Genomic DNA, 57,671 nt, shown 5'->3' with positions numbered 1-57,671 from the left:
CGCATATCTTGAAGGCGAGTATGGTTTCGAAGGAATCTATCTCGGTGTACCGACTATCCTGGGCGGCAATGGTCTTGAACAGATCATCGAACTAGACTTGGAAGAAGAAGAAAAAGCAGCACTCTCGAAGTCTGCAGACTCTGTTAAAAATGTAATGGATGTTTTAAAATAATAGAAAGGGGAACCGAATTCGATTGTCTGAATTCGGTTTCTTTTTTTGTTTATACCGACATCAAAAGAGGTGCTGGAGGAAAATGATGTCCCCAAAGAGGGTCTATGCCATCATAAAAAGAGGAGCTGGTGAAAATGACGTCCTCAAAGAGGGCCTATCTGGATTTTGTGCCCAAAAGAACTAATTTCAGTTTCCCTGAAAAATTCCCCTTTGTAAGGTTATACTATTAATGGTAATATATAAATAGACAGACAATAAAGAGTATTTATTCTATTCTTAATTGTAAACGGTTACAACGGAGGTGCACCAGCATGTTATTAGGTAAAAAACGCAAGCCGGGCAGAAAGATTGATGACATTTCAGTAGGTGAAAAGTTGACATTGACAGAAAAGATCGAAGACAAAGATCTGCTTCTGTATCTGGGATTGACCAATGATGCAAATCCTTTATACATACAGCATGATTATGCTTCACAGACTCCATTCAAGAAGCCATTAGTACCAGGGATTATGCTGACTGGGATCATCAGTTCTGCTGTTTCAAAATATTTGCCGGGACCGGGTTCTCACATCATGAAACAGGAACTCGAGTTTCCTAAGCCTGTTTATCATTATGATACGGTACAATTTCTTTTTGAGGTAAAGAATATAGACAGCAGCAGTCACCTTGTTACGATTGATGTGATTGCCACAAATGAACAGGAGGAGACTGTCATCAGGGGAACGATCGATGTCTGCCCTCCGCATAAACTTGAAAAAATGAATGGAAGTGCCCTGGAAAACTTCTGATTTTTATTATAAGAGACCAATCAGCACAGCTGGTTGGTCTTTTTTTTGTTAATGGAAGGATTCTCAAGAGGAAATCAATTAAAGGAATGGGAATGTGATCTTTGTTTATATTATAATAAAATCATAATTGAATATTTTTTGGATGATGGGGTTTTTAATACAGGTATACGGAGGAACACTTTAATGAGTAAAAAGATTCTTGTAGTCGACGATGAACAATCAATTGTCACACTGCTGAAGTACAACCTTGAACAAGCCGGTTACACAGTCATAACCGCCCACGATGGTGAGGAAGGAAGGGATCTGGCGTTGGAACATCAGCCTGATTTGATGATCCTCGATCTGATGCTTCCTAAAATTGATGGGATTGAAGTGTGTAAACAAATCCGCCAGCAAAAGGTGATGGTTCCGATTCTGATGCTTACAGCAAAGGATGATGAATTTGATAAGGTGCTGGGGCTTGAACTAGGGGCAGATGATTATATGACCAAGCCGTTCAGCCCTCGTGAAGTGATGGCAAGGGTGAAAGCAATTTTGCGCAGAAGCCAGGCAGTAATTGATGCTACAGAACATCTGCGTGCAGAACAAAAAGAGTTCCTGCAAGTAGGTGAATTAAAAGTTTATCCTGAACAATACGAGGCTTATTTTACCGGTGAATTGTTAGAATTGACTCCAAAGGAATTCGAGCTTCTTCTGTATCTGGCAGAAAACCGGGGCAGGGTTTTGACACGCGACCAGCTGCTAAGTGCTGTCTGGAATTATGACTTTGCAGGCGATACAAGAATCGTTGATGTACATATCAGCCACTTAAGGGAAAAGATCGAAACCAATACGAAAAAGCCGGACTATATAAAAACAATCAGAGGTTTGGGCTATAAGCTGGAAGAGCAGAAAGGTTCATGATCAGATTCAGGTCAAGGCTCTTGTTTGCTCTGATCATGCTGATCATTGTCGTGCTTATCGGCCTTGGTTTGCTGCTGGGGCAGATTTTCAAGAGCTATTATCTTCAATCTTTTAATAACAGAATCGAGAAAGAGGCGAAACTGGTTGTAAATGAGGTCATCACGTCGCAGCAGCCGGAATCGATTTCAGGGGAACAGATAGAGGAAATCAGCCGTTTGCTTGATATCCGTGTAACAATCACGGGCCCCGGGGGGAATATCTTGAAGGACAGCGGTCCGTTTGCGGACATTGATACAGAAAAGCAAAATGAGGCTATTGCTGAGATAGCAGAAGATTGGAACAGCGGCCTTGAGCAGACCGAATTAATGAGAAATGGGAGTGAGGTTGTTTATTATTGGCAGCCGATTGGCGATGGTGAGGAATCATCTCTGCTCATTCTAAGTTCCCGGATAGATATTCTGGTTGCGGGCTATAAACAAATATGGGCGGTCCTTTCCATTTCGCTCGGTCTTTCTTTGGTTATTATCATAATGCTGGGCACAAGAATAACTGCCCGTTACACGAAACCGATCGACTCTGCAACACAAGTGGCTATGGAACTGGCCAAAGGAAATTATCGAGCCAGAACCTATGAGGACCGGATGGATGAGACCAGTATGCTGAGTACTTCCATTAATATATTGGCCCGAAATCTGCAGGAAATGACATCTGCACAGGAAATCCAGCAGAACCGCTTGACTACATTGATAGAGAACATGGGCAGCGGGCTGCTGCTGATTGACCATAGGGGTTTCGCCGTATTGACCAACAAGGCATTCAAGGAGTTCTTCTCCGTTGATTCAGAACGTATCACCAATAAACGATACTACGAGCTCATTCAATTTCCTGAGGTAAATAAATTAGTCGAAGAAATTTTCATGACTGAGCAAAATCTTAGAAAGCAACTGTTCCTTCCACTCAAGATTGAAAGACGGCACTTTGAGGTATACGGAGCGCCCATTATAGGAACCAAAGAAGAATGGAAAGGCATTGTCCTTGTTTTCCATGATATCACCGAGCTGAAGAAACTGGAGCAGATGAGGAAAGATTTTGTCGCCAACGTCTCCCACGAGCTCAGAACTCCGATCACATCTATTAAAGGCTTTAGTGAAACATTGTTAGACGGTGCGATGAATGATAAAGACACGCTCGAAATGTTCCTTAATATTATCCTGCGTGAAAGCGATCGGCTTCAATCCTTGATCACTGACTTACTGGACCTATCTAAAATGGAGAAACAGGGTTTTCAACTCAATGTTCATGAGGCAGATATCCGTGGGATCCTGGAAGATGTTGTAACGATACTCGAAAAAAAACCGGAGAAAAAGGATATTGAGCTTGTTCTGCATGCAGATGAGCCTGTGGTGGCAGAGGTTGATGGATTCAGAATCAAACAGGTTTTTATCAACTTGATCGGAAATGCCATCATCTATACTCCTGCCGGCGGAGAGGTGTCGGTTTCCTTAAGTCAGACGGATTCGACTGTGATCATCGAAGTCCGGGATAACGGAATTGGGATCGAGGAGGAAGAAATCCCCCGTATTTTTGAGAGGTTTTACAGGGTGGATAAAGCCAGGAGCCGTGACTCGGGGGGAACTGGGCTTGGTTTGGCTATTGTAAAACATTTAATCGAGGCTCACGGCGGAAATATCCAGGTGGAAAGTAAAGTGAATGAAGGCACGGCCTTCACGGTCACATTGAAAAAAAGTTTTCCTGAGGACCGCTCTGAAAATATTTATTCAGTAAAAATGTAACTTTACACAGGCTTTACAATATTTTCAATTCAGCTTAATAAAAGGGTGTTACTATACTAAGTGAAAACCCCTTCATCCAAGGAGCCATGAAAAGGTGAGAACCTACCCCGTTCTCACCTTTTCTATTTTTTGCCCTAATCTAGTAGATTTCCGTTTGAATCCGTACGGCGCTGAACGGCCGCTTCCGCTTTATAATCAATCCAGCTCCAGCGGCCAGCGCCTAGCGGATTTCGGTCTGCCTCCTTGCGATAAGTCAACATCAGCTCACTACGTTCACTGTGTTTCCTTTATCTCATGCAGCAGCCCTCCAATCCGTACGGCGCTGAACGGCCGCTTCCGCTTTATATCAATCCAGCTCCAGCGCCTAGCCCCTCGGGGTCATAAGCCAATCCGTCAAGAAGGTTAAAGGGCAACCTTCCCGCCGGCTCGTCTTATGCCTGTCGGGGCTGATCAAGGCGCTTCCGCTTTATAATGGATAATTTTTTGTAATGTTTTTGAAACCATTCTGTTATTTAATCGTATAGTAGGTATCGAGATTGAAAGGGGAATGGGTATGAGCCTGAAGCAGATTTATAAGGTTGCGGGAATGATAGCGGGAGCTATTATTCTGGTGGTTGTTTTGTTCACATCCTGGTTTACTGTGGATGAATCCGACCAGGCTGTCGTCCTGACATTTGGAGAAGCTGGTCAGACGATCACAGAATCCGGTTTGAAATTCAAAATGCCATGGCCGATTCAGACGGTAGAAAAATTATCAAAAGAAACATACAGTCTTCAGTTCGGCTATGAAGAAAAGGACGGGGAAATCACTGAATTTCCAAAAGAAACGAAAATGATCACAGGTGATGAGTATATCGTTCTGGCTGATATGGTCGTTCAATGGAAGATTACGAATCCTGAAAAATACCTGTTTAATGCCGAAGATCCTAAAGAGATATTGTATGATGCGACTTCATCTTCCTTAAGAAGTATCATCGGAAGCACTGAAATTGATGAAGCCTTGACATCCGGTAAAGCGGAGATCGAGGCGCAGGTAAGGGATTTGCTTGTCACATTAGTGGATAAATATGATATTGGCGTTTCCGTGATTGGTGTGAAGCTCCAGGATGTAGAGCTGCCGAATGATGATGTTCGAAAAGCGTTTACAGACGTAACAGATGCGCGGGAAACGATGAATACGAAAATAAACGAAGCAGAGAAATACCAAAATCAACGATTGAATGAATCACAGGGTGAAAAGGATGCTATCATTTCCCGGGCGACTGGGGAGAAAGCCGCAAGGATCGAGCAGGCGCGTGGTGATGTAGCCGTTTTCGATAAACTGTATGCGGAATACAAAGGTAATCCGGAAATCACCAAGCAGCGTCTGATTTTAGAAACTCTTGAGCAAGTTTTACCGGACGCAGAGGTCTATATCATGAATGATGACGGAAACACAATGAAGTATTTTCCGATTCGTCCATTAGAAAAAGAAAAGCCTGTTCAAGGTCAAGAAGGGAATGCTGACAATGAGTGATTCCAACATTACCAATTTAAACGATAAGAAGAAACCGGATATTGAATGGAGGAAGTACACGAAGCTTGGCATCTTTTTGGTGGTCGTTATAGCTGTCCTGCTGCTGGTCATTCTCAACGTCTTTATTACGAAAGAAGGGGAGTACAGGGTTGTACGTCAATTTGGTGAAGTCGTGCGGATTGAAGAGGAACCGGGACTGAGTTTTAAAATTCCGTTCATTCAAACGGTCTCCACTCTTCCAAAATATCAAATGACCTATGATGTATCAGAAGCCGAGATCAATACAAAAGATAAAAAAAGAATGATGATTGATAACTATGCGGTATGGAGAATTGAAGATCCGATTAAGATGATTTCCAATGCCCGGAATGTCATCAATGCAGAAACCAGAATGGAAGAGTTCATTTATTCGGTTGTCCGGGCCGAGCTGGGTAAGCTTAACTATGCAGAAGTCATCAATGATGAAAAATCTGCACGGGGAAGCCTGAATGACAGGGTGACTGAAAGGGTGAATGAACTTCTGGAAAAAGGGAATTACGGGATTACGGTAACGGATATCAGGATGAAGCGGACGGATTTACCGGAAGCCAATGAAAATTCTGTTTATACCCGGATGATTTCAGAGAGGGAAAAGACTGCTCAGGAATATTTGTCTAAGGGTGATGCAGAGAAGCAAAGAATCATGGCAGATACAGACCGCGAAGTTACGGAACTGCTTGCCAAGGCTAAGGCAGATGCCAATGTCATCCGGGCTGAGGGAGAATCCGCAGCTGCTAAAATATATAACCAGTCTTTTTCGAAGGATCCTGGATTCTACCAATTATTCAGAACGCTTGAATCTTATAAGAAGACAGTCGATGGAGAAACTGTGCTCGTCCTTCCATCTGATTCCCCTTATGCTAAGTTACTGATGGGGTACACTGAATGATAAAATTCACAATTTAATACGCAAGCCGGAAGCCTCCGGCAGTGGTGCCGTTATTTTTCCTTTCTTTTCTGAACATGATAGAATGAAGGAAAGATAGCGGTTTTTTTGTCGTAGTTTGAATTAGACAAAAACCTTTACCAGGGAGGTTCATTATGAAAAAAAAGTTAGTCCTGATTGACGGAAACAGTATAGCTTACCGTGCCTTTTTCGCGCTTCCTTTATTAAACAATGATAAAGGAGTACATACAAATGCCGTGTATGGCTTCACTACCATGCTGCAAAAAATTATATCAGATGAAAAGCCGACACATATTCTGGTGGCGTTCGATGCCGGAAAAACGACATTCAGACATAAAACATTTGGTGATTATAAAGGCGGAAGGCAGAAGACACCGCCGGAACTATCCGAGCAATTTCCCTATATAAGAGAACTGCTGGATGCTTATCAAATCCCGAGATATGAGCTTGAGAACTACGAGGCGGATGATATAATCGGAACCCTTTCACTGCAGGCAGAGAAAGACGGTTACGAAGTGAAGATCATATCAGGGGATAAAGATTTGACGCAGCTCAGCTCCGAGACAACAACAGTGGGCATCACCCGCAAAGGAATAACGGATATTGAAATGTATACACCTGAACATATCATGGAGAAATGGGAAATCACTCCGGACCGCATAATTGATATGAAAGGCTTGATGGGCGACAGCTCCGATAACATTCCAGGAGTGCCGGGGGTTGGCGAAAAAACAGCCATAAAGCTGTTGAAGCAGTTTGGCACCATTGAAAAGCTGTTGGAATCGATCGAAGAAGTAAGCGGGAAAAAACTGAAGGAAAAGCTTGAAGAACATAAGGATCAGGCAGTAATGAGTAAAGAGCTTGCGACCATTCTTCGCGAAGCCCCGATTGAGGTTTCACTTGAGGATCTGAATTATGAAGGAAGCGACGATCCAAAATTGAAAGCTTTCTTTAAAGAGCTGGGTTTCAACTCCCTTCTGGAAAAGATGGGGGAAACGGTCGAAGAGGCAGAAGATTTACAAGATGTTTCTTATGAAATTTTAACTGAAGTAAAAGATGAGCACCTTAAGGATGATTCTTCTCTCTACATTGAAGTGATGGAAGATAATTATTTCAACGGAGAAATTGTCGGGATAAGTATGAGGAATAAAAGTGGAAACTACTTCTTCACACTTGATACGGCCCTTGAGTCTAATGCTTTTAAAGAGTGGACGGCTGATGAAAGCATTAAGAAATCCGTTTATGATGCAAAAAGATCAATCGTGTCACTAAGAAGACAGGGCGTTGAACTGAACGGTGTTGATTTTGACTTGCTGATTGCTTCTTATATACTCAACCCGGCAGAATCGGCAGATGATTTTGCATCAGTTGCCAAGAGGCACGGAGCTTCTGCGATTGAATCGGATGAAGCTGTATACGGCAAAGGGGCAAAGCGGAAGGTACCGGAAGAAGAGAAACTTGCTGAGCACCTGGCCAGAAAAGCAAACGTGGTTTATGAGCTTAAGAGCACTTGCGAGGAAGCCTTGAAGGAGAACGACCAGTATCAATTGTTTACAGACCTCGAACTTCCGCTGGCCATCATTCTTGCCGATATGGAGTACACTGGGGTTGCTGTAGATGTGGAGCGTCTGAAGGAAATGAAGAAGGAACTCGCCGACCGGCTTGATGAAATGGAAAAGAAAATCTATGAACTCGCTGGCGAGAAATTCAATATCAATTCACCTAAACAGCTTGGTGTCATTTTATTTGAAAAGCTGGAACTCCCTGTCATCAAGAAGACAAAGACAGGATACTCAACGTCTGCAGATGTTCTTGAGAAGCTGCAGTCCAAGCATGAGATTGTCGTCCATATCCTGCATTACCGTCAACTTGGGAAACTGCAGTCAACTTATATCGAAGGTTTGCTTAAAGTCATTCATGAAGACAACAACAAAGTCCACACCCGTTTTAATCAGGCTTTGACTCAAACAGGAAGACTGAGCTCAACAGATCCAAACCTGCAGAATATTCCTATCCGATTAGAAGAAGGCCGGAAAATCAGGCAGGCATTTGTGCCTTCTGAGAAAGAATGGCTGATGTTTGCAGCCGACTATTCTCAGATTGAACTTCGGGTGCTTGCTCATATTGCAGGCGATGAAAAACTGATAGAGGCATTCAATGAAGGAATGGATATTCATACCAAAACAGCCATGGATGTATTCCATGTTGAGGCTGACGATGTTACTTCCAATATGAGAAGGCATGCAAAAGCGGTCAATTTCGGGATTGTATACGGAATCAGTGACTTTGGGCTTTCCCAAAGCTTAGGGATAACAAGGAAAGAAGCCGGGGAATTCATTCAAAGATATCTGGACAGCTATCCGGGAGTCAAGGAATATATGGATGATATTATCGGTGAAGCGAAACAAAAAGGATTCGTAAAAACACTGCTCCACAGACGCAGATATATCCCTGAGATCACAAGCCGCAACTTCAATGTCCGCAGTTTTGCCGAGAGGACAGCGATGAACACTCCTATCCAGGGAAGTGCTGCGGATATCATCAAAAAAGCGATGATTGATATGGCAGAGAGACTGGAGAAAGAAAATCTTCAGGCGCGCCTCTTGCTCCAAGTACACGATGAGTTGATTTTTGAAGCACCTGAGGATGAAATTGAACGTCTTAAAGAAATTGTTCCGGAAGTAATGGAGAATGCTGTTGAGCTTGCGGTTCCGTTAAAAGTCGATTACTCATACGGACCGACTTGGTACGACGCAAAATAGAAACTTAAGTGGGTGAACAGATTTGCCAGAACTGCCAGAAGTAGAAACCGTCAGAAGAACATTGGCTGAGTTGGTTTCAGGAAAAAGAATACAATCGGTATCTGTTTTTTGGCCGAAGATGGTCAAGCTTCCAGATGAAGTGGAAGAATTCAAATTATCTCTGCAGGGGGAAACCATTCAGGGAGTCGACCGCAGAGGGAAATTTCTGATCATACAAACAGATCATTATTCTCTTGTCTCGCACCTGAGGATGGAAGGACGATACGGGGTGTTTCCAGGCGGAGAAGAGGTCGATAAACATACCCATGTCATCTTCCATTTTGAAGATGGTTCAGAATTAAGATATAAGGATGTCCGGAAATTCGGTACGATGCATCTGTTTCCAAAAGGTGAAGAGAATCTGAGCCTTCCGTTATCACAGCTTGGACCCGAACCTTTTTCTCCAGATTTTACTGTGGATCATCTAACAGAAAAACTCGCGAAAACAGAGCGTGCTGTCAAAGCTGTATTGCTGGATCAGACTGTTCTCGTCGGTCTGGGAAATATCTATGTTGATGAGGCCCTTTTCCGAAGCGGGATCCATCCTGCCAGGAAGGCTAAATCAATTAAAAAATCCGAAATGAAGAAACTTCATAAAGAAATCATAGATACTTTAAGTGAGGCTGTGGAACAGGGAGGCAGCACGATTCGATCCTACGTGAACTCACAAGGCCAAATCGGGATGTTCCAGCAGAAATTATTTGTCTATGGCCGGAAAAATGAAGAATGCAGAAACTGCGGCAAGCCAATCGAAAAAAATGTCACAGCTGGCAGAGGAACTCATTTCTGTCCGAATTGCCAGAAGTAATAATGGAGCATCAAGCAGCTAAGCCCTCGCACTAAAGCATAATAAAATGGTTCTTAACAATTGATAAGCTCTCTCCATATACTATCGTAGTTTTTAAACGTATGGAGGATAGCCGGATACTCACTATGAACTTCTGGTTTTCAACCCTCCTGATTCATAGACGGAGGAGGAGCTTTTCAACATGAGTGGAACACTTTTATTATTCATGCTTGCGTTTGCCGTAAGTCTAGACAGCTTTAGTACGGGGTTGACTTATGGCCTGAGGCAGATGGGGATGCCGCTGAAATCCATTGTGGTGATTTCTTTCTGCTCTGCAGGCTCGCTTCTGGCTGCCATGTCTTTAGGAGGAGCAGCGGAAAATGTCCTGTCAGAAGGATTGGCGGACAAAATCGGTGGACTGATTTTGATCGCGCTGGGTGCATTTGTCCTTTTGCAATTTTTTCGGACAGGAAAAGATTCCGCTGTTGATGAAGAAAAGATTTTATTTAACTTTGAAATTGAATCGATCGGGCTCGTCATAAATATTTTAAAAAGGCCGATGGCTGCCGATTTTGATAAATCAGGCACGATAACCGGGGTGGAGGCGATCATGCTTGGACTCGCGCTTTCTCTCGATGCATTTGGTGCCGGTTTCGGTGCTGCACTGTTAGGGTATTCTCCCCTGTTATTGGCTTTTACGGTCATGGTAATGAGTATGGGGTTTTTATCTGCAGGTTTAAAGATTGGAAAAAGCTGCGCCCATATGCACTGGGTGCAAAAGGTTTCATTTTTACCGGGGGTCCTCTTGATCCTGATCGGCGTGCTCCGGTTCTGATGTAAAGAAAGGATGACTGATAATGAAGTCAATTATCGGCCTGACTGGCGGGATTGCCAGTGGAAAGAGTACTGTGTCAAAGCTTCTTATAGAAAAAGGCTTCTCGGTGGTGGATGCTGATGCGGCCGCGAGAAAGGCGGTTGAACCGGGAGAGCCTGCACTTGATAAAATAGTTGAGGTCTTCGGTCAGGTAATCCTGAATCCTGATGGAACTTTAAACCGGACAGCACTCGGCGATATCATCTTTAATGATGAGGCACGCAGGAAAGAGTTGAATGGCATCGTCCATCCCGCTGTAAGGTCCCGGATGCTGGCTGAGAAAGATCAAGCATTCGAACAAGGAAAGCATACAGTGTTTATGGATATTCCGCTGCTGTATGAAAGTAACTTAACCTGGATGGTTGATAAGACCATCGTTGTGTATGTAGACCGGGAGACTCAGTTAATCCGGCTGATGAAGCGGAATGAATTGACTGAAGAAGAGGCAGCTGCCCGAATAGAATCCCAAATGCCGCTGGACAAGAAAAAGGAGCTTGCCCAGGCGGTATTGGATAACAGGGGTACAATCGAAGAGACATTGGCACAGCTGGACGAACTTATTGTCCAATGGAACCTGATGCCATAAAAGGAGCTGAAAGGCTTCTTTTTTTATATTTCCATTTAGAGAAGGACGGATTGTGGTATAGGTAAGGAAGGATTTAAAGCAGCGGCCGTTTTGTATTAGTTTTCAGAATAATTAATCATTGAAAATATGCGAATTTATCATTCAACTTTTTCATAATTATGTTATACTAATGCTAATTGAAATACACAAAAAGTATAACGTTTATATAGAGGGGAGCCAGATTAATGAAGGCGAAAATTGCAATCAATGGTTTTGGGCGTATCGGAAGAATGGTGTTCAGGAAAGCGATAATGGATGAGAATATTGATATTGTGGCGATTAATGCGAGTTATCCCGCAGAAACTCTTGCTCATCTGATTAAGTATGACACAAATCACGGTACATTCAATGCTGAGGTATCAACAGAAGAAAATGCCATCATTGTGAACGATAAACGTGTGAAATTAATCAGCAACCGTGACCCAAGGGAACTTCCTTGGAAAGAGCTTGGGATCGATATTGTGATAGAGGCTACAGGGAAATTCAACTCCAAAGACAAAGCAAGCATGCATCTTGAAGCCGGTGCGAAAAAAGTCATCCTTACGGCACCTGGTAAAAATGAAGATGTGACCATTGTTATGGGTGTAAATGAAAGCGCTCTAAAAATTGAAGAGCATGACGTTATTTCCAATGCCTCTTGTACAACAAACTGCCTTGCACCTGTAGCCAAAGTGCTGGATGAACAGTTTGGCATTGAAAATGGTCTGATGACAACCGTTCATGCTTATACTAATGATCAGAAAAACATCGATAATCCACATAAAGATCTGAGAAGAGCAAGAGCTTGCGGACAGTCCATCATCCCGACAACTACAGGTGCTGCCAAAGCATTATCTTTGGTCCTGCCTCAGTTGAAAGGAAAGCTTCATGGAATGGCGCTGCGTGTGCCTACACCGAATGTCTCGCTTGTTGATCTAGTTGTTGATGTGAAGAGAGATGTAACAGCGGAAGAAATCAACGAAGCGTTAATCACGGCGTCTCAAGGGTCGCTTGAAGGGATCCTGCAGTTCACGACAGAACCGCTTGTATCCATCGACTTCAATACAAATCCACATTCTGCCATCATTGACGGACTTTCTACAATGGTCATCGGTGACCGTAAGGTAAAAGTGCTTGCTTGGTATGACAATGAGTGGGGCTACTCTTGCCGGGTTGTGGATTTGACGAAATATGTAGCACAGCAAATGAAAACAAGTGTGAATGTATAATACTATTTGAAGAACCGGGGAGCTCCCCCGGTTTTTTTATTTTTAGATTCATAGAAAGATAGATGCGTATAATTCCTTTTTTATGGGAAAAAACAATTTAAGGGTTTGTAAATCAAACGGGGAAAAGTCTATGAAGGCCAATGGTTAAATTCTTGAAAACCCTTTAGGAATGCATATTCGCAGGATCTGCTTTCTGAAAAAACTTTTGCATAAAAATAATTAATATTTTTTATTGCAAATCTGAAATAAACAAAGTATACTATTTTTCGTGAACTTCTTGAACGCAAATGTAAATATTGTTAACTACTTAAAGGGTTAGGACCTCTTCGGACTAACTTTCCCCCGTGGTAGTTATTATGTTGCCGAAGGATAGGTTCATTTTGACGAAAAAAAATATGTCAAAGGGGGAAACAACAAATGGAAACAATGGGTAGACATGTAATCTCAGAATTATGGGGTTGCGATTTTGACAAGTTAAATGATGTACACGAGATTGAAAGAACATTTGTAGATGCTGCATTGAAATCAGGTGCTGAAGTTCGTGAGGTGGCCTTCCATAAATTTGCACCTCAAGGTGTAAGCGGAGTGGTGATCATTTCCGAATCTCACTTGACTATCCACAGCTTCCCGGAGCATGGTTATGCCAGCATTGATGTATATACATGTGGTGATCTTGATCCTAATATCGCTGCTGATTATATAGCTGAAGCCCTAAATGCACAAACGCGTGAGAATATTGAGCTGCCGCGCGGCATGGGTCCTGTACAAGTGAAACAATCAAAAGTGAATGCACTATAAAAAACACGGAGCCTTCTGGTTAATAGAAGGCTCTTTTTTATTGTTAAGGAAATTATGAAAGTCTTAAGTTATGGATAACAAAGATTGATACCTGTATCCCGCTCCAGCACGCAGCCTCGCGGGGGATAATCAGGGGAGCGGGGTACATCAAAAGCTGAAATAGAAGAAGATGGTGTCCTCAAAGAGGGTCTATACCGTCATCAAAAGAGGAGCCGGTCGAAAATGATGCCCCCAAAGAACGTCTATACCGTCATCAAAAGAGGAGTCAGTCGAAAATGATGCCCTCAAAGAGGGTCTATGCAGTCACCAAAAGAGAAGCCGGTCGAAAATGATGCCCTCAAAGAGGGTATATGCAGTCACCAAAAGAGAAGCGAGTAAAAAATGATGCCCCTAAAGAGGGTCTCTTCCTGCATCATAAGAAGTAAACCTAGACTTTGTTCTTTATATTTTTATAGATAAAGAGAACATCAAGGATATTAAACCGACAGCATTCCCGCTTTATGAAGGGGAATGCTTTTTTTAACTAAAGAATTTCGGTACAATAGAAATAGGAATGTTTTTTCGGAATATATCTAAAACAAACATGTGAACTTAAATAAGGATCGTGAGGGAAAGAACTTGGGAGTATTTTCATCCATAATGTCCATTTTTAAATCTGATATAGAAACATCTGATTCTAATGCGGATAAAGAATTACAGACACGTTATTATAAATCTGCACAAGACAAGGTTTTTCAGGCTGTCCTGGATTTGTTCTCTTCCAAAGAATATAAAGTGACTGGAGAGTCCAGGGAACGAGGGGAAATCACTGTGGAGAAAAGCGGGTTTCCAGGTTATTTTATTGTCGCTACCGCTATTAACGTCGCTCCTTTTGAATCGGCAGTCGACTTTAAAGTCAGTGCTGAGAAGAAGGTACCGGGCTCTTATCCTAAAATGAAGCAGGAAATTGCCTCTTTTTATCAAGTATTGGACAGCCGGCTGAAAAGGATATAAATTCCACCTTGTGAATATAGGCTCAGTTTTATATTATTTAAGTAGATAAACAAAGCAAAATCCGACTGTTACAAAGATTATCGGAGCTGATATTATGAAATGTCCATCTTGCAAATATAATGGAACCAGAGTAGTGGATTCCCGTCCGGTTGATGAAGGACGCTCCATTAGACGCAGACGGGAATGTGAAATGTGTTCATACAGGTTCACCACTTTCGAAAAAGTAGAGGAATTTCCTCTTATCGTGGTGAAAAAGGAAGGGACTCGTGAGGAGTTCAGCCGCGAGAAGATGCTGAGGGGTCTTATTAAAGCGTGCGAAAAGCGGCCCGTTTCCCTCGATACACTGGACAGCATTACTGGGGATATTGAAAAAGAATTGAGGAATGAAGGTTCATCAGAAGTGCCATCCGAAAAAATCGGCGAACTTGTGATGGACAGGCTGGCAAAGGTAGACGAAGTGGCATATGTCCGTTTTGCATCGGTTTACCGTCAATTTAAAGACATTAATGTATTTATAGATGAATTAAAAGATTTGATAAAAAAAGACTGAATGTGTTTGAGCTGAGGGACAACTTGGCTCTTTTTCTCTTTGTTTCAATGCATCACTGCGAGTCACCGTTTTCGGAAAAGTAAGGGAGATTAGAATGATGAACCACTGGAATAAAATTCAGCCTGTTGACAGATATACTGTTTGTTTAAATGGTGTCATCCAGGAATATGAACAGAAAGCAGTTACCTTCTTATATCAGCCGTTGATAGGGCCGGTATGCTACAGTCTGTATATGACGCTTTTAAATGAAGTAGAAGAATACAGGTTGAATTCGGAACAATCAACACATTACCACTTAATGAATTTTCTTTCTTCCAACCTGCCTGATATTTACGAAGCCAGACTGAAGTTAGAAGGAATCGGCCTGTTGAAGACTTTTGTGAAACAGGAGGGGGATCCCAGGGAGTTCATCTATGAGATTCAGCCTCCATTATCACCAGAACAGTTCTTCTCGGATGGGATGTTGAATGTCTATCTGTTCCGAAAGATTGGTAAAACGCATTTTAACCGATTGAAAAAGTTCTTCTGTGATGAAGAGGTGGATTTTTCGTCTTATCAGGAGGTCACAAGGTCATTTCAGGATGTCTATACTTCCAGCCAATCGATCAACCTGCTTGATGAGGAAGCGGAACAGGCGAGTTCACTGGCTGAAAAAGAAAAGTTTACAACTCCCAGGAATCCTTCTGGGGTGCCTGTTGATACCCTCGATTTTGATTTTGATTTGCTGCTTGCCGGCCTTTCACAGAATATGGTCCCGAGGCGTTCCTTTACACCTCATGTAAAAGAAACAGTAGCAAAGTTGAGCTGTTTGTACAGTATCGACCCGCTGCAAATGAAAAATGTCGTGTTGAGCGCTTTGACTGAGGATGATGAGATCAATATTGAAGAATTACGTAAAGCAGCAAGGGATTGGTATCAGCTTCAGCATGCAGGGGACCCGCTCCCCGACCTGCAGCCCAAGGTGCGGAAGGCTGAATCTTCTCCAAGAAAACAGCCTGCATCGAAGGAAGAAGAGTTGATTGAATATCTGGAAACCACTTCACCCAAAGATGTGCTTAAAGATATTTCTGGCGGAATTGAGCCTGCAAATAGTGATCTTAAGGCCATTGAGGAAGTGATGTTCTCAAAGAAACTTTCCACTGGTGTCACTAATGTCCTTTTGCAGTATGTATTACTGAAGACCGACATGAAGCTGACAAAAGGATATATGGAAAAGATTGCTTCCCACTGGGTAAGGAAAAAAGTTTCCACGGCCCAAGAGGCAATGGACCTTGCCAAAAAAGAGCATAGGCAATACCTTGAGTGGGCTGACGGGAAAAAAGAGAATACTAAAAAGAATTATAAGAAGCCTGTACGTACTGAAAAGCTGCCGGATTGGTTTGATGAAAAACCTGCAGCGAAAGAGGGCAGTGAATCTTCACAGAGCAGTACTGATTTTGAAGAACAGAAACGGAAACTTGAAGAAAAGTTGAAGAAATACCGAAAGTAGGTGGAGAAGTTTGGAATCGATCAATAACACCCTGAAAAAGCTTGGGGGCTCTCAAGCCTTTAAAGCAAGATACGAAAAGATGAGGCAGGAGATCATGCAAGACGATTATGTTAAACATTTTATAGAAAAGAATCAAGGAAGAATCACCAAGACGATGGTGGACAACAGCTTGATGAAACTGTATGAATACATTTCCCAAAGCAAGCAATGTGTTGATTGTCCAAGTCTTGCTCAATGTAAAAATATGATGCAGGGATATGATCCCCACTTGGTCATAAGAGGGAATCTGATTGATATTGAATACCATGTCTGCCCTCGGAAAGAGATGGAGGATGAGAAAAGAAAATCAGAAAAACTCATTAAAAGCCTCTATGTACCAAAGGATATACTGCAGGCATCATTTTCTAAGATCGATCTTGATTCACCAGGAAGGCTTGAAGCAGTCGATCTCGCCAACGAATTTGTTGAGAATTATGAGCCTGGCAGAAATCTGAAAGGCCTTTATCTTCACGGGAAATTCGGGGTGGGGAAATCTTATCTTCTAGGGGCAATAGCCAATCAGCTGGCAGATAAAAAGGTAGCATCTCTCCTGGTATATATGCCGGAGTTTGTCCGGGAGATGAAGCAGTCGCTAAATGATCATTCAATGGATGAAAAGTTGGATGCTGTCAAAAAAGCTCCTGTCCTGATGCTTGACGATATTGGGGCTGAAACGATGTCCAGCTGGGTAAGGGATGAGATCCTTGGAACGATCCTTCAGTTCAGGATGCTTGAGAACCTTCCAACCTTCTTCACCTCAAATTTCGATTATGAGGGGCTTAAACACCACCTTACTTATTCCCAGCGCGGAGAAGAAGAGAAGATGAAAGCAGCAAGGATCATGGAAAGAATTAAGTACCTGACAAGACCGGTCCTTCTTGATGGAATTAATAGGAGAGAATAGAAGCAGGAGACAATTTCCTGCTTTTTTTTATGGATTGACTATTAGCTGAAGGAAAGAGTTCACTTTTTTCTTCTAATATATTATTTGGATATGATACCTACACGCTAAAATAGATTTTTTTGTATCTCTGTTGTTTCCGGGTGATTGGAGCGGAAGCTCTGCGACCTCCTGCGGGACTAGCGGGACAGGTGAGACCCCGCAGGCGAAGCCAGCTCCAGCGGCCAGCGACTAGCAGATTTCGGTCTCCTTCCTTGCGATAAGTCATCATCAACTCACTTTGTTCGTTGTGATTCCTTTATCTCATGCAGAAGCCCTCCAATCTGTACGTCACTGAACGGCCGCTTACGCTTTTTATGCAGCCGAGGAGGCTCACCGCCCGCCCCGCGGAGTCGTACAGCTAGAGCGGAGATCACTACTCTTCCTTAAACACAAAATGTTCCGAGGCTTTTTAAATGAAAATCGGACCAGCTACTTCTAATTTGTCCCAGCTCCCCATATATATAAAGCAGGGATTTGGCTTTAAAGGGGGGAGCGGATTTGTTTGAAATGATTTTCAAACAATATGGAGACGCTAGGAATCTCCAAAAGTTTTTAGAAAAAGAATCGTGCGGCACATTGGTCCACGAAACACTTTTTCAAAATCAGAAGCATTATATCGTTTCAATAAAGAAACAGGAAAATAAACAAGGCATCTTAGATGGGCTATACAGGTTCATTATGAATATCAAGCGATTGGAATGGGCCGCCTATATCTTATCCGAATACTACCTCTACAAAGATGCACACGAACAGGAACAGATATTGACAATTGTGGGCGAGATGCTGAGTGGGGAAAGAGATGAATTGACCAGCTTGCTGAATGAATGGAATGAAGGAGAATTCCTTCATGGCAATCTGGAATCATTACTGGAGAGCGAGGAGCCTGTTCACTTCGACTCCTTTGTGAAATTCAGGCTGAAAGCCCTTTATGAGAGAACGGTTTTGTATGTTGAAAAGGCTATAGATGAATATAAGCTGGAGCAGGACTATCAGATGTTTGTGCAAATGCTGAGGGATTATCTCGCGAGCAAGAGCGATCAGCAGGAAACCATCCACCTATATTTCTCAAACTGTGATTTATTGTTTTTTAACGCTGAGTTAAAAGAAATGAAACGAACCGAATTATTGAGTGTGGTTGATAAGCGGCTTTTGACCAATCACCCTGTTTATGTTGATTCATATACAATCGCACCATTATTGTCCATGGCACCAAAACTGATCAACGTGTATTGTACAGAACCTGAATTAAAGCTCATTCGAACGATACAAAACATTTTCGAGGAGCGTGTCAGGATACTTCCGTTATCATCCTTTCCTGAGACCGTTCAGCCAGACATCCCGGATGCTGTGAATGAATAATAATTTTTACAGCGCTGCGCTTGATTTTCCTCATCTAACCGACTATAATAACCTACATATTAACTTCATATATCAAGGTTTTGATGAGGGCAACAGTATTCAAAGACGGTTCACAGAGAGGGAAGCATAAGGCTGGAACTTCCTAACACGATTGAAATACTTACCGCCTCTGAACTTCAACTATGAACACGAACGAGCGTATCTGACATACGCGAGGATCCGAACAAGCGAAATCGACGCAGAAATTCGCCGCTTATCGTTCGTCAGTATTGGTTGACGGCAGCAGCCGTTATATGATCCGGAGTCATTTGCACTTATTCTTTTTTTATAGCAAATGAGAAGTTGGGTGGAACCACGAGATAATAATATAACAAACCTCGTCCCTTCATTTTTGAAGGGATGGGGTTTTTTTATTTTGTAAAAAAAGAACACCCTAACTGAACAGAAAAGTAATTAAGGAGGAAATAACATGTCAGAAGCATTGAAAATCACTTTCCCTGATGGAAACGTAAAGGAGTTTCCTCAAGGAACAACAACTGAAGATATTGCTTCTTCCATCAGCCCAGGTCTGAAGAAAAAAGCATTAGCCGGAAAAATCAATGGCCATCTTATAGATCTAAAAACACCAATCAAAGAGGATGGCGCCATTGAAATCGTGACACCTGACCATAAGGATGCTTTAGAAATCCTTCGTCACAGTACTGCCCACCTAATGGCCCAGGCGGTTAAGAGATTATTTCCTGATGCAAAATTGGGAATCGGCCCGGTAATCGAAGGCGGGTTCTACTATGATATTGATACAGAGCATTCGATTACTCCTGAAGATCTGCCGAGAATCGAAAAAGAAATGAAGAAGATTTCCGAGTCGAACCTTGAGGTTATCAGAAAAGATGTCAGCCGTGATGAAGCGCAAAAAATGTACGAAGAAGTTGGCGATGAATATAAAATCGAACTTCTTGAGGCAATTCCTGAAGATGAGCAGGTTTCCATCTATGAGCAGGGTGATTTCTTCGATCTTTGCCGTGGAATCCATGTTCCATCCACAGGGAAAATCAAAGAGTTCAAGCTTCTTAGCATAGCTGGTGCATACTGGCGCGGTAACAGCGACAACAAAATGCTTCAGCGTATTTACGGAACAGCCTTTTTCAAGAAAGAAGACTTGAAAGAGCATTTGCGTCTGCTTGAAGAAGCGAAAGAACGCGACCACCGTAAAATCGGAAAAGAGCTTAACCTGTTCATGAACTCGCAAAAAGTGGGACAAGGTCTCCCGATGTGGCTTCCTAAAGGTGCGACAATCCGCCGCATCATCGAGCGTTATATCGTCGATAAGGAAGAAAAACTTGGTTATGACCATGTCTACACTCCAATCATGGGAAGTGTCGATCTTTATAAAACAAGCGGGCACTGGGATCACTATCAAGAAAACATGTTCCCTGTCATGGACATGGACAATGAGCAATTGGTCCTTCGCCCGATGAACTGCCCGCACCATATGATGATTTACAAAAACAGCATACACAGTTACCGTGAACTGCCGATACGAATTGCCGAACTTGGTACAATGCATCGTTACGAAATGTCCGGAGCGCTTTCAGGTCTGCAGCGTGTAAGGGGCATGACTCTGAATGATGCACATTTATTCGTACGTCCGGATCAAATCAAAGAAGAATTCAAACGTGTTGTCCGTTTGGTTCTTGAGGTTTATAAGGATTTTGATCTCAACGACTATTCCTTCAGGCTTTCGTACCGCGATCCTCAAGATACAGAGAAGTATTTTGATGATGATGAGATGTGGGAAAGAGCACAGGCGATGCTGAAAGAAGCCATGGATGAAATGGAGATCGACTACTTCGAAGCAGAAGGCGAAGCAGCATTCTACGGTCCTAAATTGGATGTCCAGGTGAAAACAGCATTAGGCAAGGAAGAAACACTATCAACTGTTCAATTGGACTTCCTGCTTCCTGAACGCTTTGATTTAACGTATATCGGGGAAGACGGAAAGCATCATCGTCCGGTCGTTATCCACCGAGGAGTCGTGTCAACGATGGAACGTTTCGTTGCATTCCTGATTGAAGAATACAAAGGAGCATTCCCTACTTGGCTCGCCCCAGTTCAGGTTCAGGTTATCCCTGTTTCCCCTGATGTGCATTTTGATTATGCAAAGAGAGTTCAAGAAGAGCTTCAAGCACAAGGGCTCCGTGTGGAACTTGACAGCCGTGACGAAAAAATCGGATACAAAATCCGCGAAGCACAAATGAGCAAGATTCCGTATATGCTTGTTGTCGGTGATAATGAAATCCAGGAAGAAGCCGTGAATGTAAGGAAATACGGTGAGCAAAAGTCCGAAACAGTCTCACTTTCAGAATTCATTCAGAAAGTAACTGATGAAGTCAATAGATAAAATGATTTGCCGGTTTCTTTAAGGAGGAGCCGGCTTTTTTATGGCCAGAACCAAAAAAAGCAGCCACTATTGGCTGCTCTAATTGTAAAAATCAGCTGGTCTCAGCTTCAAATTCAATTGTTTCTCCATTGCTTAGATCAATATCAACTTCCATCCATTCAAAGTCTTCCCGTAGATTAAATTGGGAGACGATCTGCGAAACCAAATCCTCTTGTGAGGTGTTTTCATCAAAATCGAGCTCAGAGAAAATCGGATAAAGGGTCTCAAAAGCTTGTGCCCCGTCTTTTTCCTGCCCGTTAAGGTTATCATCAATGCTGGCTTCAAGGCCGTCATTTTCTTTCTCATATTCAACTTGATAGGCAGTTTCAATCATGTCCGGGTATTCCACATTCATTTCAAAATAATCGAACTTGATTCCTTCAGACCGATCGTCTGTGAATACCTCTTCACCTTCTTCAAGTGTATTTGTTTCCTCATCTTCAACTACGACTTCCTGATTTCCTGATGTATTATCCGCAGCGTTTTCGTCCTCTGCACATGCGCCGAGAAGTACGGACATTGATAGAACAGTCAACACGGAAAGTGTTTTTTTCATGAAATTTCGTCCTCCTTTTGAAAAAAAACTTGTACTATACTATTTCACGTGGGACTCCATTTGAAACATTTTTGAAAAAAACAGTTGCAGTCAGAATGATTCTTTGATAAGATAATTCTTGTTGCAAAGGAAAGCGATCATTTGACAGTGAATACTGGTTATGATATAGTACTAAGGTAATTGAATACAGTTTGCGGTAAAGAAGGAGCTACCCGCTTCTCACCTGATTGACGCACTAGGCAGTTGGCAGGTTTTACGAAATGTACTTTATGACGTTTAGCGTCTTATTCTATGCGGGTGAGCTTTGCCACCGGCATTTTTTTATTGACTAAATCATTGACATTAGTTCCTGCAGAAAATTTGCTCTATGCTGATCTTGCCCAAACGTAGTATTCTCAAAAAACCTTGGAGGTGTCTGACTATTAGCAAAGACATGTTCGTTAACGAAGGCATACGTGCTCGTGAAATCCGTCTGATTGATCAAAACGGTGAGCAGCTTGGAATCAAAACCAAAAATGAAGCGTTGGAAATCGCTGGTCGTGTGAATCTTGATCTTGTATTGGTTGCGCCGAATGCAAAACCACCGGTGGGCCGTATCATGGACCATGGTAAGTATAAGTTCGAGCAGCAAAAGAAAGAGAAAGAAGCTCGCAAAAACCAGAAAATCATCAATTTGAAAGAGGTTCGTCTGAGCCCTGGTATCGAAGAACATGATTTTAACACGAAGCTTCGCAATGCTCGCAAGTTCCTTGAAAAAGGAGATAAAGTCAAAGCTTCCATCCGCTTTAAAGGCCGTGCCATTACGCATAAAGAAATCGGCCAACGTGTGTTGGATCGTTTCTCTGAAGCATGCAAAGACATTGCTACAGTAGAATCGAAGCCAAAGATGGAAGGACGCAGTATGTTCTTAGTATTAGCACCAACTAATGAAAAGTAATGGATCGAGGAGGAATTTCAAATGCCAAAAATGAAAACTCACCGCGGCTCAGCTAAGCGTTTTAAAAAGACAGGTTCTGGAAAATTAAAACGTTCTCATGCTTACACAAGCCACTTATTCGCTAACAAATCTCAGAAGCAGAAGCGTAAGCTACGCAAAGGCGCAGTTGTTTCTGCAGGTGATTTCAAACGCATTCGTCACATGCTTGACAACCTATAAATCGAAATGGATCTACCACACTAGGAGGGAAATAATATGCCACGTGTAAAAGGCGGTACAGTAACACGCAGACGTCGCAAAAGAGTTCTTAAATTAGCAAAAGGATTTTTCGGATCAAAACATACATTATACAAAGTAGCTAACCAGCAGGTTATGAAATCTTACATGTATGCTTACCGTGATCGTCGCCAGAAAAAGCGCGACTTCCGTAAGCTTTGGATCACTCGTATCAATGCAGCTGCTCGTATGAACGGTCTTTCTTACAGCCGTATGATGCATGGTCTTAAACTTGCAGGTATCGAAGTAAACCGTAAGATGCTTGCTGAGCTTGCTGTAAACGATGAAAAAGCATTTGCTCAATTAGCAGAAGCTGCAAAAGCTCAAAACAACAAGTAATATTGTTGATGAAAAGCCATTCTCTTTGGAGGATGGCTTTTTTGTTTTTAATAGGAATAGGTTGATTTCCGCTGCAGCTGTGCGACTCCGCGGGGCGGGCGGTGAATTAAAAAGCGGAAGCGGCCGTTCAGCGCCGTACAGATTGGAGGGCTCTCGCATGAGATAAAGGAAACACAACGAACACAGTGAGTTGCTGTTGACTTATCGCAAGGAGAGAGCCTGAAATCTGCTAGGCGCTGGCCGCTGGAGCTGGATGAGCCTCCTCGGCTGCGCCTGCGGGGTCTCACCTGTCCCGCTAATCCCGCAGGAGATCGCACAGCTTCCGCTCCAATCTACATAGAATCTCTGTTGCCACTTCAATATAAGTTCAGTCTTATTCAGGGAATATTAATTTTATTCGAAACCAGTCCCCTGACTTGGTCTTCATCCTTTATACTTATAGAAAATACAAATCCTATGAAAAGAGGTGTTCATTTGTGAGCACACCATTAATACTCCTTCTGGCTTACTTCGTCATTGTGAATCTGATGGGATTTATCATCATGGCTAATGACAAGAACAGGGCAAGACAGAATAAATACAGAATCAGAGAAAGTTCCATCTGGAAGGTTGCATTCCTTGGAGGAGCAATCGGTTGTTACGCTGGAATGAAAAGGTACCGGCATAAAACGAAGCATGCTGCATTCAAGTACGGTCTTCCGGCTTTATCTGTGATTGAACTGGTTACGTATGCCGGTCTGGCTTTCATCATTTTCCAGGAGAATGCCTTGTTCTAACAGCTCGTACCCTTGTATATGCTGTAGTAAACAATAGAAATGAGGTGGGAGCATGGACGAGAGGTATGCCTTTGTTTTTGCCTTCATTGAATCAAGCGGCTGGCTGGCTCCCCTGGCATTCATTTTATTTCATATTCTCAGGCAGTTTGTCTTCATCCCGGTTGTTCTGGTGTGTATTGTCGGCGGCATCTTATTTGGAAGTGTTTTTGGCACGATTTATTCCCTTATTGGATTGACGCTTTTATCGGGTGGATCCTATTTTATTTTAAAAATGCTTCCAGCCTTGAATCAAAAACTATTAATCCTAAAGCAAAAATGGTTTGGACAGGGAGCAGTCCTGACTGTAGGTCAGATAGCGGTTTTAAGACTGGTTCCATTCGTACATTATCAATTGTTGAATGTTTGTTTGATGGAAAGAAAACCTGCTTTGGGAGATTACTTGAAAAGCTCTTTCCTGGCGAATCTGCCGCTTGCCTTTTTTTACACTGTGTTTGGGGAGTTCATTTCCGCTTTCACCCCGGGAATCATCATGGTCATCCTTCTGGGGCTCTCCATCCTGTTCTATACTTTGAGGGAAAAGGTGAGGGTGATCAAGTGGCGGGAATTTTTCCAACAACCATCTTGAAAAAACAAAAAAGAAGCCGGAAAAGCTTATTCCATTTCCGGCTTCTTTTTTTTGTATATGAATTCTTTCAATGGACTTTTCCAATCGATTGAGGCATTGGGGTATCTTTCCAATATTTCTGTCTCAACATATTTCAGGTCTTCATAGCTGATGCCTTTTAATGAACTGGCGTTTTCGACCCATACAAAAATGGAAACAACGTCGAATGCCCGGTCGGTGGTTCCAAGGTACTTCTCTCCTTGAAATAAAACTCCCTTATAAGTGACAAGAAAATTTTTTCGGACGTTTTCTTGATCATCCAAGAAATAAAACTTCTTTTGTTCCATTGCCAATTCCAACTTGCGCTTGGGATTCACAATGTATTTAAAAGCACGGTATAATAAGTAAATAATAAGGAAAAAGATCAAAATTCTAATAAATATCAGCACAAAAAACCCCCCAGACAATCATACAGCATAGTCCAACTATCTCTCTCTACGATTGAGTCGCAAAAAAGTTTCATTTTTTTATAAAAAAATATATTTTTTTTATAATGACTATTCAGTATGGTATAGTGTTCGATGCGATAGACAGATTTTACGAGGGTAAATAAAGAAAGGAAGCCGTTATAGTGAATATCAACCAATTATTCGAAATGCAAAGAGAGCTCGATTCGTACATAGAAAAAGAACATGGACTTGAAGATGCCGACCTTTTTCATAAAAAAATTATGGCGCTTCTTGTTGAAGTTGGAGAACTTGCAAATGAAACGAGATGTTTCAAGTTCTGGAGTACAAAACCTTCATCTGAAAAAAGTATCATATTGGAAGAGTTTGTAGACGGAGTGCATTTCATTTTATCTTTAGGGATTAATATAGGAATCCAGCACTTTGAGTTAAGAGGTGCCAACTACGCTGAAAAAGATGTGACGAAGCAGTTCCTGGAGATTTATACTGCGATCAATGACTTTGGATCAAGAAGGTCTGTTACAGAGTATGATCAGCTTGTACACCAATACTTTTATTTGGGTGAGCTGCTTGGTTTCTCTCATGAGGAAGTTGTAAAGGCTTATAAGCAGAAAAATGAAGTGAATTACCAGAGGCAGCAGGAAGGATACTGAGGATATAAAAAGAAAAAGAGAGGAATCCTAACGTTGCCTGCATGATTTGAAGTTTATCTTTTGAATAAATTCTGATAATTTGTTATGATTGTTTGTGGTACATAAAATCATTAGGGGGTCGAAATAATGGCGAAACTTGACGAAACACTAAGCATGCTGAAAGATCTTACAGATGCTAAAGGTGTGCCAGGGAATGAGCGCGAAGCAAGAGATGTAATGAAGAAATACATAGAGCCTTTCGCTGACGAAATCACAACAGATAACTTAGGGAGTTTGATTGCTAAGAAAGTCGGCGATGAAAACGGTCCGAAAATCATGGTAGCAGGCCATCTTGATGAAGTAGGCTTCATGATTACCCAAATCGACGATAAAGGATTCCTTCGTTTCCAAACAGTCGGCGGCTGGTGGTCCCAGGTAATGCTGGCACAGCGCGTGACAATTGTAACGAAAAAAGGTGACATCACAGGTGTAATCGGTTCTAAGCCGCCGCACATCCTTCCTGCAGAAGCACGCAAGAAGCCGGTTGATATCAAAGATATGTTCATTGATATCGGTGCATCAAGCCGTGAAGAAGCACAAGAGTGGGGCGTTAAACCAGGAGACATGGTTGTACCTTACTTTGAATTTACTGTCATGAACAATGAGAAAATGCTTTTAGCGAAAGCTTGGGATAACCGTATCGGCTGTGCAATTGCCATCGATGTCCTTAAAGGATTGAAAGGCGAAAACCATCCAAACGTCGTATACGGCGTTGGTACAGTTCAAGAAGAAGTTGGTCTCCGCGGAGCGAGAACTTCTGCTTCAAAAATCAAGCCGGATATCGCATTCGGTGTCGATGTTGGTATCGCGGGAGATACTCCTGGAATTTCTGAAAAAGAAGCACAAAGCAAAATGGGTGAAGGCCCTCAAATCATTCTTTATGATGCTTCCATGGTATCTCACAAAGGGCTGCGTGACTTCGTAACAGATATTGCTGACGAAAACAACATCCCTTACCAATTCGATGCAATCGCAGGCGGCGGAACAGATTCAGGTGCGATCCACTTGACGGCTAACGGTGTCCCTGCATTGTCCATCACAATCGCGACTCGCTACATCCACTCTCATGCGGCGATGCTTCACCGTGATGACTATGAAAATGCTGTAAAACTCATCACTGAAGTCATCAAGCGTCTTGACAAAGACACAGTAGCTAAAATTACATTCGATTGATAAGTTTGAAGAGACTCCTTTATGGGGTCTCTTTTTAAAATTCAAACAAATTCAAGTCTCTTAGCGTGATACATTGACCTTCTGGGTACATGTCTCGAGGAAAGGGAAGAAACCTATGTCCTTACTCCTTAAAAATCAAAAAACGGATGCCCTAAGCATCCGCATTCCTTATTTGTTCAAACCTTCTTCGATTGTTTCAAGCAGCATTTTCTGCTCCTGAGGATCGGCATTATTCCAGAATACTTCCATCAAAACGCCAAGTCCAGGCAATGTTTTCTCTTCTCCGCCCTGGATCGCATCCACAATCGTATCCTTTAATTGATCCTGATTGTTTCCTGATACATTATGGATAATCGCATTACGTAAGTTCAAGCCCATTTTAAACGCTCCTTTACCCTGATATTAATGTTTTCTTGGATATCTTCTCCTGTCTTGACGTTTATTATGTATAGAATGTAAGGTATAATATAATTTCAAAAGCGGCAGGTGCCGCCAAACTGTTCACAAGGAGATACTGACTGTGAAATACGTCCAATCTGCAAAAAATCCGCAAGTCAAGCAATGGAAGAAACTGCAAACGAAAAAAGAGCGTGAAAACTCAGGTACATATATAGTCGAAGGCTTTCATCTAGTTGAGGAAGCCCTGAGATATAAAGAGGTTATCAAAGAGGTTCTTGTAAAAGAAGGAGTCGATTTGCCTTCAACGTGGAACATAGATGAGGTCTCTGTGATCACCCTCTCTGAAGATGCCGCCAAAGCGGTGTCTGCCACTGAGACAAGCCAGGGAGTATTTGCTGTCTGCTACTATACTGAAGAAAGGACTTTCGGGCTGAAGGGTAAGACCTTCTTGATGCTGGATGAGGTGCAGGATCCCGGAAACCTTGGGACAATCATCAGAACCGCCGATGCTGCAGGGATTGATATCATCATCCTTGGAGAGGGTACAGCGGACCTTTACAATCAGAAAGTACTCCGATCCGCACAGGGAAGCCATTTTCACCTCCCTATTATCAAAGGCGACCTTCAAGAATGGATTCCTCAGTTAAAAAATGAAGGAATTCCTGTATACGGTACAGCATTGGAAAATGGAGTAGAGTATCATACAGTATCCGGCTCAGATTCATTTGCGCTGATTCTTGGAAATGAAGGAAATGGGGTTTCACCAGCCATTTTGGAATCGACGGATCAAAACCTATATGTTCCGATTTATGGGAAGAGTGAATCCCTGAACGTAGCCATTGCGGCCGGCATTTTAATGTATCATTTAAAAAAGGCGCAATAATTTCACGAAAAGGTTTGAAAACATCTTCAATGTTTTCTATAATAGATTGCACATATGTTAAAAACAATGATAGAGAAAAGTAGCATGTTGTAACCATTCCAGGGAAAGGGTGCCCGGACTGAAAGTGCCCTTATGGACAGCATTGTGAACGTTCACCTCTTGAGTTGGCATCGGGACCGTTTCCATTAAGGAAGCCGAAAGATGCACCGGCGAAAAGCCGTTATCCCAATGAAGAGAACACAGGACTCGTCCTTGTGTTTTAATAAGGGTGGTACCGCGACGATAACCTCGTCCCTTGATTGGGAGGAGGTTTTTTTGTTGTTAAAAATAAATTGCCAAAATTATCTAAGGAGGCCATTTGCATGGAAGACAAATTAAAGCAGTTGCAAGAGGAAGCTCTTCAAAAAATTGAAGCAGCAGAAGGGCTTAAAGAACTCAACGATATCCGTGTTGCCTATCTCGGGAAAAAGGGACCAATTACCGAAGTATTAAAAGGTATGGGCAAGCTTTCTGCAGAGGAGCGGCCGAAAATGGGAGCTCTTGCAAACGAAGTACGTGCGGCAGTCACAGCACGTCTTGAAGAAAAGAATGAAAAGCTTGAAAAGGAAGCGGTCAACAAGAAGCTTGCAGCAGAAACAATTGATGTCACTCTTCCTGGAAGGCCAGTCAAAAAGGGAAGCAGACATCCATTGACGAAAATTGTGGAAGAGATTGAAGACCTCTTCATTGGAATGGGCTACAGCATCGCTGAAGGACCGGAAGTGGAAACAGACTTCTATAACTTTGAAGCATTGAATCTTCCTAAAGGCCATCCGGCAAGGGATATGCAAGATTCTTTTTACATCACGGAGGAAACGCTGCTTAGAACCCATACCTCGCCGGTTCAAGCCAGAACAATGGAGAAGCATCAAGGGAAAGGGCCGATCAAGGTCATCTGCCCAGGAAAGGTGTACCGCCGCGATAATGATGACGCGACGCATTCCCATCAGTTCATGCAGATAGAAGGATTGGTCATCGGTGAGAATATTCGAATGAGTGATTTAAAAGGGACGCTTCAGATATTCGCGAAGAAAATGTTCGGTGAGGACAGGGAAATCCGCCTGCGCCCAAGCTTCTTCCCTTTTACAGAGCCTTCTGTTGAAATGGATATTACATGTAAAATTTGCGGCGGAGAAGGTTGCAGCGTATGTAAAGGAACAGGCTGGATTGAAATTCTCGGCGCCGGGATGATCCATCCAAATGTATTGGAAATGTCGGGATTCGATTCTAAGAAATATACTGGTTTCGCATTCGGTATGGGACCAGAACGGATTGCCATGCTGAAATATGGAATCGACGATATCCGCCACTTCTATACAGACGATGTTCGTTTCCTAAAACAATTTCAAACGCAGGAATAAAAAAGCTTAAGGAGGCAGGAAAATGTTTGTTTCATATAAATGGCTGCAGGATTATGTAGATCTCTCCGGTATCAATCCTGAAGAGCTGGCTGAAAAAATCACCCGGAGCGGAATTGAAGTCGAGGGTGTCGAAGTTATCGGAGAAGGTATCAAAAATGTGGTAGTAGGACACGTTTTGGAATGCGAGCCTCATCCAGATGCAGATAAGCTGAACAGATGCCAGGTGGACGTAGGTGAAGGTGAGCCTGTTCAAATCATCTGCGGCGCCCCGAACGTGGCTGCCGGCCAGAAGGTGCCTGTGGCGAAAGTAGGCGCGGTCCTTCCAGGCAATTTTAAAATCAAAAAAGCGAAACTGCGCGGTCAGGCATCAAACGGGATGATCTGTTCACTTCAGGAGCTTGGAGTAGAAGGAAAGCTGGTTCCAAAAGAACATGCAGAAGGTATTTATGTCTTTGCCAATGATGCAGAAGTTGGTTCTGATGCTGTTGCAGAACTAAACTTGGATGATGCGGTTCTAGAGTTGGGACTGACACCAAACAGATCAGACGCCTTGAGCATGCTTGGTGTTGCTTATGAAGTAGCTGCCATCCTTGGACGTGAGGTTAAAAAACCTGAAATCAAAGTCGAAGAGGTTTCTGAGAAAGCTTCCGACTATATCACAGTAAATGTAGAAGCGACAGAAGATAACCCTCTTTATGTGGCTAAGGTGATCAAAAATATCAAAATCGGACCGTCACCGATGTGGATGCAGAACCGCCTGATTGCATCGGGAATCAGACCGCATAACAATGTAGTTGATATTACGAACTATATCCTTCTTGAATACGGTCAGCCGCTTCATGCATTTGACTATGACCGCCTGGGCTCCAAGGAAATCCTTGTGAGAAGAGCGAAGCAGGACGAAGTGATTGTCACATTGGACGATGAAGAAAGAACATTGAATGAAAATCATTTAGTCATCACAAACGGAACAGAGCCGGTTGCGTTAGCGGGTGTAATGGGCGGCGCGAACTCTGAAGTAGGCCAGGATACAACAACTGTTCTTTTAGAGTCAGCTTACTTTGCGGGTGGAACGGTCCGCGCAGCATCCAAAGACCATGGACTGCGAAGCGAAGCGAGTACACGATATGAAAAAGGTGTGGATCCAAATCGTGTAAGAGAAGCGGCTGAAAGAGCGGTTTCCCTGATGTCACAGTTTGCTGGCGGCGAGGTATTGGAAGGTTCCGTCACTGTTGATAACCTGAAAGTAGAACCTGCTGTTGTGACAATCACTTTGGAAAAAATCAATTCTGTCCTGGGTACGGATATCAGTGCTGACGAAGTGGAATCAATCTTTAACCGCCTTCAGTTTGAAGTAAAGGTTGGAGAAAATGAATTCCAAGTGACAGTTCCAACACGAAGAGGAGATATCACGATCGAAGAAGATCTTCTTGAAGAAGTGGCAAGACTTTATGGTTACGACAATTTACCGTTGACCCTTCCAGAAGGTGATGCAACTGCAGGCAGCCTGACTCCATTTCAGGCCAAGCGCCGTTCAGCCCGCCGCAATCTTGAAGGTTCAGGTTTAATGCAGGCGATCACTTACTCATTGACAAATGATACAAAAGCCGGCCAGTTCGCGCTTCATAAACGTGAGCCGATCCGACTGATCATGCCGATGAGTGAAGAGCGGAGCAATCTGCGTTTAAGCATCATTCCCCAATTGCTAGAAGCGCTGTCATATAACATTGCCCGTCAAAATGATTCTCTTGCTTTCTATGAAATCGGATCTGTCTTCTTGAAAGAAGAGAATCAGGAGCTTCCATCCGAGCATGAGCATATTGCAGGTGCGGTAACTGGACTATGGAACAGCCATCCGTGGCAAGGAGAAAAGAAGCCAGTTGATTTCTTCGTAGTAAAAGGAATCCTGGAAGGTCTGTTTGAGGAAATGGGTGTAACGGAATACATCAGCTTCCGCCAGGCGGAAAGGGATGGCATGCATCCAGGCCGTACAGCAGAAGTCCTGCTGGATGATACAGTAATCGGATTTGCAGGCCAGGTACATCCTGAGGTTCAAAAAGAGATGGATCTGAATGAAACATATGTATTTGAAATCGAGGCTGCACCAGTATTCAATTTCAATCTGCCGGCACTTCAGTACACTGCCATTCCGAGATATCCATCCATTACAAGGGATATTGCTCTTGTAGTCAACCAGGAAGTCAAAGCAGGCGAGCTGAAGTCCATCATTAAAGAAGCGGGCGGAAAGCTGCTGAAAGAGGTATCCATCTTTGACCTTTACCAAGGTGAGCATATGGAGCCTGGCAAGAAGTCCCTTGCGTATTCACTGAAATACTTTGATCCTTCACGTACATTAACAGACGATGAAGTCGTCAAAGCACATAACAAAGTCCTTGATGCGGTGAAAGACAAAGCTGGAGCTGAACTAAGAGGATAACCATTTTTGAAAAAACCACCCTTGCAGTATGAATGCAGGGGTGGTTTTTTTGTTTCAGTCGATTTTGGGCTATTACTGCTTTTAAAAAATTTGTGCTTATCCGAGCGCAAGCTTCTGCGCTTTTTCGCTATTCGCAAAATGCCACTTTGTTATTTTTTTCAATTCTGCAGTACCGGACCTGCGAATGATTTTTGCACCAGCGATATCAACCTGCTTACCGGCCCCCTTTGGAAGAGTGAATCCTGCAGCGGCACTGAGTTTATCCATCTCTTTTACAAACGCATAACGTGCCAGGATCGAAGCAGCGGCGACAGATAAATGAATGCTCTCACCCTTTGTGCTGAAGAGTACTTTTTCCCTCTGGATCTCCTTTTGGCCGGCAAGATACTTGTAGTAAGTATTCTCCTCCGCAAATTGATCAATCAATACGGCCTCCGGTTTTTCCGGTGCAATTTTTTGATGGAGGTTCAAGAGTGCCCGGTTGTGGAGCAATGCTTTGATTTTTCCTTGAGACATGCCTTTTTCCTGCAGGTCATTATATTTGTCGTTATGACAGATAAGCAGGCTGTATGGAATGACAGACACAAGGTCCTTTGCGATGGCGACTATTTTTTCGTCAGTGAGGTTTTTGGAATCCCTGACTCCAAGTTCCTTCAAGAGCGGAATCTGTTCCTTTTTCACATAAGCTGCAACAACAGTGATAGGGCCGAAGAAGTCTCCTGTCCCTACTTCATCTGAACCAATGACTGACATTTCCGCAAAGTTGGCCGGCAGTTTAGGGTTCGTTTTTGGTTTGGTGCTTTTTGAAGAAGCAGTGCTGTCAGCAGTTCCCCATCTCCCTGCCTCCGTCTGTCCGCTTCCACCCTGGAATAGGACTTTTCCGGAACGATAAGCGGTGATGGTGCAGCCGGGTACTTTGGCGGTGAAGACTGAACCAGGGGGCATTTTTTCCTGCAGATTTTTCTTATAATAAGATTTCATTTCGTTGATTTTTCCTGTAGTGCATTGTAAAACAGTATTTGCCACAAAGCCCATTCCCTTCTGAAAAAGTGTTCATATGTATATCGAACTTAAATCATACCAAACTTTGATTGCTTTTAGAATTGTTAACAAAATTAGACTTAAAATGACATTTTCTTTCCCATAATAAATCTATTCGTGTTATGATAATGTTTAGGATTCTTATGATAGGGGGCTTTCATGTTGTCTCAAGAACAAAAAAATCGTACTACTGTGGATATATATGGGACGCAATATGTTATTGTCGGAACCGAATCTACCAGTCATATCCGCCTTGTGGCTTCCCTGGTAGATGAGAAGATGAGAGAAATCAGCTCCATGAATCCTTCCCTTGATAAAAGCAAGCTTGCAGTACTGACAGCGGTGAACACCCTTCACGACAACCTGAAGCTGAAAGAGTACTGTGAAAGTCTGGAAGAAGAATTAAAAAAATTAAAGGATTGAAAATACTATGCTTGATTTAGCACTATTGATTATCCTCATTTTCGGATTCTTTGTCGGATTGAGGAGAGGGTTTATCCTTCAGCTTGTACATATGACAGGTTTTATCATTTCTTTCATCATTGCCTATATTTATTATGATCAGCTCGCACCAAAATTAACTTTATGGATTCCTTTCCCTGTACTTGACGAAGAATCCACATTGAACATGCTATTTGAAGCAACGAATCTGGATCAATCTTATTATCGGGTTATCGCGTTTGCCATCATCTTTTTTGCTGTCCGGATCCTGTTTCAAATCATTGGTTCGATGCTTGATTTCCTCGCACACCTGCCAATCCTCAAGCAGTTGAATGTTATTGGAGGCGGGATTCTCGGATTCATTGAAACCTATATTATTATCTTCATTCTATTATATATTGCGGCATTGCTGCCAATAGCGATGGTTCAGACACTCCTGAACGATTCCGTGCTTGCTGAATTCATGATAACGCATACGCCTTTTTTATCCGGCCAGGTCCAAGACTGGTGGATCAATTACGTATCAGAATAAACTTCACAAAAGGACTGGCCCATTCATCTGCGGCCAGTCCCTCTTTGTGTATAAGAATGATATCTGCTCCAGGCTGCCTTCTCCCCTAGTTATCTTTTTCCTTTTAGGCATGTATTCTGATAGTATTAATATTGGAGGCTGCAACCAGCCTATTGATAGAACATTACTCTGTAAATTCATTTAAGAGGGTGATCAAATGAGTGTAAATAAGAAAAATATTATAAAATTACTCGAAACAATTGCTATATATATGGAACTTAAAGGTGAGAACACATTCAAAGTCTCGGCTTTCCGGAAAGCGGCCAATGCTCTGGAAACAGATGACAGAAGCCTGAATGAAATAGATTCTTTTACAGCAATCAACGGCATTGGTAAAGGAACGGCGGCTGTCATTGAAGAATACATTTCTGATGGAAAATCCAGTGTTCTTGAAGAACTTCAAAAAGAGGTTCCAGAAGGGCTGGTGCCTCTCTTGAAGCTCCCAGGCCTTGGCGGTAAAAAGATTGCCAAGCTGTATCAGGAATTGAATGTTACCAATATTGAAGACTTAAAAGAAGTCTGTGAAGCAGGCAAGGTTTCCTCTCTTTCCGGTTTCGGTAAAAAGACGGAAGAAAAAATCCTTGCGGCAATCGAAAGTGCAGGTTCACAGCCGGATAGGCTCCCGATCGCGTATATGCTTCCGGTCGCTGAGAAAATTGAAGAAGCCCTGAAAGGAATGAAAGGGATCAAAGAGTTTTCCCGTGCCGGAAGCTTGAGAAGGATGAGGGAAACCGTGAAGGACTTGGACTTTATCATTGCAGTGGATGATGTTCAAGGTGTTAAAGAACAAATCCTGAACCTGCCGGATATAAAAGATTCAGTGGCTGCCGGAGACACAAAAATTTCGCTTACCTTCCGCTATGAATGGGAAGTTTCAGTTGATTTCAGACTGGTGAATCCAGAAGAGTTTGCCACTGCCCTTCATCATTTTACTGGTTCAAAAGATCATAATGTCCGAATGAGGCAGATTGCCAAGGAACGAGGAGAAAAGATCAGTGAATATGGAGTGGAAAACGCAGAAACCGGCGAAGTGGTGACCTTCCGTTCTGAAGAAGAATTCTTTGAACATTTCGGGATTCCTTGGATTCCGCCGGAACTGAGAGAAGATGGCAGGGAAATCGACCGCTATTCCAAAGATTACGGGTTAGTGGAGTTAAAGGATATCAAGGGCGACCTGCATATGCACTCCACCTGGACGGATGGAGCCTATTCATTGGAAGAGATGATTGAGGCATGCAGGGCAAAAGGTTATAAATACATGGCATTCACCGATCACTCCCAGTATCTTAAAGTGGCGAATGGGTTAACTGCTGAAAGGCTTTTAAAACAGCGGGATGAAATCCGGAAATTGAATGAAAAATATGACGATATTACCATTCTGTCAGGAATAGAGATGGACATCCTTCCTGATGGAACTCTTGATTATGAAGATGAAGTCCTTGAACAGATGGATCTGGTCATTGCATCCATCCATTCGAGTTTTACACAATCGAGGGACAAGATTATGGACCGTATGAAAACAGCATTGAAAAATGCCCATGTCGACATCATTGCGCATCCGACAGGAAGGATCATCGGCAGAAGAGAAGGCTACGCTGTCGATGTTGATATGCTTATTGAACTGGCAAAAGAGACGGGGACTGCCCTTGAATTGAATGCCAATCCAAACAGGCTGGACCTATCCTCAGAAAACATTAAAAAGGCGGAGGAAGCAGGGGTCAAGATTGTCATTAATACTGATGCCCACAGCATCGACCACTTGGAATTCATGGAAGTCGGAGTCGGCGCTGCCAGAAAAGGATGGGTAAAAGCAAGTTCTGTCATTAACACCTATGACAGTGATGACTTGTTGAAATTCTTAAAAAGAAACGATTGAGGATTAGGGGGAATATACTCCATGAATGATAAGGTACTAAGGACTCTGGAATTCAATAAAGTAAAAGAGCTTCTTGCAGGCTTTGCAGCTTCTGCACTGGGCAGGGCGAAAGTGGAAGGTCTTCAGCCATCCACTTCACTGGAAGAAGTAAGCAGAATACAGGAAGAGACAGATGAAGCGGCCAATATATTAAGAATAAAAGGACACGCACCACTGGGAGGGATATTCGATATCCGTCCGGCAGTGAAACGTGCAACCATCGGCGGGATGCTGAGTCCCCAGGAATTTGTACAGACAGCCAGCACCATCCGCGCAAGCAGGCAGTTCAGGTTGTTTATGGAAGACCTGGAAGAGGAGGACGAAATCGAACTGCCGATCCTGGCCGAGAAAGTCAGCCAGATGGCTGTTCTTACTCCTCTTGAACATAAAATTAAAGCAGTTGTGGATGAAAATGGAGCTATTCTCGATTCGGCTAGTGATACTTTAAGGCAGATCCGTTCCCAAATCAGGGCAAATGAAGGGCGTATCAGAGAAAAACTGGAGAGGATGATCCGCTCCAGCAATGCACAGAAGATGCTTTCTGATGCGATTATCACCATCAGAAATGACCGGTATGTTATCCCTGTAAAACAGGAATACCGCGGGAATTACGGCGGAATCATTCATGATCAGTCTTCTTCAGGCCAGACACTATTCATTGAACCGGAAGTGATTGTGTCGCTGAATAATGCTTTACGCGAATTGAAACTGAAAGAAGGCCAGGAAATTGAAAAGATCCTTACTGAGCTGACAGTTGAGGTCAGTGCATATTCAGAAGACCTTTTGACGATAGTATCGATTCTTGCCGATATTGATTTCATGTTCACCAAAGCAAAGTACGGGAAGTCCATAAAAGGAACAAAGCCGGAAATCAACGGCGACCAAGTGTTAAGGCTGAACAGGGCGCGACACCCAATGCTCCCTATTGATGAAGCGGTCGCCAATGATATTGAACTCGGCAAAGACTTCAGTTCCATCGTTATTACAGGTCCCAATACCGGCGGTAAAACGGTGACGTTGAAAACCATCGGCCTTTTGACATTGATGGCACAATCTGGACTTCAAATCCCGGCCCTGGATGGCTCTGAAATGGGTGTATTCCAAAATGTCTATGCTGATATCGGTGACGAACAGTCCATTGAGCAGAGCTTGAGTACATTCTCTTCTCACATGGTGAATATAGTGGATATCCTCGGCAAAGTAGACCATGAAAGCCTGGTGTTGTTCGATGAACTTGGAGCGGGCACGGATCCTCAGGAAGGAGCGGCGCTTGCCATCTCCATCCTGGATGAAGTCCATCAGCGCGGGGCGAAAGTTGTGGCTACAACCCACTATCCTGAACTTAAGGCTTATGGTTATAATCGTGATGGTGTCATCAACGCCAGCGTAGAGTTTGATGTAGAAACACTTAGTCCAACTTATAAATTGCTGATCGGTGTACCTGGACGAAGCAATGCGTTTGAGATTTCTAAGCGTTTAGGACTGGCTGACAGGGTGATCCAGCGTGCGAAGTCGCATATCGGCACAGACAGCAAGGAAATTGAAAACATGATAGCTTCCCTGGAAAAGAGCAGGAAAGACGCTGAAGCTGATTACGATGAAGCGCATGAACTACTGAAGCAGGCCGAAAAAATGCATAAAGATATGCAAAAGCAGATGATGGAGTTTTACGACAAGCGGGACAGCCTTTATGAAAAAGCAGAACAGAAAGCCGCCCAAGTTGTTGAAAAAGCGAAGGATGAAGCAGAAGGCGTTATCCGTGATTTAAGAAAAATGAGGCTGGAAAAAAGTGCTGAAGTCAAAGAGCATGAACTTATTGAAGCAAGGAAGCGGATTGAAGGGGCAGCACCGGAACTGGACAGAAGCAAGCCGAAGAAAGCAGCTGCCAACCAGAAGCGTGAACTGAAGCCTGGTGATGAGGTCAAAGTGCTTTCATTTGATCAGAAGGGTCATCTTGTTGAGAAGGTTTCGAACAAGGAATGGCAAGTGCAGATGGGAATCATGAAGATGAAGGTGAAAGAATCCGACCTTCAGTTCATTCAAGCAGAGAAAAAAGTGGAAACAAAACCGCTTGCGACTGTGAAAGGAAAAGATTTTCATGTGGGATTGGAACTGGATCTCCGCGGCGAGCGCTTTGAAAATGCACTTTCAAGAGTTGAAAAGTATATTGATGATGCATTACTGGCCGGTTATCCTAGGGTGAATATCATACATGGAAAAGGCACTGGTGCCCTTAGGCAGGGAGTGCAGGAATATTTGAAAAATCACCGTTCTGTAAAACGTGTCCGCCTTGGTGAAGCGGGTGAAGGCGGAACAGGGGTCAGTGTAGTAGAATTCAAATAGCGGTTAATAAATATATTTAAGGGAGTTTCGGGATGGAGAACTTTTGGGAAAATCAATTTATTCAGACAGCCGGTTATTATAGTGTCGTCGTACTGTTCCTTGTTCTGTTTCTTGCCATTTTTGAGCTTGTCACCAAATATAAGAATTGGGAAGAAATCAAAAATGGGAATCTGGCTGTGGCGATGGCAACCGGAGGGAAAATCTTTGGTATAGCGAATATCTTCAGGCACTCGATTGCTGAAAATGATACACTGATGACCACAATCGGCTGGGGAGTTTTCGGATTCCTTCTGTTGCTGTCCGGATATTTTATTTATGAATTCTTAACACCAAAGTTTAAAATCGATGAAGAAATAGAAAAAGACAACCGGGCAGTGGGCTTTATTTCCCTTGTCATATCAGTCGGCCTTTCCTATGTCATAGGGGCAGGCATATCATAAGGAGAGAGAAATGGAAACGTTAGCTAAAGTATTATTGGGACTTTGCGCCTTATTTATCATAGTAGGTATTCTTTACCTGGTGTTTTTTGTATAGGGTATTCATGAAAGGGAGAGCGGTCAATCCGCTCTCTTTTTTTATTAGCGTAATTAAAACATGCTGGTGGAAACTAATTCGAATTGTATCAGTAGTAAAGATATACTATAATAGTATAAAGAATTAAAATTTTCTAATAATTATTGAAGGGGGGAAGTTTTATGGAAAGGCCATGGCTTGAACTGTATCCAGAAGAAATCAAGAAGGAGCTGGATTATACTCCTGCCCCGCTGCATGATTACCTCACCAAAGCAGCAGAGCTTTATCCTGAAAAGTGTGCCATTCACTTTATGGGCAAGGAAATCAAGTATCGGGATCTGTATGATTCTGCATTGAAGTTTGCGAATTACCTGAAGGGGCTGGGGGTGGAAAAAGGGGACCGCGTTGCAATCATGCTGCCGAATACTCCACAATCAGTCATTGGTTATTACGGAATTCTCTATGCCGGCGGGGTTGTTGTCCAAACAAATCCTCTTTACATGGAAAGGGAAATTGAATATCAGATGAATGATTCCGGGGCCAAAGTGATTCTTACTATGGACATTCTGTTTCCAAGAGTGACAAAGGTTATGAAGGAGACATCCCTTAAACATGTAATTGTAACCGCTATCAAAGATTACCTTCCTTTTCCAAAGAACCTTGTTTATCCTTTCATCCAGAAGAAGCAATACGGAATTGTAGTAAAGGTTGAGCCATCAGACCAATTTCATTTATTCACGGATATTATGAAAACGGCTGATAATAAGCCGATTGATATACCATTTGATTTTGAGGAAGATTTGGCGCTGCTTCAATATACAGGAGGAACAACAGGTTTCCCTAAAGGGGTAATGCTCACCCATAAGAATCTTGTTTCCAATGCAGTGATGTGTGATGCATGGCTGTATAAGTGCAAAAAGGGAGAAGAGGTTGTATTAGGCATCTTGCCGTTCTTCCATGTATATGGAATGACTGCGGTGATGATCCTTTCTGTCATGCAGGGATATAAAATGATCCTGCTGCCAAAGTTTGATGCTGAAACCACATTAAAAACAATACAAAAACAAAGACCGACATTATTTCCGGGAGCTCCAACCATCTATATCGGATTATTGAACCATCCGGATTTGAAAAAATACGATCTGTCTTCCATTGATTCATGTATAAGCGGATCTGCACCGCTTCCTGTAGAAGTCCAGCAGAAGTTTGAAGAAGTTACCGGAGGGAAGCTTGTAGAGGGGTATGGCCTGACTGAATCCTCGCCAGTCACTCACTCCAATTTCCTGTGGGACCGGGAAAGGATCAGAGGAAGTATCGGAATCCCTTGGCCTGATACAGATGCTGCTGTATTTTCGATGGAAACAGGGGAAAAGCGGCCTCCTAATGAAATCGGGGAGATATGTGTGAAAGGTCCCCAGGTCATGAAAGGGTATTGGAACAGGCCTGAAGAAACTGAAATGACACTGAAAGACGGCTGGCTGTTGACAGGTGATCTGGGCTACATGGATGAAAAGGGATATTTTTATGTAGTAGACCGCAAGAAAGATATGATCATTGCGGGCGGATTCAATATCTACCCTAGAGAAATTGAAGAGGTTCTCTATGAACATCCTGATATCCAGGAAGTAGTGGCTGCAGGGGTACCTGACCCATACCGGGGAGAAACTGTGAAGGCGTATATCGTCCTGAGAGAAAATTCAAACGTTACAGAAGAAGACTTGGATGCATTTGCAAGGAAGCATCTTGCGGCATATAAAGTCCCTAGGTTGTATGAGTTCAGGGATGAACTGCCAAAAACGGCAGTAGGGAAGATCCTGAGACGCGCTCTTGTCGACGAAGAAAAAAATAAACTGAAAGACAAAGATGAAAAGCTTGGATGATTATAGTTGGAAAACAGAGAATTTCATACTAGAATAGTAGTTGGAGTTTTTAGGCTGAAACATGGCCTTTCTTTTTGATGAAGGATGGGACAAGGATATTCTTCTTGACTTTTATTCTCAAGCATTTTATTATGAAAATATGAATGAATAGTCATTCATTATTTATAAGAGGCAGGGCATTATATGAAAAGAGACAAACCGAAATATAAACAGATTATTGATGCCGCTGTAGTGGTTATTGCTGAAAATGGATATCATCAAGCCCAGGTTTCAAGGATAGCAAAACAGGCCGGAGTGGCAGATGGAACCATTTATCTTTACTTCAAAAACAAAGAAGATATACTGATCTCCTTATTCCGTGAGAAGATGGGTATGTTTGTTGAAAAAATTGAAGAATCTATAGCAGGAAAACGAACTGCGGCGGAGAAGTTATTAGTGATGATTGAAAATCATTGTAAGATCTTGTCGGAAGATCACCATCTGGCAATCGTTACCCAATTGGAGCTGAGACAGTCCAATAAGGATATCCGCTTAAAGATCAATGAAGTGTTAAAGGGCTATCTTTCAGTCATCGACAGAATATTGACTGAAGGAATGGACTCTGGAGAATTCTCTTTCGATCTTGATATCCGCCTGGCACGCCAGATGATTTTCGGTACGATCGATGAGATGCTCACCAATTGGGTCATGAATGAACAAAAATTTGACCTGTCGTCACAAGTTCCTGCCATACATAAACTGCTGCTTAACGGCTGCGGTTCCAGGGACTGAAGTATTGCGTAAGGAGGAAGTCTAGATGCAGTATTTGAGTTGCAAGTTTGAAAATCAAACAGCACTCGTTACGATTCAGCGTCCGCCTGCAAACGCCCTTGCCAGTGACTTGATCATTGAATTGGACGGCTTGATGGATGAACTGGAGAATAACGATGAAGTAAGGGTTATTTTGCTGCACGGCGAAGGCAGATTCTTCTCTGCCGGTGCGGATATTAAAGAGTTCACAAAAGTAGAAAGCGGATCAGATTTTACAAAGCTTTCAAAAAGAGGCCAGGACCTCTTTGAACGAATGGAAAACTTCCCTAAACCGATTATTGCGTCCATTCATGGTGCTGCATTAGGCGGCGGCCTCGAGCTTGCGATGGGTTGCCACATCCGCATTGTCGGTGAAAATGCAAAACTTGGCCTTCCGGAATTGCAGCTGGGTCTTGTGCCTGGTTTTGCAGGCTCACAAAGGCTGGCCAAATTTGTCGGTTCGGCAAAAGCTGCGGAAATGCTGCTTACAAGTGAACCGATTACCGGTAAGGAAGCGGTTCAGTGGGGATTGGCAAATAGAGCATACGCTGATGAAGAAGTTCTGGACCATGCGAAAAAGCTTGCGTTCACTATAGCCAAGAAGAGTCCAGTGGCAATGAAAGCTGCTTTGGAACTCCTTAGTTATACAAAACACGAGCGCTTCTATGAAGGTGTCAAGCGGGAAGCAGAATTATTCGGGGATGTATTCATGTCCGAAGATGGCCAGGAAGGAATCAAAGCTTTCATTGAAAAGCGCACGCCGGAATTCAAGGGTAAGTGATAACGGATTTCCGGCTTATCCTTGAGCCCAAGGGGTAAATTTTTTTACGTTAAATTTTCTCAATCTTTTTAAACAATTGAAAGTTTGAAATTTTAGGAGGGAACTAGGAATGAACATCTATGTACTTATGAAAAGAACTTTCGATACTGAAGAAAAAATCAGTATTTCAAACGGACAAATCAGTGAAGACGGTGCAGAATTCATCATCAACCCGTACGATGAGTATGCGATTGAAGAAGCCATTCAGGTTCGTGACGAGCATGGCGGTGAAATCACTGTTGTGACAGTCGGCGGCGAAGAGGGAGAGAAACAACTTCGAACTGCATTAGCAATGGGTGCAGATAAAGCTGTATTGATCAATACAGAAGACGATGTTGAAAATGGCGACCAGTTTACAACTGCAAAAATTCTTGCTGAATATCTAAAGGATAAGGATGCAGATTTAATTCTTGCAGGTAACGTAGCGATTGACGGCGGATCCGGCCAGGTTGGACCACGTGTAGCGGAACAGTTGAATATCCCTTACGTAACGACTATTACAAGCCTTGAAATTGACGGCAGCACAGTTACTGTTGTTCGTGATGTTGAAGGTGATTCAGAAACGATTGAAACATCTCTTCCTTTATTAGTGACAGCTCAGCAAGGATTGAATGAGCCACGATATCCTTCTTTGCCTGGAATTATGAAAGCGAAGAAAAAACCATTGGATGAGATCGAAATTGATGATTTAGACCTTGAAGAAGAAGATGTTGAGGCAAAAACGAAAACGATTGAAATCTTCCTGCCGCCTGAGAAGGAAGCGGGCAAAATTCTTGAAGGTGAGCTTGATGATCAAGTAAAAGAACTTGTCGAGCTTCTTCACACACAAGCCAAAGTCGTTTAATAAATAGACCAATCAACAGATCATTCACTCAGGAGGTAATCTAACATGGCAAGAAAAGTATTGGTACTTGGTGAAGTACGTGATAATGCATTAAGAAACGTTTCTTTTGAAGCTGTTGCGGCTGGTAAGACAGTTGCAGAGGGCGGAGAAGTTGTTGGGGTTTTATTGGGCAGTTCTGTAAGCGCTTTAGGGAATGAACTGATCCAGTATGGAGCTGACCGTGTAGTAGTTGTTGAAGATGAAAAATTGGACCAATATACATCAGACGGTTACTCTCAAGCATTGATGGCTGTCATTGATCAGGAAAGTCCTGAAGGGATCATTTTCGGACACACAGCGCTAGGGAAAGATCTTTCTCCTAAGGTTGCAAGCAAGTTAGGATCAGGATTGATTTCTGATGCTACAGCTCTTGAAGAGGCTGGCGGAAATCTTGTATTTACCCGCCCGATCTACTCTGGTAAAGCGTTTGAAAAGAAAATCGTAACAGACGGGCTGATTTTGGCTACAATCCGTCCGAACAATATCGATCCTCTTGAGAAGGATGAGTCCCGCAGCGGAGATGTAAGTTCTGTATCCGTGGATATTAAAGATCTTCGTACCATCATCAAAGATGTCGTCCGTAAAGCAAGCGAGGGTGTAGACCTTTCTGAAGCGAAAGTCGTCATTGCAGGTGGACGCGGAGTGAAAAGTGAAGATGGTTTCGAACCATTAAAAGAATTGGCTGATGTACTTGGTGGAGCAGTTGGAGCTTCCCGTGGAGCGTGTGATGCAGACTACTGCGATTACTCACTTCAAATCGGGCAGACAGGTAAAGTTGTAACGCCTGATCTATATATTGCATGCGGAATTTCCGGTGCGATTCAGCACTTGGCAGGTATGTCCAACTCAAAGGTCATCGTTGCCATCAACAAAGATCCTGAAGCGAACATTTTCAATGTAGCTGACTATGGAATTGTAGGAGACTTGTTTGAAGTTGTTCCAATGTTGACAGAAGAATTCAAGAAATTAAAAGTATCTTCTTCATAAGGAAGAAAAAAGCAGCTGTTCAAAAGAGCAGCTGCTAAATTTTTTACATATGATTGCACCAAACCTTCAGCGGGTAATACTATATTATACCGCCTGAATTGCAGAGTTTATGTTTTGTTGTCTCTTTGTTTAATTTGAAAGTGACTTTCTGAAAGTTCTTATCCAGCTACTTGTTTATAGGTTGATTGGAACGGAAGATGTGCGATCTCCTGCGCGGGATTAGCGGGACAGGTGAGACCCCGCAGGCGCAGCCGAGGAGGCTCACCGCCCGCCCCGCGGAGTCGTGCATCTGGAGTGGAAATCTTTACGAATAATCAAGGGGAAACAGGGTAAATTACCTGCGAGGCATATTTATAGCATCATCAAATGAACGATGATATACTGACGGTAACTTTTAAAGATAATTGGAGGCGAATATATATGGCTATCACACATGCTACAGATCAAACATTCACAAACGAAGTAAGTTCAGGTTTAGTACTTGCAGATTTCTGGGCGCCTTGGTGCGGACCTTGTAAAATGATTGCGCCAGTACTTGAAGAACTTGACGCTGATATGGGCGATAAAGTTAAAATCGTCAAAGTTGATGTTGACGAAAACCAAGAAACAGCAGGTAACTACGGTGTAATGAGTATCCCGACACTAGTAGTTCTTAAAGATGGAGAAGTGGTTGACAAAGTCATCGGCTTCCAACCAAAAGAAGCTCTTGCTGAACTATTGAACAAACATGCATAATGAGTGAGAAACTAAGAAACGGGCCGTATGGCTCGTTTCTTTTTTATGGTTTTTAAAGCATCAACTGTATTCTTTTGCCAGTGGTTCCCCAGTTGACCTAATTCGACTAATTGCCTATGATTAGTAAAGACGTTTTACCGTATTCCGTTCATTTTTTTAAAGGTGAGCCGCAGGGAGTGAGTATGAATGAACGAGACCATTTCAAATAAACTGGCACTGCTGCCGGACCAGCCGGGATGCTATCTGATGAAAGACCGGCAGGGGACTATCATTTATGTAGGTAAGGCAAAAGTGCTGAAAAATCGAGTGAGATCATATTTTACAGGTTCTCATGATGGAAAGACACAAAGACTCGTCGGCGAGATTGAGGATTTTGAATATATCGTAACCTCTTCCAATTTGGAAGCATTGATTCTGGAATTAAACTTGATTAAAAAGCATGACCCAAAATATAATGTCATGCTGAAAGATGATAAGAGCTATCCCTTCATAAAACTTACAGCTGAGAGACATCCAAGGCTTATCATTACCCGCAATGTAAAGAAAGATAAAGGAAAGTACTTCGGACCTTATCCGAATGCGGGAGCGGCCAATGAAACCAAAAAACTGCTCGACAGGATTTATCCGCTGAGAAAATGTGATAATCTCCCTGACAGAGTCTGTCTCTACTATCACCTGGGTCAGTGCCTGGCACCATGTGTAAATGAAGTTGAGCCGGAAACATATAAAAAGCTGACTGATGAAATTGCACGTTTTTTGAATGGCGGTTATAAAGATATAAAAAAAGAACTGAACGAAAAGATGGCTGATGCCGCAGAAAACCTGGAGTTCGAAAGAGCAAAAGAGTTCAGGGATCAGATCGCACATATTGAAGCGACGATGGAAAAGCAGACAATGACCATGACTGATTTCACTGATAGAGATATCTTTGGATATGCCGTGGATAAGGGCTGGATGTGTGTCCAGGTATTTTTCGTCCGTCAAGGAAAGCTGATCGAGCGGGATGTATCCATGTTCCCGATTTACGATGAACCTGCTGAGGAGTTTCTGACGTTCATCGGGCAATTTTATTCAAAAACCAATCATTTCAAGCCAAAAGAAATCAATATTCCGGAAGGAACTGATGAAACCATCGTATCAGAACTTTTGGATGTGAGGACAACAAGGCCGCAAAGAGGGCAGAAGAGACATTTGGTACAATTAGCAGGAAAAAATGCTGAGATTGCACTAAAGGAAAAGTTTTCTTTGATTGAAAGAGATGAAGAAAGAACAATCCTTGCCATTGATAAATTGGGCGAGGCAATGGGCATTTACACCCCTCATCGCATTGAAGCATTTGACAACTCTAACATTCAGGGGACCGACCCGGTTTCGGCCATGATTGTATTTATTGACGGAAAACCGGAAAAGAAGGAGTACCGCAAGTATAAGATTAAGTCTGTAAAAGGACCGGATGATTACGACTCCATGCGGGAAGTGGTCAGACGCAGATATACAAGGGTCTTGAAAGATGGGCTTCCACTTCCTGATCTAATAGTTATCGATGGTGGTAAAGGCCAGATCCATGCTGCCAAGGAAGTACTTGAATTGGAATTGAATCTTGATATTCCTGTTGCCGGACTTGCGAAGGATGACAAGCACCAGACGTCTGAATTGCTCTATGGGGATCCTCTTGAGATCGTTCCTCTCGAGAAAAGAAGCCAGGAATTCTATCTTTTGCAGAGAATCCAGGATGAAGTTCACCGATTTGCCATTACGTTCCACAGGCAGCTTCGGGGGAAGACAGCGTTCTCTTCCATGCTTGATGAAGTGAGTGGAATCGGCCCTAAGAGAAAGAAACAGCTTCTGAAGACATTCGGATCGATGAAAAAAATGAAAGAAGCTTCTTTGGATGAATTGATAGAAGCCGGGCTGCCGAAACCAGCTGCTGAAGAACTAATGAAGAAGCTGAAAGAATAGATCCCCTTTCCTTTTAAGGAGGGGTGTTTTTTTGTGCAAGAAATTTTTGATTGTCACTATTTTCAGAGTGTGTTAAAATGAATAAAAATTTTATAAATTATCACTTTATATACGAGTGGTGATAGAGGTGCGGACTTTCATCAGTAGATGCTTCGAGGAGTATGGGCTCTTAGGACGGGCATTGAAAGGGGAATTCGCCGAAGTAAAAGCAGGCTCATGGCTGTTTTTGCTGGTTCTGTGTTTAATAGATGCAGGATTGTCAAGATTAACAGTCTTGGAGAGCTATCTCACGTGGAACCTGCATAATTTTGCGATTTCACTGGCAATGAGATACTGTCTCATTGCCTTTTTTAATGAGGTTTGTTTTCATGGTGACCGTTATTCTTGACCTTATACTTAGAGTACCAAAACTTAAAAGGAAATGAGGACGAGAATGTGGGACTGATTGTTCAGAAATTTGGAGGCACTTCTGTTGGTGACATTGAAAGAATTAAGAATGTTGCCGGTCGTGTCATTGATGAAAAAAAGCAAGGGAACAATGTTGTTGTAGTTGTCTCGGCTATGGGGAAAACAACCGATGGGCTTGTCGACTTGGCGTTTCAAGCTTCGGCTAAGCCAAGCAAGAGAGAAATGGATATGATCCTCACAACAGGGGAACAGATTACTATTTCCCTGCTGACAATGGCCTTGCAGGATTCAGGATACGATGCCGTTTCCATGACAGGCTGGCAGGCAGGAATTGAAACCGAAAGCATTCATGGAAATGCCCGCATCACGAACATCAATACCGATAGAATCAATAACAATCTCTCTGAAAACCGAATTGTCGTGGTAGCTGGATTCCAAGGATTGGCTGAAAAAGGAGAAATCACAACGTTAGGAAGAGGCGGTTCTGATACAACAGCCGTTGCTCTTGCGGCTGCCCTGAAAGCTGAACGCTGCGATATTTATACGGATGTTGATGGAGTTTATACTTCCGATCCGAGGTATGTAAAGAATGCCAGAAAGCTTGCTTCTGTAGCTTATGATGAAATGCTGGAGCTCGCTAATCTTGGGGCTGGTGTCCTGCACCCGCGTGCCGTTGAGTTTGCCAAGAATTACGGTGTCCCGCTAGTAGTAAGGTCCAGCATGGAAAAATTGGAAGGTACAATTATTGAGGAGGAAGTATCGATGGAAACAGGTTTGATTGTTCGAGGAGTTGCATTTGAAGAAGAGATAATCAGGATGACAGTGTTTGGGCTGCAAAATGAAATTACAAGCCTTTCTTCAATTTTTACTACTCTGGCCAAACATCACATCAACGTGGATATTATCATTCAAAGTAAAACTGAAACAGACAGCATCAACCTTTCTTTCTCCATTAAGAAGGGAGATTTGGAAGAAGCCATCGAGGTCTTGCAGGATAACCGTGAAGAGCTTGGTTTCAGTGCGATTGAGCACGAGAGCGGACTTTCTAAAGTGTCCATTGTCGGTTCAGGTATGATTTCAAATCCTGGTGTCGCGGCTCAAATGTTTGAGGTCTTGGCTAAAAATGAAATTCCAATCAAAATGGTAAGCACTTCCGAAATCAAAGTTTCTGCAGTGGTAGATGAATCACACATGCTGAAGGCGGCAGAAGTGCTTCATACTGAATTCAATCTTGATAAAACAGAAAAACCGCAGAAGGTTTCTGTAAAATAATGAACAAAAAAGCTTCCCTTCAGCCCAGGGAAGCTTTTTTATCTTGCCTATCTACTCTATCTTATCCTTCAAATCACTGCGGACGATGATTTTGACGGTCTTTGACCGCTTGTGGATCTCGTCTGCGGCTTCGGTTACCGCCTTTTTTTGTGACTGGACTTGTTGAGCTAAGAAACCTGCTTCCATCTTGAAAGAAACATCCGTTTTAAGGGTAAGCCTTCTTTCAATGAAAGGCCCTGATAAGGTGAAGATCTGTTCGTCTTTTTTATCGTCAGTAAGGCTCAATTTACCCCAGCCTGCTTCAAGGAAAAATGCTTCCATTTCCTCTAAAGAAACTAGCGGAAACTTCCTTGCTAGGCTTTTGCCTCCCCAATATAGAATATCTGTTGTATGCTTGCCCAGTATTTCCGGCAGCATTATATCCCTCATCAATTCATACCCGAACAGGGGAACGGCTTCCATTTCCCCTTTTTTTTGATCCTTGCTGCTTTCCAAAAGTAATCCCCTCTTTCTATATAGCTCTCCCTGCTCCCTTTGGAGAGTCATTATGTGATTATTTTCCACTTAATAGTGAAGATAATCATTTTAACCACTGTTGTTTTAAAATTCTTCCAGTGCATCAACAATCTTCTATTAATCTATTATAAACAAGGTAAGGGTAAAATATAAATCGGTAAAACAAAAATAGTATAGATGGAATGTTTTACCGACATAATGAATCTCTGCCCTGTTAAAATTTCATTTGCCTGAGAAGAGTGAGGAAGAGCCTTATCAGTACTACTTTTTTCGATGATAAATATTATCGATATATTAAAAATATTTTTGCGATATCATTGAATTTTATGTATCCGTTTTCTTGACGCACCACCTACATGGGAGTAAAATGAACATGTCACATTTTTGTTATAATATGAAAATTTGCAGAAGGTTTGTACCTTAAATAGTATTGTCGAAATCTTATATTATGCATTTTTTCATCACTAAGGGGGGTATATCATTGGCTGGAAATCGAGAGTTTAATTATCGCAGGCTTCATTCATTACTAGGTGTTATTCCAGTAGGGATATTCTTAATTCAACACTTGGTAGTCAATCACTTTGCCACACGGGGCGAGGAAGCATTTAATGATGCGGCACATTTTATGGAGATGCTGCCTTTCCGCTACGTACTTGAAACATTCGTCATTTTTCTTCCATTGTTGTTTCATGCTATTTATGGTCTTTATATAGCCTTTACAGCAAAGAACAATGTAAGCAAGTATGGGTATTTCCGTAACTGGATGTTCATGCTTCAGCGTGTTTCCGGTGTCATCACTTTGATTTTCATTACATGGCATGTATGGGAAACAAGGGTAGCAGCCGCATTTGGAGCAGAAGTCAACTTTCAAATGATGGAGAACATACTTTCAAATCCGTTTATGATGGGCTTCTACATCGTCGGAATTATCTCTACTATCTTCCATTTTGCTAACGGTTTGTGGTCTTTCCTTGTGAGCTGGGGATTCACAGTATCTCCTCGTTCCCAAGTGATCGCTACTTATGTTACAATCGGAATCTTCGTTGCTCTTTCCATTGTTGGAATCAGAGCACTATATGCTTTTGTTTAATTCATATTTCTAAATAGCTAGATATTTTACTAGACTCGATAAGGTATTTTTTGTAGGAAAAGGAGTGAGTCTCGATGAGTAAAGGGAAAATCATCGTTGTCGGCGGCGGTTTGGCCGGCTTGATGGCTACAATAAAAGCAGCAGAAGCAGGAGCGCCAGTAGACTTATTTTCATTAGTGCCTGTAAAGCGTTCTCACTCTGTTTGTGCGCAAGGTGGAATTAACGGTGCGGTTAATACCAAGGGTGAAGGAGATTCTCCTTGGGAGCATTTTGATGACACTGTATACGGAGGGGATTTCCTTGCCAACCAGCCTCCTGTCAAAGCAATGACAGAAGCTGCGCCAGGAATCATTCACTTGCTTGACCGTATGGGTGTAATGTTCAACCGTACGCCTGAAGGACTATTGGATTTCCGCCGTTTCGGCGGTACACAGCATCACCGTACAGCATTTGCCGGTGCGACAACTGGCCAGCAGCTGTTATATGCTCTTGATGAGCAGGTCCGCCGCCATGAAGTGGCAGGGCTTGTTAATAAATATGAGGGCTGGGAATTCCTTGGAGTGGTTATCGACGACGAGGGAGCTGCCCGCGGTATCGTAGCGCAGGATCTTAAAACAATGGAAATCAAATCTTTCCCTGCAGATGCAGTCATCATGGCGACAGGAGGCCCTGGGATTATCTTCGGTAAGTCCACGAACTCCGTCATCAATACAGGTTCTGCTGCATCTATCGTTTATCAGCAGGGTGCATACTATGCAAACGGAGAATTCATTCAAATTCACCCTACCGCAATCCCAGGAGACGACAAGCTTCGCCTCATGAGTGAATCTGCACGTGGTGAAGGCGGACGTGTGTGGACATATAAAGACGGTAAGCCATGGTACTTCCTTGAGGAAAAATATCCTGCTTACGGAAACCTTGTACCCCGTGATATCGCGACTCGTGAAATCTTTGATGTCTGCGTTAACCAAAAGCTTGGTATCAATGGTGAAAACATGGTATACCTTGATCTTTCACATAAGGATCCCAAAGAGCTTGACGTTAAGCTTGGCGGAATCATTGAAATCTATGAAAAATTCATGGGAGATGACCCTCGCAAGGTCCCTATGAAGATCTTCCCGGCGGTTCACTATTCAATGGGCGGCCTGTGGGTAGATTATGATCAAATGACAAACATTCCAGGACTATTTGCTGCTGGTGAATGTGATTATTCACAGCACGGCGGAAACCGTCTTGGAGCAAACTCCCTTCTATCTGCCATTTATGGCGGTATGGTTGCAGGCCCTAATGCAATCAAGTATATGAACGGACTTGAAAAGAGTGTTGATGATCTTCCTTCTACTCTGTTTGACCGTTTCGTTCAGCAAGAGGAAGAAAAGTGGAACGACATCATGTCTATGGATGGAACAGAAAACGCGTATGTCATTCACAAAGAGCTAGGTGAATGGATGACAGATAACGTTACAGTTGTTCGTTACAATGACAAGCTTAAAGAAACGGATGAAAAGATTCTTGAGCTGATGGAACGCTACAAAAAGGTTAATATCAATGATACTCAAAAATGGAGCAACCAGGGTGCTATGTTCACTCGCCAATTGGGTAATATGCTTCAACTTGCCCGCGTCATCACAATCGGTGCCTTGAACCGTGATGAAAGCCGCGGCGCCCATTATAAACCGGACTTCCCAGACCGTAATGATGAGGAATTCCTGAAGACAACAATGGCGAAGTACAATGCTGAAAAGAACACACCTGAATTCCATTATGAAGAGGTAGATACATCGTTGATCCCGCCGCGTAAGCGCGACTACACTAAGAAAAAAGGGGGTAAATAAAGATGAGTGAAAATAAAACAGTCCGCTTTATCATTACTCGTCAAGACAGCCCTGACACTGAATCCTATACGGAAGAATTCGAACTGGCATACCGCCCCAACATGAATGTTATTTCTGCTTTGATGGAAATCCGCAGAAATCCTGTAAATGTTAAAGGTGAAACGACAACTCCGGTCAACTGGGAAATGAACTGTCTGGAAGAGGTTTGCGGTGCATGTTCCATGATCATCAATGGAAAGCCCCGCCAGTCTTGTACTGCTCTAGTCGATAAATTGGAACAGCCGATCCGCTTGGCGCCAATGAAGACATTCCCAGTCGTACGTGACTTGATCGTTGACCGCAGCAGAATGTTCGATTCTCTTAAAAAGGTTAAAGCTTGGGTGCCGATTGATGGAACATATGACCTTGGACCAGGACCCCGCATGCCTGAGAAAAAACGTCAATGGGCATATGAGCTTTCCAAGTGCATGACTTGCGGTGTTTGCCTTGAAGCTTGTCCGAATGTGAACTCTAAATCAGACTTCATCGGACCTGCTCCACTTTCACAAGTCCGCTTGTTCAATGCGCATCCAACAGGAGCAATGAATAAAGATGAGCGTCTGGAAACCATCATGGGTGATGGAGGGCTTGCCAACTGCGGTAACTCTCAAAACTGTGTACAGTCTTGCCCTAAAGGCATTCCGTTGACTACATCAATCGCTGCATTAAACCGCGATACATCATTCCAAATGTTCAAGAACTTCTTCGGAAGCGACAACATGGTGTGATAAATATACCCAAACCCGCAAGCTATAAGCTTGCGGGTTTTTTCATACGAAAAAGAACATCAAAATCCTTTCTTCTTCCATTAGAAAAATATATAATAATAAGAAAAGAATGAACATTCATTCATTTCTAAATGAACTTTAAGTGGGGTTGTCACAGCTTTCGGATTTTACTTTGTTGTTTTTTATTCATAGGTTGATTGAAACGGAAGGCGCCGACTCCTGGGGGATTAGCGGGACAGGTGAGACCCCGCAGGCGCAGCCAGCTCCAGCGGCCAGCGACTAGCAGATTTCGGTCTCTCTTCTTGCGATAAGTCAACATCGACTCACTTTGTTCGTCGTGTTTCCTTTATCTCATACGAGAGCCCTCCAATCTGTACGTCTCTGAACGGCCGCTTTCGCTTTTTATGCAGCCGAGGAGGCTCACCGACCGCCCCCCAGGAAAGCGTGTGCCTGAAGTGGAAATCAACAATCTCATTAACAGAGTGAACCTTAAATTGAAGCCAATGTATAGGAGGGGCAAAATCATGAGAATTACATATATTGATGATATGGAACAGTGGAAAGGCCGATTCGATTTTTTTATCGAAATCAAAGTCAGGTTTTCCGAAACCGATATGTTTGGCCATCTGAACAATACGGTTCCATTCACATATTTTGAAGAAGCAAGGATAGAGTTTTTTAAAAGCAAAGGGTTTATGCAGGATTGGGTGAAGCCGGAAAATGAAACCATTCCAGTAGTTGCTGACCTGCAATGCGATTTTTTAAGACAGGTATACTTTGACCAAACGATACGGGTATATGTGAATGCAAATAAAATTGGATCATCCTCCGTGGATCTTCATTACATGGGGATGGATGAAAGTGATAGAGTTTGCTTTACTGGCAGAGGGACTATGGTGCAGATTTCCAAGAAGACAGGAAAGGGAGTACCCTGGACGGAAGAGATGAAGTCTAAGTTGACACATAACGTGAATTTGTCCAAAAGCTGTTGAATAGAGGCAGCCGGCAAAATACGAGACGGATAGTGGAAACCAAATGTCTGTGAATTAAAATTAACCTTGCCTATTTTGCTATTTAAAGCCTTCTCTATGTCACTCTACACCAAAGGTTCACATATGATATCGTGACGACTGACAATACCCATCCCCGCGGTTTAAAGCTGGCGAAGGCAAGGAGGGTTACCATAATTGAAGGACAATGAATTTACACACAAACCGTTGCTTACCAAAAGAGAAAAAGAAGTGTTCGAACTGTTAGTCCAGGACAAAACGACTAAGGAAATTGCTGGTGAACTTTTTATCAGTGAGAAAACAGTTCGGAACCACATTTCCAACGCCATGCAAAAGCTTGGAGTGAAGGGGCGTTCTCAAGCTGTTGTAGAGCTTCTTCGCATGGGGGAACTCAAGCTTTAAAATTTAACCGGCTTCCTGAAGAGGACAGCCGGTTTTAATTTATCTTATTTGTTTCATATCAATCTCTTAAATATGTCGAAAACAGTAACAAAACCATAAGAAGGACTTTACCTGTAAAAGTTACTTGAAAAATGACGAAAAAAAAGCGACAATGCTAAGTATATAACTCGAACGAAATGGTACTGATAGGAGTGGCATAAATGAACAACAAACTGCAGGATATGGAAATCTTTGCTGACATAGAGAAAGATTTGCGTTACATATCGTCTATTATTAAGCAAAAAGGAAGAGAAATTCTAAGCCAGTACTCCATAACCCCCCCGCAATTCGTTGCGCTGCAATGGTTATTTGAAGGCGGGGACATGACAATTGGGGAACTTTCGAATAAAATGTATCTGGCCTGCAGCACCACAACAGACCTTGTAGACAGAATGGAAAAGACAGAATTAGTAGAAAGAGTGAAAGATAATAAAGATCGGCGGGTAGTGAGGATTCATCTCCTTCAGGAAGGGGAAAGGATCATTGAGGAGGTTATTGAGAAAAGACAGCAATATCTGCAGGAAATTCTCAAAAACTTCTCTGCTGATGAGATCAGGACACTAAATGCAAATCTGTCTAAACTACATCAAGAAATGAAATGAAAATGAGGGAAATACGTGAATCAGCCTATAGGAATTATTGACTCGGGTGTTGGAGGATTGACTGTAGCAAAAGAAGTCATGCGCCAGCTGCCTAATGAGACGATTTTTTATTTAGGGGATACCGCCCGCTGCCCATATGGACCAAGGACAGCAGAAGAAGTAAAGAAGTTCACTTGGGAGATGGCGGCCTTCTTAATGAATTACAATATCAAAATGCTGGTCATTGCTTGCAATACGGCTACCGCAGTCGTACTGGAAGAACTTCAGGACATGCTGCCCATTCCAGTTGTAGGAGTCATTCAACCGGGGGCAAGAGCGGCTCTGAAGCACAGCCAAAATGGCCGGATCGGTGTTCTTGGTACTGCTGGAACAGTGAATAGTAAAGCTTACGACAAAGCGATACATTCAATCAATGATACGATTGAAGTAACTTCACTTGCCTGCCCCAAGTTTGTACCGCTGGTTGAGAGCGGTGAGTATGAAAGCAAGTGGGCGTTGGAGATTGTTAATGAAACGTTAGTGGACATAAGGAGAGAACCGATTGATACCTTAATCCTAGGGTGTACTCATTATCCGCTTCTCCAGACCATCATCCAGGATGTGATGGGAAAAAAGGTGAAGGTCATTAACTCCGGCGATGAAACTGCAAGAGAAGTAAGTGCCATCCTTGATTATCAGGGGATGCTCAACCGAAAGAAGACCAAGCCTCAGCATATTTTTTTCACCACAGGCTCCGCGGGCATCTTTTCAAAGATTGCGCTGGATTGGCTGCAGTTAGAACAAATCGAAACCAAAACCATCCTTCTCGGGAAGTAAACCCTGGGGAGGATGGTTTTTTTATTTGAAAATAGATAAGGGCTTGTAAAATTTTTCGGTCTAATTTTGAAAAAGGGCTCGTATACATATAGTACAAACTGTCTGAGGAGGGTTCCCATGTCAAAGAAAACAAAAGCAGCCATTGTACTTACCGTACTTACCTCATCCGTTTACCTTTCAGGGTGCGGATTACTGGGAGGCGGAGAAAAAGCAAAAATCGATCCGCCAGCTGATGTGTCGTATTTAGAAGAAGGTGAAAAGGTGGATGCAGCCAAAGAAAACAGCGAAGGTGAAGTGACTTCATCCACTTCAACAGAAGAAGCTGAGGCAGCAGAAAGTGTAATGACAGAACTATACTTAATAGATTCAAACGGGTATGTAGTGTCACAAACGTTGGCCCTGCCAAAAACCGAGAGCATTGCCAAGCAAGCATTGGAATATCTTGTTGCAGATGGGCCGATTCAAAACATGCTTCCTAACGGTTTCAGGGCAGTTCTTCCAGCAGGTACTCAAGTCAGCGTGAACATTAAAGACGGAACAGCCGTCGCCGACTTCTCCAGTGAGTTCCAAAATTATCAGCCGGAAGATGAACAGAAAATCCTGGAGTCCGTTACATGGACATTGACTCAATTTGATTCAGTGGAAAAAGTCGAACTTCGGGTGAATGGATATGAATTGACAGAAATGCCGGTAAACGGCACACCGGTCAGTCAAAAAGGTCTCTCCAGGAAAGTGGGGATCAATCTTGATACATCAGGTATCACTGACCTGACGGACACCCATCCAGTAACAGTTTATTTCGTCTCTCAAAAAGGTGAAAACACTTACTACGTGCCAGTGACTAAGCGCGTAAGCAATAAGGTTGATAACAAGATTGAAGCAGTTGTTCAGCAGCTGATTGACGGTCCGGGTTCTCAGACAAACCTTCTCAGCGATTTCACAGGAGTAGCCTTGCTGGATGAACCTTCAGTGAAAGACGGCCAGGTCACCCTTAACTTCAATGAAGGGGTATACGGAAGCTTCGAGGAGAAAATAGTGTCAGAACACTTTATGAATTCCCTTGTTTTATCACTTACTGAACAAGATGGGGTTGAAAGTGTGGCTGTCATGGTCAATGGTGAAGGTGAATTGGTGAACGATAAGGGAGAAACATTGAGTGAGCCGGTAACGCGTCCGGAGAATGTGAATACAATCAGTTTTTAAAAAGTGAAATTTTGATATACTATAGTTAATTAAGATAAGAGGCAGCCGAGACTGCCTCTTTCTTTTTGACAGAAAAACAGGCAGATGAATAGAGAGGTGGATAAAGGTGAAGAAGAAAGTTATAATAGCAACGAAGAATAAGGGGAAAGCAATGGAATTCGACCGTATGTTGTCTCCAAAAGGATATAAGGTTTTAACACTGCTTGATTTCCCTGATTTCAAGGATATTGAGGAGACCGGTGAAACGTTTGAAGAAAATGCCGTCTTAAAGGCAGAAGAAGCCTCGGCTGTCCTGAATGAAATGGTTATTGCGGATGACTCAGGTTTGATCATTGATGCCCTTGATGGAAGACCTGGTGTATACTCTGCGCGCTATGCGGGTGAAGTGAAGGATGATAATGCCAATATAGATAAAGTTCTCTCTGAGTTGGAAGGAATACCTTTCAATGAGAGAACTGCACGCTTCTACTGTGTACTCGCCATTGCAGGTCCAAACAGGGAAACTCACACCTATTCAGGTGCTTGTGAAGGGAAGATTCTCGATGAGCTCCGCGGAAACAATGGATTTGGCTATGACCCGATTTTTTATGTGGAAGACAAAGATAGAACGATGGCTGAATTAAGTGCAGAAGAAAAAGCAGCTATCAGCCATAGAGGAAAAGCCTTAAAGCAATTTGAAGAAAATCTGGATGAACTGCTGGGTGATCATGAATGAAACTTATCGTTGTAAGTGACAGCCATGGATCTGCTGGTGAAATCAGGGATATCTACGACACGTATAAAGGTAGAGTGGACGGCTTCGTTCATTGTGGTGATTCTGAATTGAGAGCCAGTGATCCAGCCATGGAAGGTTACCTTGCCGTCCGGGGCA

General features: G+C 42.8%; 56 protein-coding genes, 1 riboswitch and 1 other annotated feature (2 of these 58 cut by a window edge). Of the genes, 51 read left to right on the top strand and 5 right to left on the bottom strand.

The window, feature by feature from the left end; translation table 11 throughout:
• From mdh to thrS, 18 genes are all read left to right on the top strand, one after another.
• Positions 1-172, top strand: the end of a protein-coding gene (gene mdh, locus ACOJQI_RS17760) for a malate dehydrogenase (RefSeq protein WP_421380423.1). The gene continues 767 nt to the left of window position 1, outside the view; 172 of the gene's 939 nt are visible here — the last part of the coding sequence; its start codon lies beyond the left edge, outside the window; it ends in the stop codon at positions 170-172.
• Positions 173-483: 311 nt separating this feature from the next.
• A complete protein-coding gene (locus ACOJQI_RS17755; RefSeq protein ID WP_421380421.1) occupies positions 484-960 on the top strand; it encodes a MaoC/PaaZ C-terminal domain-containing protein in 477 nt (158 codons plus the stop codon).
• 183 nt (positions 961-1,143) lie between these two features.
• Positions 1,144-1,863 carry a response regulator transcription factor gene (locus ACOJQI_RS17750; protein ID WP_421380419.1) on the top strand — a complete coding sequence of 240 codons (720 nt, stop codon included), beginning with the start codon at positions 1,144-1,146 and terminating at the stop codon, positions 1,861-1,863.
• Entirely contained in the window at positions 1,860-3,656 is a 1,797-nt protein-coding gene (pnpS, locus tag ACOJQI_RS17745; RefSeq protein ID WP_421380417.1) for a two-component system histidine kinase PnpS, read from the top strand. The genes ACOJQI_RS17750 and pnpS overlap by 4 nt, the downstream gene beginning before the upstream one ends.
• A gap of 553 nt (positions 3,657-4,209) precedes the next feature.
• On the top strand, positions 4,210-5,172 hold the full coding sequence (gene hflK, locus ACOJQI_RS17740) for an FtsH protease activity modulator HflK (RefSeq protein ID WP_421380415.1): 963 nt from the start codon (positions 4,210-4,212) through the stop codon (positions 5,170-5,172).
• A complete protein-coding gene (gene hflC, locus ACOJQI_RS17735) occupies positions 5,165-6,100 on the top strand; it encodes a protease modulator HflC (RefSeq protein ID WP_421380412.1) in 936 nt (311 codons plus the stop codon). The genes hflK and hflC overlap by 8 nt, the downstream gene beginning before the upstream one ends.
• A gap of 152 nt (positions 6,101-6,252) precedes the next feature.
• Positions 6,253-8,880 carry a DNA polymerase I gene (gene polA, locus ACOJQI_RS17730; RefSeq protein ID WP_421380409.1) on the top strand — a complete coding sequence of 876 codons (2,628 nt, stop codon included), beginning with the start codon at positions 6,253-6,255 and terminating at the stop codon, positions 8,878-8,880.
• A gap of 22 nt (positions 8,881-8,902) precedes the next feature.
• Positions 8,903-9,727 carry a DNA-formamidopyrimidine glycosylase gene (gene mutM, locus ACOJQI_RS17725; RefSeq protein WP_421380406.1) on the top strand — a complete coding sequence of 275 codons (825 nt, stop codon included), beginning with the start codon at positions 8,903-8,905 and terminating at the stop codon, positions 9,725-9,727.
• A 181-nt stretch (positions 9,728-9,908) separates the two neighbouring features.
• Positions 9,909-10,541, top strand: a complete 633-nt coding sequence (ytaF, locus tag ACOJQI_RS17720) for a sporulation membrane protein YtaF (protein WP_421380403.1) — start codon at positions 9,909-9,911, stop codon at positions 10,539-10,541.
• A 22-nt stretch (positions 10,542-10,563) separates the two neighbouring features.
• The gene (coaE, locus tag ACOJQI_RS17715) at positions 10,564-11,166 is read left to right on the top strand and encodes a dephospho-CoA kinase (protein WP_421380400.1); all 603 of its coding nucleotides are present in this window, start codon (positions 10,564-10,566) and stop codon (positions 11,164-11,166) included.
• A 224-nt stretch (positions 11,167-11,390) separates the two neighbouring features.
• Positions 11,391-12,413, top strand: a complete 1,023-nt coding sequence (locus ACOJQI_RS17710; RefSeq protein ID WP_421380397.1) for a glyceraldehyde-3-phosphate dehydrogenase — start codon at positions 11,391-11,393, stop codon at positions 12,411-12,413.
• 417 nt (positions 12,414-12,830) lie between these two features.
• Positions 12,831-13,211 (top strand): adenosylmethionine decarboxylase, encoded by a 381-nt coding sequence (gene speD, locus ACOJQI_RS17705; RefSeq protein ID WP_421380395.1) that lies wholly within the window; start codon positions 12,831-12,833, stop codon positions 13,209-13,211.
• A gap of 639 nt (positions 13,212-13,850) precedes the next feature.
• The gene (locus ACOJQI_RS17700; RefSeq protein ID WP_421380392.1) at positions 13,851-14,204 is read left to right on the top strand and encodes a cytosolic protein; all 354 of its coding nucleotides are present in this window, start codon (positions 13,851-13,853) and stop codon (positions 14,202-14,204) included.
• 94 nt (positions 14,205-14,298) lie between these two features.
• Positions 14,299-14,754, top strand: coding sequence for a transcriptional regulator NrdR (nrdR, locus tag ACOJQI_RS17695; protein ID WP_421380389.1), 456 nt, complete (start codon positions 14,299-14,301; stop codon positions 14,752-14,754).
• A 94-nt stretch (positions 14,755-14,848) separates the two neighbouring features.
• Complete coding sequence (locus ACOJQI_RS17690) at positions 14,849-16,243, top strand: replication initiation and membrane attachment family protein (RefSeq protein WP_421380386.1); 1,395 nt, start codon at positions 14,849-14,851, stop codon at positions 16,241-16,243.
• A gap of 10 nt (positions 16,244-16,253) precedes the next feature.
• Positions 16,254-17,186 carry a primosomal protein DnaI gene (dnaI, locus tag ACOJQI_RS17685; RefSeq protein ID WP_421380383.1) on the top strand — a complete coding sequence of 311 codons (933 nt, stop codon included), beginning with the start codon at positions 16,254-16,256 and terminating at the stop codon, positions 17,184-17,186.
• A gap of 546 nt (positions 17,187-17,732) precedes the next feature.
• Positions 17,733-18,584, top strand: a complete 852-nt coding sequence (ytxC, locus tag ACOJQI_RS17680) for a sporulation protein YtxC (protein ID WP_421385506.1) — start codon at positions 17,733-17,735, stop codon at positions 18,582-18,584.
• Between the two features lie 469 nt (positions 18,585-19,053).
• On the top strand, positions 19,054-20,985 hold the full coding sequence (gene thrS, locus ACOJQI_RS17675) for a threonine--tRNA ligase (RefSeq protein WP_421380380.1): 1,932 nt from the start codon (positions 19,054-19,056) through the stop codon (positions 20,983-20,985).
• A 91-nt stretch (positions 20,986-21,076) separates the two neighbouring features.
• Here the strand turns inward: thrS and ACOJQI_RS17670 are convergent, their stop codons facing one another.
• Positions 21,077-21,580, bottom strand: a complete 504-nt coding sequence (locus ACOJQI_RS17670) for a YusW family protein (RefSeq protein ID WP_421380377.1) — start codon at positions 21,578-21,580, stop codon at positions 21,077-21,079.
• Between the two features lie 193 nt (positions 21,581-21,773).
• Positions 21,774-21,909, top strand: a sequence feature (ribosomal protein L20 leader region).
• Between the two features lie 38 nt (positions 21,910-21,947).
• Between ACOJQI_RS17670 and infC the strand changes: the two genes are divergently transcribed.
• The 5 genes from infC (at position 21,948) to ACOJQI_RS17645 (ending at position 24,533) form a co-directional block, all read left to right on the top strand.
• Positions 21,948-22,517, top strand: coding sequence for a translation initiation factor IF-3 (gene infC, locus ACOJQI_RS17665; protein ID WP_421380374.1), 570 nt, complete (start codon positions 21,948-21,950; stop codon positions 22,515-22,517).
• Positions 22,518-22,538: 21 nt separating this feature from the next.
• Positions 22,539-22,736 carry a 50S ribosomal protein L35 gene (gene rpmI, locus ACOJQI_RS17660; protein WP_409251586.1) on the top strand — a complete coding sequence of 66 codons (198 nt, stop codon included), beginning with the start codon at positions 22,539-22,541 and terminating at the stop codon, positions 22,734-22,736.
• Positions 22,737-22,772: 36 nt separating this feature from the next.
• Positions 22,773-23,132: a 50S ribosomal protein L20 gene (rplT, locus tag ACOJQI_RS17655; protein ID WP_421380370.1), complete on the top strand. Its 360-nt coding sequence runs from the start codon at positions 22,773-22,775 to the stop codon at positions 23,130-23,132.
• Positions 23,133-23,608: 476 nt separating this feature from the next.
• Positions 23,609-23,908: a DUF1294 domain-containing protein gene (locus ACOJQI_RS17650; RefSeq protein WP_421380367.1), complete on the top strand. Its 300-nt coding sequence runs from the start codon at positions 23,609-23,611 to the stop codon at positions 23,906-23,908.
• A gap of 52 nt (positions 23,909-23,960) precedes the next feature.
• Entirely contained in the window at positions 23,961-24,533 is a 573-nt protein-coding gene (locus ACOJQI_RS17645; RefSeq protein ID WP_421380364.1) for a TVP38/TMEM64 family protein, read from the top strand.
• Positions 24,534-24,559: 26 nt separating this feature from the next.
• Here ACOJQI_RS17645 and ACOJQI_RS17640 read toward each other — a convergent pair whose 3' ends face one another.
• Positions 24,560-24,961, bottom strand: a complete 402-nt coding sequence (locus tag ACOJQI_RS17640) for a sigma-w pathway protein ysdB (RefSeq protein ID WP_421380361.1) — start codon at positions 24,959-24,961, stop codon at positions 24,560-24,562.
• Between the two features lie 182 nt (positions 24,962-25,143).
• Here ACOJQI_RS17640 and ACOJQI_RS17635 point away from each other — a divergent pair, with 182 nt between their 5' ends.
• Positions 25,144-25,632 (top strand): dUTP diphosphatase, encoded by a 489-nt coding sequence (locus ACOJQI_RS17635; RefSeq protein ID WP_421380358.1) that lies wholly within the window; start codon positions 25,144-25,146, stop codon positions 25,630-25,632.
• A 126-nt stretch (positions 25,633-25,758) separates the two neighbouring features.
• Positions 25,759-26,844, top strand: coding sequence for a M42 family metallopeptidase (locus ACOJQI_RS17630; protein WP_421380355.1), 1,086 nt, complete (start codon positions 25,759-25,761; stop codon positions 26,842-26,844).
• 168 nt (positions 26,845-27,012) lie between these two features.
• Here ACOJQI_RS17630 and sspI read toward each other — a convergent pair whose 3' ends face one another.
• Positions 27,013-27,222, bottom strand: a complete 210-nt coding sequence (gene sspI / locus ACOJQI_RS17625) for a small acid-soluble spore protein SspI (protein ID WP_421380352.1) — start codon at positions 27,220-27,222, stop codon at positions 27,013-27,015.
• A gap of 142 nt (positions 27,223-27,364) precedes the next feature.
• Between sspI and ACOJQI_RS17620 the strand changes: the two genes are divergently transcribed.
• The 3 genes from ACOJQI_RS17620 to pheT all read left to right on the top strand — a co-directional run bounded on the left by ACOJQI_RS17620 (position 27,365) and on the right by pheT (position 31,963).
• On the top strand, positions 27,365-28,126 hold the full coding sequence (locus ACOJQI_RS17620; protein WP_421380349.1) for a TrmH family RNA methyltransferase: 762 nt from the start codon (positions 27,365-27,367) through the stop codon (positions 28,124-28,126).
• Positions 28,127-28,488: 362 nt separating this feature from the next.
• Positions 28,489-29,526: a phenylalanine--tRNA ligase subunit alpha gene (gene pheS, locus ACOJQI_RS17615; protein WP_421380346.1), complete on the top strand. Its 1,038-nt coding sequence runs from the start codon at positions 28,489-28,491 to the stop codon at positions 29,524-29,526.
• A 22-nt stretch (positions 29,527-29,548) separates the two neighbouring features.
• On the top strand, positions 29,549-31,963 hold the full coding sequence (gene pheT / locus ACOJQI_RS17610) for a phenylalanine--tRNA ligase subunit beta (RefSeq protein ID WP_421380343.1): 2,415 nt from the start codon (positions 29,549-29,551) through the stop codon (positions 31,961-31,963).
• 96 nt (positions 31,964-32,059) lie between these two features.
• Here the strand turns inward: pheT and rnhC are convergent, their stop codons facing one another.
• Positions 32,060-32,989, bottom strand: a complete 930-nt coding sequence (rnhC, locus tag ACOJQI_RS17605; RefSeq protein WP_421380340.1) for a ribonuclease HIII — start codon at positions 32,987-32,989, stop codon at positions 32,060-32,062.
• A gap of 177 nt (positions 32,990-33,166) precedes the next feature.
• Here rnhC and zapA point away from each other — a divergent pair, with 177 nt between their 5' ends.
• The 13 genes from zapA (at position 33,167) to ACOJQI_RS17540 (ending at position 48,520) form a co-directional block, all read left to right on the top strand.
• Positions 33,167-33,427 carry a cell division protein ZapA gene (gene zapA / locus ACOJQI_RS17600; protein WP_421385505.1) on the top strand — a complete coding sequence of 87 codons (261 nt, stop codon included), beginning with the start codon at positions 33,167-33,169 and terminating at the stop codon, positions 33,425-33,427.
• 7 nt (positions 33,428-33,434) lie between these two features.
• On the top strand, positions 33,435-33,977 hold the full coding sequence (locus ACOJQI_RS17595) for a CvpA family protein (protein WP_421380337.1): 543 nt from the start codon (positions 33,435-33,437) through the stop codon (positions 33,975-33,977).
• 196 nt (positions 33,978-34,173) lie between these two features.
• The gene (polX, locus tag ACOJQI_RS17590; RefSeq protein WP_421380334.1) at positions 34,174-35,892 is read left to right on the top strand and encodes a DNA polymerase/3'-5' exonuclease PolX; all 1,719 of its coding nucleotides are present in this window, start codon (positions 34,174-34,176) and stop codon (positions 35,890-35,892) included.
• A 21-nt stretch (positions 35,893-35,913) separates the two neighbouring features.
• Positions 35,914-38,274 (top strand): endonuclease MutS2, encoded by a 2,361-nt coding sequence (locus tag ACOJQI_RS17585; RefSeq protein WP_421380331.1) that lies wholly within the window; start codon positions 35,914-35,916, stop codon positions 38,272-38,274.
• A 32-nt stretch (positions 38,275-38,306) separates the two neighbouring features.
• Entirely contained in the window at positions 38,307-38,714 is a 408-nt protein-coding gene (locus tag ACOJQI_RS17580; protein WP_421380328.1) for a DUF350 domain-containing protein, read from the top strand.
• A gap of 255 nt (positions 38,715-38,969) precedes the next feature.
• Positions 38,970-40,667: a long-chain-fatty-acid--CoA ligase gene (locus tag ACOJQI_RS17575; RefSeq protein ID WP_421380325.1), complete on the top strand. Its 1,698-nt coding sequence runs from the start codon at positions 38,970-38,972 to the stop codon at positions 40,665-40,667.
• A 183-nt stretch (positions 40,668-40,850) separates the two neighbouring features.
• On the top strand, positions 40,851-41,438 hold the full coding sequence (locus ACOJQI_RS17570) for a TetR/AcrR family transcriptional regulator (RefSeq protein ID WP_421380322.1): 588 nt from the start codon (positions 40,851-40,853) through the stop codon (positions 41,436-41,438).
• Positions 41,439-41,463: 25 nt separating this feature from the next.
• Positions 41,464-42,237, top strand: coding sequence for an enoyl-CoA hydratase (locus ACOJQI_RS17565; RefSeq protein ID WP_421380319.1), 774 nt, complete (start codon positions 41,464-41,466; stop codon positions 42,235-42,237).
• Positions 42,238-42,346: 109 nt separating this feature from the next.
• Positions 42,347-43,120, top strand: coding sequence for an electron transfer flavoprotein subunit beta/FixA family protein (locus ACOJQI_RS17560; RefSeq protein ID WP_421380316.1), 774 nt, complete (start codon positions 42,347-42,349; stop codon positions 43,118-43,120).
• A gap of 45 nt (positions 43,121-43,165) precedes the next feature.
• Entirely contained in the window at positions 43,166-44,146 is a 981-nt protein-coding gene (locus ACOJQI_RS17555) for an electron transfer flavoprotein subunit alpha/FixB family protein (protein ID WP_421380313.1), read from the top strand.
• A 366-nt stretch (positions 44,147-44,512) separates the two neighbouring features.
• Complete coding sequence (gene trxA, locus ACOJQI_RS17550; RefSeq protein WP_421380310.1) at positions 44,513-44,881, top strand: thioredoxin; 369 nt, start codon at positions 44,513-44,515, stop codon at positions 44,879-44,881.
• Positions 44,882-45,067: 186 nt separating this feature from the next.
• Positions 45,068-46,840 carry an excinuclease ABC subunit UvrC gene (uvrC, locus tag ACOJQI_RS17545; RefSeq protein WP_421380307.1) on the top strand — a complete coding sequence of 591 codons (1,773 nt, stop codon included), beginning with the start codon at positions 45,068-45,070 and terminating at the stop codon, positions 46,838-46,840.
• Positions 46,841-46,954: 114 nt separating this feature from the next.
• A riboswitch (Lysine riboswitch) is annotated at positions 46,955-47,133 on the top strand.
• A gap of 142 nt (positions 47,134-47,275) precedes the next feature.
• Positions 47,276-48,520, top strand: a complete 1,245-nt coding sequence (locus tag ACOJQI_RS17540) for an aspartate kinase (protein WP_421380304.1) — start codon at positions 47,276-47,278, stop codon at positions 48,518-48,520.
• Between the two features lie 51 nt (positions 48,521-48,571).
• On the opposite strand, the gene ACOJQI_RS17535 is transcribed toward ACOJQI_RS17540, so the two are convergent.
• The gene (locus tag ACOJQI_RS17535) at positions 48,572-49,066 is read right to left on the bottom strand and encodes a YslB family protein (protein WP_421380301.1); all 495 of its coding nucleotides are present in this window, start codon (positions 49,064-49,066) and stop codon (positions 48,572-48,574) included.
• Positions 49,067-49,517: 451 nt separating this feature from the next.
• On the opposite strand from ACOJQI_RS17535, the gene ACOJQI_RS17530 reads away from it, so the two are divergent.
• The 10 genes from ACOJQI_RS17530 to ACOJQI_RS17485 all read left to right on the top strand — a co-directional run.
• Positions 49,518-50,126: a succinate dehydrogenase cytochrome b558 subunit gene (locus ACOJQI_RS17530; protein WP_421380298.1), complete on the top strand. Its 609-nt coding sequence runs from the start codon at positions 49,518-49,520 to the stop codon at positions 50,124-50,126.
• 74 nt (positions 50,127-50,200) lie between these two features.
• Positions 50,201-51,961, top strand: a complete 1,761-nt coding sequence (sdhA, locus tag ACOJQI_RS17525; RefSeq protein WP_421380295.1) for a succinate dehydrogenase flavoprotein subunit — start codon at positions 50,201-50,203, stop codon at positions 51,959-51,961.
• Positions 51,962-51,963: 2 nt separating this feature from the next.
• A complete protein-coding gene (gene sdhB / locus ACOJQI_RS17520; protein ID WP_421380292.1) occupies positions 51,964-52,728 on the top strand; it encodes a succinate dehydrogenase iron-sulfur subunit in 765 nt (254 codons plus the stop codon).
• 521 nt (positions 52,729-53,249) lie between these two features.
• Positions 53,250-53,720 (top strand): acyl-CoA thioesterase, encoded by a 471-nt coding sequence (locus ACOJQI_RS17515; RefSeq protein WP_421385504.1) that lies wholly within the window; start codon positions 53,250-53,252, stop codon positions 53,718-53,720.
• 195 nt (positions 53,721-53,915) lie between these two features.
• On the top strand, positions 53,916-54,140 hold the full coding sequence (locus tag ACOJQI_RS17510) for a helix-turn-helix domain-containing protein (RefSeq protein ID WP_006838260.1): 225 nt from the start codon (positions 53,916-53,918) through the stop codon (positions 54,138-54,140).
• Between the two features lie 200 nt (positions 54,141-54,340).
• On the top strand, positions 54,341-54,781 hold the full coding sequence (locus ACOJQI_RS17505) for a MarR family winged helix-turn-helix transcriptional regulator (RefSeq protein WP_421380288.1): 441 nt from the start codon (positions 54,341-54,343) through the stop codon (positions 54,779-54,781).
• A 15-nt stretch (positions 54,782-54,796) separates the two neighbouring features.
• On the top strand, positions 54,797-55,597 hold the full coding sequence (racE, locus tag ACOJQI_RS17500) for a glutamate racemase (protein ID WP_421380285.1): 801 nt from the start codon (positions 54,797-54,799) through the stop codon (positions 55,595-55,597).
• A gap of 117 nt (positions 55,598-55,714) precedes the next feature.
• A complete protein-coding gene (locus tag ACOJQI_RS17495) occupies positions 55,715-56,800 on the top strand; it encodes a GerMN domain-containing protein (protein ID WP_421380283.1) in 1,086 nt (361 codons plus the stop codon).
• Between the two features lie 100 nt (positions 56,801-56,900).
• A complete protein-coding gene (locus ACOJQI_RS17490; protein ID WP_421385503.1) occupies positions 56,901-57,515 on the top strand; it encodes an XTP/dITP diphosphatase in 615 nt (204 codons plus the stop codon).
• Positions 57,512-57,671: the 5' end (the start) of a metallophosphoesterase gene (locus tag ACOJQI_RS17485; protein WP_421380281.1), read on the top strand. The gene runs 350 nt beyond the window's last position; only the first 160 of its 510 coding nucleotides appear in the window; the start codon lies at positions 57,512-57,514; its stop codon lies off the right edge, out of view. Before ACOJQI_RS17490 ends, ACOJQI_RS17485 begins: the two co-directional genes overlap by 4 nt.

Origin of the sequence: Bacillus salacetis (assembly GCF_049177075.1) — a bacterium.
Taxonomy (GTDB): domain Bacteria; phylum Bacillota; class Bacilli; order Bacillales; family Bacillaceae_B; genus Rossellomorea; species Rossellomorea salacetis_A.
This window is presented reverse-complemented; position numbering and strand designations above follow the sequence as displayed.

Coding starts and splice junctions, on each gene's coding strand:
- ACOJQI_RS17755 (WP_421380421.1), top strand. CDS start 484: ATGTTATTAGGTAAAAAACGCAAGCCGGGCAGAAAGATTGATGACATT.
- ACOJQI_RS17750 (WP_421380419.1), top strand. CDS start 1,144: ATGAGTAAAAAGATTCTTGTAGTCGACGATGAACAATCAATTGTCACA.
- pnpS (WP_421380417.1), top strand. CDS start 1,860: ATGATCAGATTCAGGTCAAGGCTCTTGTTTGCTCTGATCATGCTGATC.
- hflK (WP_421380415.1), top strand. CDS start 4,210: ATGAGCCTGAAGCAGATTTATAAGGTTGCGGGAATGATAGCGGGAGCT.
- hflC (WP_421380412.1), top strand. CDS start 5,165: ATGAGTGATTCCAACATTACCAATTTAAACGATAAGAAGAAACCGGAT.
- polA (WP_421380409.1), top strand. CDS start 6,253: ATGAAAAAAAAGTTAGTCCTGATTGACGGAAACAGTATAGCTTACCGT.
- ytaF (WP_421380403.1), top strand. CDS start 9,909: ATGAGTGGAACACTTTTATTATTCATGCTTGCGTTTGCCGTAAGTCTA.
- coaE (WP_421380400.1), top strand. CDS start 10,564: ATGAAGTCAATTATCGGCCTGACTGGCGGGATTGCCAGTGGAAAGAGT.
- ACOJQI_RS17710 (WP_421380397.1), top strand. CDS start 11,391: ATGAAGGCGAAAATTGCAATCAATGGTTTTGGGCGTATCGGAAGAATG.
- speD (WP_421380395.1), top strand. CDS start 12,831: ATGGAAACAATGGGTAGACATGTAATCTCAGAATTATGGGGTTGCGAT.
- ACOJQI_RS17700 (WP_421380392.1), top strand. CDS start 13,851: ATGTCCATTTTTAAATCTGATATAGAAACATCTGATTCTAATGCGGAT.
- nrdR (WP_421380389.1), top strand. CDS start 14,299: ATGAAATGTCCATCTTGCAAATATAATGGAACCAGAGTAGTGGATTCC.
- ACOJQI_RS17690 (WP_421380386.1), top strand. CDS start 14,849: ATGATGAACCACTGGAATAAAATTCAGCCTGTTGACAGATATACTGTT.
- ytxC (WP_421385506.1), top strand. CDS start 17,733: ATGATTTTCAAACAATATGGAGACGCTAGGAATCTCCAAAAGTTTTTA.
- thrS (WP_421380380.1), top strand. CDS start 19,054: ATGTCAGAAGCATTGAAAATCACTTTCCCTGATGGAAACGTAAAGGAG.
- ACOJQI_RS17670 (WP_421380377.1), bottom strand. CDS start 21,580: ATGAAAAAAACACTTTCCGTGTTGACTGTTCTATCAATGTCCGTACTT.
- infC (WP_421380374.1), top strand. CDS start 21,948: ATGCTGATCTTGCCCAAACGTAGTATTCTCAAAAAACCTTGGAGGTGT.
- rpmI (WP_409251586.1), top strand. CDS start 22,539: ATGCCAAAAATGAAAACTCACCGCGGCTCAGCTAAGCGTTTTAAAAAG.
- rplT (WP_421380370.1), top strand. CDS start 22,773: ATGCCACGTGTAAAAGGCGGTACAGTAACACGCAGACGTCGCAAAAGA.
- ACOJQI_RS17645 (WP_421380364.1), top strand. CDS start 23,961: ATGGACGAGAGGTATGCCTTTGTTTTTGCCTTCATTGAATCAAGCGGC.
- ACOJQI_RS17630 (WP_421380355.1), top strand. CDS start 25,759: ATGGCGAAACTTGACGAAACACTAAGCATGCTGAAAGATCTTACAGAT.
- sspI (WP_421380352.1), bottom strand. CDS start 27,222: ATGGGCTTGAACTTACGTAATGCGATTATCCATAATGTATCAGGAAAC.
- pheS (WP_421380346.1), top strand. CDS start 28,489: ATGGAAGACAAATTAAAGCAGTTGCAAGAGGAAGCTCTTCAAAAAATT.
- pheT (WP_421380343.1), top strand. CDS start 29,549: ATGTTTGTTTCATATAAATGGCTGCAGGATTATGTAGATCTCTCCGGT.
- ACOJQI_RS17595 (WP_421380337.1), top strand. CDS start 33,435: ATGCTTGATTTAGCACTATTGATTATCCTCATTTTCGGATTCTTTGTC.
- polX (WP_421380334.1), top strand. CDS start 34,174: ATGAGTGTAAATAAGAAAAATATTATAAAATTACTCGAAACAATTGCT.
- ACOJQI_RS17585 (WP_421380331.1), top strand. CDS start 35,914: ATGAATGATAAGGTACTAAGGACTCTGGAATTCAATAAAGTAAAAGAG.
- ACOJQI_RS17580 (WP_421380328.1), top strand. CDS start 38,307: ATGGAGAACTTTTGGGAAAATCAATTTATTCAGACAGCCGGTTATTAT.
- ACOJQI_RS17575 (WP_421380325.1), top strand. CDS start 38,970: ATGGAAAGGCCATGGCTTGAACTGTATCCAGAAGAAATCAAGAAGGAG.
- ACOJQI_RS17570 (WP_421380322.1), top strand. CDS start 40,851: ATGAAAAGAGACAAACCGAAATATAAACAGATTATTGATGCCGCTGTA.
- ACOJQI_RS17565 (WP_421380319.1), top strand. CDS start 41,464: ATGCAGTATTTGAGTTGCAAGTTTGAAAATCAAACAGCACTCGTTACG.
- ACOJQI_RS17560 (WP_421380316.1), top strand. CDS start 42,347: ATGAACATCTATGTACTTATGAAAAGAACTTTCGATACTGAAGAAAAA.
- ACOJQI_RS17555 (WP_421380313.1), top strand. CDS start 43,166: ATGGCAAGAAAAGTATTGGTACTTGGTGAAGTACGTGATAATGCATTA.
- trxA (WP_421380310.1), top strand. CDS start 44,513: ATGAACGATGATATACTGACGGTAACTTTTAAAGATAATTGGAGGCGA.
- uvrC (WP_421380307.1), top strand. CDS start 45,068: ATGAACGAGACCATTTCAAATAAACTGGCACTGCTGCCGGACCAGCCG.
- ACOJQI_RS17535 (WP_421380301.1), bottom strand. CDS start 49,066: ATGACTCTCCAAAGGGAGCAGGGAGAGCTATATAGAAAGAGGGGATTA.
- sdhA (WP_421380295.1), top strand. CDS start 50,201: ATGAGTAAAGGGAAAATCATCGTTGTCGGCGGCGGTTTGGCCGGCTTG.
- sdhB (WP_421380292.1), top strand. CDS start 51,964: ATGAGTGAAAATAAAACAGTCCGCTTTATCATTACTCGTCAAGACAGC.
- ACOJQI_RS17505 (WP_421380288.1), top strand. CDS start 54,341: ATGAACAACAAACTGCAGGATATGGAAATCTTTGCTGACATAGAGAAA.
- ACOJQI_RS17495 (WP_421380283.1), top strand. CDS start 55,715: ATGTCAAAGAAAACAAAAGCAGCCATTGTACTTACCGTACTTACCTCA.